At 64.7% G+C, this 57256-nt stretch carries 52 protein-coding genes and 1 tRNA gene (2 of these 53 cut by a window edge); 41 read left to right on the top strand and 12 right to left on the bottom strand.

Translation table 11 applies throughout. From position 1 onward, the window contains the following. The 15 genes from ndk to IE116_RS04425 form a co-directional block, all read left to right on the top strand. On the top strand, window positions 1-110 hold the 3' portion of the coding sequence (gene ndk, locus IE116_RS04495) for a nucleoside-diphosphate kinase (RefSeq protein ID WP_189614440.1). Its footprint begins 316 nt before the window's first position; only the last 110 of its 426 coding nucleotides appear in the window; its start codon lies off the left edge, out of view; it ends in the stop codon at window positions 108-110. A gap of 34 nt (window positions 111-144) precedes the next feature. Further along, complete coding sequence (gene rlmN, locus IE116_RS04490) at window positions 145-1386, top strand: 23S rRNA (adenine(2503)-C(2))-methyltransferase RlmN (RefSeq protein WP_189610134.1); 1242 nt, start codon at window positions 145-147, stop codon at window positions 1384-1386. Next, window positions 1383-2324 (top strand): helix-turn-helix domain-containing protein, encoded by a 942-nt coding sequence (locus IE116_RS04485; protein WP_189610132.1) that lies wholly within the window; start codon window positions 1383-1385, stop codon window positions 2322-2324. The genes rlmN and IE116_RS04485 overlap by 4 nt, the downstream gene beginning before the upstream one ends. Window positions 2325-2339: 15 nt before the next feature. Continuing rightward, window positions 2340-3671, top strand: a complete 1332-nt coding sequence (gene ispG, locus IE116_RS04480; protein ID WP_189610130.1) for a flavodoxin-dependent (E)-4-hydroxy-3-methylbut-2-enyl-diphosphate synthase — start codon at window positions 2340-2342, stop codon at window positions 3669-3671. A gap of 36 nt (window positions 3672-3707) precedes the next feature. Beyond that, window positions 3708-5006, top strand: a complete 1299-nt coding sequence (gene hisS / locus IE116_RS04475) for a histidine--tRNA ligase (protein ID WP_189610128.1) — start codon at window positions 3708-3710, stop codon at window positions 5004-5006. Window positions 5007-5163: 157 nt separating this feature from the next. After that, a complete protein-coding gene (locus tag IE116_RS04470; protein ID WP_189610126.1) occupies window positions 5164-5796 on the top strand; it encodes a YfgM family protein in 633 nt (210 codons plus the stop codon). Window positions 5797-5807: 11 nt separating this feature from the next. Further along, the gene (bamB, locus tag IE116_RS04465) at window positions 5808-6989 is read left to right on the top strand and encodes an outer membrane protein assembly factor BamB (RefSeq protein WP_373302943.1); all 1182 of its coding nucleotides are present in this window, start codon (window positions 5808-5810) and stop codon (window positions 6987-6989) included. A 24-nt stretch (window positions 6990-7013) separates the two neighbouring features. Then, window positions 7014-8462: a ribosome biogenesis GTPase Der gene (gene der / locus IE116_RS04460; RefSeq protein ID WP_189614438.1), complete on the top strand. Its 1449-nt coding sequence runs from the start codon at window positions 7014-7016 to the stop codon at window positions 8460-8462. A 159-nt stretch (window positions 8463-8621) separates the two neighbouring features. After that, the gene (hfq, locus tag IE116_RS04455; RefSeq protein WP_179587593.1) at window positions 8622-8858 is read left to right on the top strand and encodes an RNA chaperone Hfq; all 237 of its coding nucleotides are present in this window, start codon (window positions 8622-8624) and stop codon (window positions 8856-8858) included. Then, the gene (hflX, locus tag IE116_RS04450; RefSeq protein ID WP_189614437.1) at window positions 8851-10044 is read left to right on the top strand and encodes a GTPase HflX; all 1194 of its coding nucleotides are present in this window, start codon (window positions 8851-8853) and stop codon (window positions 10042-10044) included. The genes hfq and hflX overlap by 8 nt, the downstream gene beginning before the upstream one ends. A gap of 39 nt (window positions 10045-10083) precedes the next feature. Then, on the top strand, window positions 10084-11424 hold the full coding sequence (hflK, locus tag IE116_RS04445) for an FtsH protease activity modulator HflK (RefSeq protein ID WP_373302942.1): 1341 nt from the start codon (window positions 10084-10086) through the stop codon (window positions 11422-11424). Window positions 11425-11440: 16 nt separating this feature from the next. Further along, the gene (gene hflC, locus IE116_RS04440) at window positions 11441-12343 is read left to right on the top strand and encodes a protease modulator HflC (protein WP_189610121.1); all 903 of its coding nucleotides are present in this window, start codon (window positions 11441-11443) and stop codon (window positions 12341-12343) included. Between the two features lie 287 nt (window positions 12344-12630). Next, window positions 12631-13800 (top strand): ATP phosphoribosyltransferase regulatory subunit, encoded by a 1170-nt coding sequence (locus tag IE116_RS04435; protein ID WP_189610120.1) that lies wholly within the window; start codon window positions 12631-12633, stop codon window positions 13798-13800. A gap of 67 nt (window positions 13801-13867) precedes the next feature. After that, the gene (locus IE116_RS04430; RefSeq protein WP_189610118.1) at window positions 13868-15163 is read left to right on the top strand and encodes an adenylosuccinate synthase; all 1296 of its coding nucleotides are present in this window, start codon (window positions 13868-13870) and stop codon (window positions 15161-15163) included. An 82-nt stretch (window positions 15164-15245) separates the two neighbouring features. Continuing rightward, window positions 15246-15782, top strand: a complete 537-nt coding sequence (locus tag IE116_RS04425) for a phosphoribosyltransferase (protein ID WP_189610115.1) — start codon at window positions 15246-15248, stop codon at window positions 15780-15782. Between the two features lie 557 nt (window positions 15783-16339). On the opposite strand, the gene IE116_RS04420 is transcribed toward IE116_RS04425, so the two are convergent. Beyond that, window positions 16340-16424 (bottom strand) — tRNA-Leu (locus IE116_RS04420). 80 nt (window positions 16425-16504) lie between these two features. Here IE116_RS04420 and rnr point away from each other — a divergent pair. The 3 genes from rnr to IE116_RS04405 all read left to right on the top strand — a co-directional run bounded on the left by rnr (window position 16505) and on the right by IE116_RS04405 (window position 20880). After that, the gene (gene rnr / locus IE116_RS04415; protein WP_189610113.1) at window positions 16505-18949 is read left to right on the top strand and encodes a ribonuclease R; all 2445 of its coding nucleotides are present in this window, start codon (window positions 16505-16507) and stop codon (window positions 18947-18949) included. A 90-nt stretch (window positions 18950-19039) separates the two neighbouring features. Further along, entirely contained in the window at window positions 19040-19792 is a 753-nt protein-coding gene (gene rlmB / locus IE116_RS04410; protein ID WP_189610111.1) for a 23S rRNA (guanosine(2251)-2'-O)-methyltransferase RlmB, read from the top strand. A gap of 32 nt (window positions 19793-19824) precedes the next feature. Next, window positions 19825-20880, top strand: coding sequence for a threonine aldolase family protein (locus IE116_RS04405; RefSeq protein WP_189610109.1), 1056 nt, complete (start codon window positions 19825-19827; stop codon window positions 20878-20880). Window positions 20881-20941: 61 nt separating this feature from the next. Here IE116_RS04405 and fdhD read toward each other — a convergent pair whose 3' ends face one another. The 5 genes from fdhD to lexA all read right to left on the bottom strand — a co-directional run bounded on the left by fdhD (window position 20942) and on the right by lexA (window position 26303). Beyond that, window positions 20942-21847 (bottom strand): formate dehydrogenase accessory sulfurtransferase FdhD, encoded by a 906-nt coding sequence (gene fdhD, locus IE116_RS04400; protein ID WP_189610107.1) that lies wholly within the window; start codon window positions 21845-21847, stop codon window positions 20942-20944. 2 nt (window positions 21848-21849) lie between these two features. Next, window positions 21850-22092 carry a hypothetical protein gene (locus IE116_RS04395; RefSeq protein ID WP_179587602.1) on the bottom strand — a complete coding sequence of 81 codons (243 nt, stop codon included), beginning with the start codon at window positions 22090-22092 and terminating at the stop codon, window positions 21850-21852. After that, entirely contained in the window at window positions 22073-24415 is a 2343-nt protein-coding gene (locus IE116_RS04390; RefSeq protein ID WP_189610104.1) for an FdhF/YdeP family oxidoreductase, read from the bottom strand. The genes IE116_RS04395 and IE116_RS04390 overlap by 20 nt, the downstream gene beginning before the upstream one ends. A 303-nt stretch (window positions 24416-24718) precedes the next feature. Next, the gene (locus IE116_RS04385; protein ID WP_189610102.1) at window positions 24719-25645 is read right to left on the bottom strand and encodes a hypothetical protein; all 927 of its coding nucleotides are present in this window, start codon (window positions 25643-25645) and stop codon (window positions 24719-24721) included. Window positions 25646-25658: 13 nt separating this feature from the next. Next, window positions 25659-26303, bottom strand: coding sequence for a transcriptional repressor LexA (lexA, locus tag IE116_RS04380; protein ID WP_179587605.1), 645 nt, complete (start codon window positions 26301-26303; stop codon window positions 25659-25661). 302 nt (window positions 26304-26605) lie between these two features. Here lexA and IE116_RS04375 point away from each other — a divergent pair, with 302 nt between their 5' ends. The 5 genes from IE116_RS04375 to rplI all read left to right on the top strand — a co-directional run bounded on the left by IE116_RS04375 (window position 26606) and on the right by rplI (window position 29731). Next, entirely contained in the window at window positions 26606-27595 is a 990-nt protein-coding gene (locus IE116_RS04375) for an asparaginase (RefSeq protein ID WP_189610100.1), read from the top strand. Between the two features lie 562 nt (window positions 27596-28157). Continuing rightward, the gene (gene rpsF / locus IE116_RS04370; RefSeq protein ID WP_189610098.1) at window positions 28158-28529 is read left to right on the top strand and encodes a 30S ribosomal protein S6; all 372 of its coding nucleotides are present in this window, start codon (window positions 28158-28160) and stop codon (window positions 28527-28529) included. Between the two features lie 91 nt (window positions 28530-28620). Next, the gene (priB, locus tag IE116_RS04365; RefSeq protein ID WP_189610096.1) at window positions 28621-28968 is read left to right on the top strand and encodes a primosomal replication protein N; all 348 of its coding nucleotides are present in this window, start codon (window positions 28621-28623) and stop codon (window positions 28966-28968) included. 18 nt (window positions 28969-28986) lie between these two features. Beyond that, on the top strand, window positions 28987-29262 hold the full coding sequence (gene rpsR / locus IE116_RS04360; RefSeq protein WP_179587608.1) for a 30S ribosomal protein S18: 276 nt from the start codon (window positions 28987-28989) through the stop codon (window positions 29260-29262). 16 nt (window positions 29263-29278) lie between these two features. Next, entirely contained in the window at window positions 29279-29731 is a 453-nt protein-coding gene (gene rplI, locus IE116_RS04355; RefSeq protein ID WP_189610094.1) for a 50S ribosomal protein L9, read from the top strand. A 212-nt stretch (window positions 29732-29943) separates the two neighbouring features. Here rplI and IE116_RS04350 read toward each other — a convergent pair whose 3' ends face one another. Continuing rightward, a complete protein-coding gene (locus IE116_RS04350; RefSeq protein ID WP_189614435.1) occupies window positions 29944-31206 on the bottom strand; it encodes a M20/M25/M40 family metallo-hydrolase in 1263 nt (420 codons plus the stop codon). Between the two features lie 249 nt (window positions 31207-31455). Between IE116_RS04350 and IE116_RS04345 the strand changes: the two genes are divergently transcribed. The 3 genes from IE116_RS04345 to IE116_RS04335 all read left to right on the top strand — a co-directional run bounded on the left by IE116_RS04345 (window position 31456) and on the right by IE116_RS04335 (window position 34599). After that, window positions 31456-32823, top strand: coding sequence for a replicative DNA helicase (locus IE116_RS04345; protein ID WP_189610091.1), 1368 nt, complete (start codon window positions 31456-31458; stop codon window positions 32821-32823). Between the two features lie 128 nt (window positions 32824-32951). Continuing rightward, window positions 32952-33578, top strand: coding sequence for a DUF47 domain-containing protein (locus IE116_RS04340; RefSeq protein ID WP_189610089.1), 627 nt, complete (start codon window positions 32952-32954; stop codon window positions 33576-33578). Between the two features lie 13 nt (window positions 33579-33591). After that, entirely contained in the window at window positions 33592-34599 is a 1008-nt protein-coding gene (locus IE116_RS04335) for an inorganic phosphate transporter (protein ID WP_189610087.1), read from the top strand. Between the two features lie 74 nt (window positions 34600-34673). Here the strand turns inward: IE116_RS04335 and IE116_RS04330 are convergent, their stop codons facing one another. Next, complete coding sequence (locus IE116_RS04330; RefSeq protein ID WP_189610085.1) at window positions 34674-35783, bottom strand: hypothetical protein; 1110 nt, start codon at window positions 35781-35783, stop codon at window positions 34674-34676. 183 nt (window positions 35784-35966) lie between these two features. On the opposite strand from IE116_RS04330, the gene IE116_RS04325 reads away from it, so the two are divergent. Genes IE116_RS04325 through IE116_RS04310 form a run of 4 tightly spaced genes read left to right on the top strand, consistent with a single transcriptional unit; the run spans window position 35967 to window position 38194 of the window. Further along, a complete protein-coding gene (locus IE116_RS04325) occupies window positions 35967-36401 on the top strand; it encodes a DoxX family protein (RefSeq protein ID WP_189610083.1) in 435 nt (144 codons plus the stop codon). A 33-nt stretch (window positions 36402-36434) separates the two neighbouring features. After that, the gene (locus tag IE116_RS04320) at window positions 36435-36749 is read left to right on the top strand and encodes a Dabb family protein (RefSeq protein ID WP_189610081.1); all 315 of its coding nucleotides are present in this window, start codon (window positions 36435-36437) and stop codon (window positions 36747-36749) included. A gap of 3 nt (window positions 36750-36752) precedes the next feature. Continuing rightward, window positions 36753-37178, top strand: coding sequence for a PaaI family thioesterase (locus IE116_RS04315; RefSeq protein ID WP_189610080.1), 426 nt, complete (start codon window positions 36753-36755; stop codon window positions 37176-37178). Then, on the top strand, window positions 37175-38194 hold the full coding sequence (locus tag IE116_RS04310; RefSeq protein WP_189610078.1) for an alpha/beta hydrolase: 1020 nt from the start codon (window positions 37175-37177) through the stop codon (window positions 38192-38194). The genes IE116_RS04315 and IE116_RS04310 overlap by 4 nt, the downstream gene beginning before the upstream one ends. Here IE116_RS04310 and IE116_RS04305 read toward each other — a convergent pair. The 3 genes from IE116_RS04305 to ygfZ all read right to left on the bottom strand — a co-directional run bounded on the left by IE116_RS04305 (window position 38155) and on the right by ygfZ (window position 40518). Continuing rightward, complete coding sequence (locus IE116_RS04305; protein ID WP_189610075.1) at window positions 38155-38970, bottom strand: NRDE family protein; 816 nt, start codon at window positions 38968-38970, stop codon at window positions 38155-38157. The two genes, IE116_RS04310 and IE116_RS04305, sit on opposite strands and share 40 nt — an antisense overlap. A gap of 8 nt (window positions 38971-38978) precedes the next feature. Beyond that, window positions 38979-39299, bottom strand: coding sequence for a DUF4936 family protein (locus tag IE116_RS04300; protein WP_189610073.1), 321 nt, complete (start codon window positions 39297-39299; stop codon window positions 38979-38981). 151 nt (window positions 39300-39450) lie between these two features. Continuing rightward, on the bottom strand, window positions 39451-40518 hold the full coding sequence (gene ygfZ, locus IE116_RS04295) for a CAF17-like 4Fe-4S cluster assembly/insertion protein YgfZ (RefSeq protein ID WP_189610071.1): 1068 nt from the start codon (window positions 40516-40518) through the stop codon (window positions 39451-39453). A 44-nt stretch (window positions 40519-40562) separates the two neighbouring features. Here ygfZ and mltG point away from each other — a divergent pair, with 44 nt between their 5' ends. The 8 genes from mltG to IE116_RS04255 all read left to right on the top strand — a co-directional run bounded on the left by mltG (window position 40563) and on the right by IE116_RS04255 (window position 48992). Continuing rightward, complete coding sequence (gene mltG / locus IE116_RS04290) at window positions 40563-41591, top strand: endolytic transglycosylase MltG (RefSeq protein WP_189610069.1); 1029 nt, start codon at window positions 40563-40565, stop codon at window positions 41589-41591. A gap of 5 nt (window positions 41592-41596) precedes the next feature. After that, window positions 41597-42244, top strand: a complete 648-nt coding sequence (gene tmk / locus IE116_RS04285) for a dTMP kinase (RefSeq protein WP_189610068.1) — start codon at window positions 41597-41599, stop codon at window positions 42242-42244. Further along, window positions 42241-43314: a DNA polymerase III subunit delta' gene (gene holB / locus IE116_RS04280; RefSeq protein ID WP_189610066.1), complete on the top strand. Its 1074-nt coding sequence runs from the start codon at window positions 42241-42243 to the stop codon at window positions 43312-43314. Before tmk ends, holB begins: the two co-directional genes overlap by 4 nt. A gap of 39 nt (window positions 43315-43353) precedes the next feature. Continuing rightward, window positions 43354-44124: a TatD family hydrolase gene (locus IE116_RS04275; protein ID WP_189610064.1), complete on the top strand. Its 771-nt coding sequence runs from the start codon at window positions 43354-43356 to the stop codon at window positions 44122-44124. A 123-nt stretch (window positions 44125-44247) separates the two neighbouring features. After that, window positions 44248-44997 (top strand): ankyrin repeat domain-containing protein, encoded by a 750-nt coding sequence (locus IE116_RS04270; protein ID WP_189610062.1) that lies wholly within the window; start codon window positions 44248-44250, stop codon window positions 44995-44997. Between the two features lie 411 nt (window positions 44998-45408). Continuing rightward, window positions 45409-46359 (top strand): fumarylacetoacetate hydrolase family protein, encoded by a 951-nt coding sequence (locus IE116_RS04265; RefSeq protein ID WP_189610060.1) that lies wholly within the window; start codon window positions 45409-45411, stop codon window positions 46357-46359. A gap of 9 nt (window positions 46360-46368) precedes the next feature. Further along, window positions 46369-47214 carry a polysaccharide deacetylase family protein gene (locus IE116_RS04260; protein ID WP_189610058.1) on the top strand — a complete coding sequence of 282 codons (846 nt, stop codon included), beginning with the start codon at window positions 46369-46371 and terminating at the stop codon, window positions 47212-47214. 311 nt (window positions 47215-47525) lie between these two features. Continuing rightward, entirely contained in the window at window positions 47526-48992 is a 1467-nt protein-coding gene (locus IE116_RS04255; RefSeq protein ID WP_189610056.1) for a sensor domain-containing diguanylate cyclase, read from the top strand. A gap of 76 nt (window positions 48993-49068) precedes the next feature. On the opposite strand, the gene dbpA is transcribed toward IE116_RS04255, so the two are convergent. Beyond that, window positions 49069-50448, bottom strand: coding sequence for an ATP-dependent RNA helicase DbpA (dbpA, locus tag IE116_RS04250; RefSeq protein WP_189610054.1), 1380 nt, complete (start codon window positions 50446-50448; stop codon window positions 49069-49071). Window positions 50449-50609: 161 nt separating this feature from the next. Here dbpA and IE116_RS04245 point away from each other — a divergent pair, with 161 nt between their 5' ends. The 3 genes in view from IE116_RS04245 to recB are tightly spaced (at most 15 nt apart) and all read left to right on the top strand, a layout consistent with a single transcriptional unit that may run on beyond the window. Next, window positions 50610-51335: an RNA pseudouridine synthase gene (locus tag IE116_RS04245; RefSeq protein WP_189610053.1), complete on the top strand. Its 726-nt coding sequence runs from the start codon at window positions 50610-50612 to the stop codon at window positions 51333-51335. 15 nt (window positions 51336-51350) lie between these two features. Next, window positions 51351-55052 (top strand): exodeoxyribonuclease V subunit gamma, encoded by a 3702-nt coding sequence (gene recC, locus IE116_RS04240; RefSeq protein WP_189610051.1) that lies wholly within the window; start codon window positions 51351-51353, stop codon window positions 55050-55052. Next, a protein-coding gene (recB, locus tag IE116_RS04235; protein ID WP_229827998.1) for an exodeoxyribonuclease V subunit beta crosses the window boundary here: on the top strand, window positions 55049-57256 show its 5' portion. The gene runs 2166 nt beyond the window's last position; only the first 2208 of its 4374 coding nucleotides appear in the window; the start codon lies at window positions 55049-55051; its stop codon lies off the right edge, out of view. The genes recC and recB overlap by 4 nt, the downstream gene beginning before the upstream one ends.

The following is a 57256-nucleotide window of genomic DNA, read 5'->3' as shown; positions in this document are numbered from 1 at the left end:
ATTTCGCCGACAGCATCGACGCCAATGCCGTTCATGGCTCCGACGCTCCGGAAACCGCGAAGGTCGAAATCTCGTTCTTCTTCCCGGAACTCGAGATCCACAGCCGTTGATTCGCCAAGCTCCCTGCCCAACCTGGAGGTTGAGATGACCGATATCTCGACAGTTACCCCCGCAGGCACGACGTCGCCCGACACAGCCAAGCGGATCAATCTGCTCGGCCTGGACGGGGACTCGCTCGCGTCCATGGTGGGGCAGTGGGGCGACAAGCCGTTTCGCGCCAAGCAGTTGCAGCGCTGGATCCACCAGCGCGGCGTGGCCGAATTCGACGAGATGACCGACCTCGCAAAATCGTTCCGCGCCACGCTGGCGGATCGATGCGAGGTTCGGGCGCCTTCCGTCGTGACCGCCCAGAAGTCGTCCGACGGCACCCGCAAGTGGCTGCTCGACGTCGGCAACGGCAATGCCGTTGAAACCGTATTCATTCCCGAAGATGACCGCGGCACGCTCTGCATTTCGACGCAAGCGGGCTGCGCGGTGGCCTGCCGGTTCTGCTCGACTGGCCACCAGGGCTTCAACCGCAACCTGACGGTCGATGAAATCATCGGCCAGTTGTGGCTGGCCCGCCGCACCATCGAAGCCGACGGCCAGGGCGCCCGCGTGGTTCACGCAGGCGCGCACGGCGCCGCCGGGCTCGCGGGCAGCGGCATCGTTCCCACGGCCAATACCGACCACCGCGTCATCAGCAATGTCGTGATGATGGGCATGGGCGAACCGCTGCTCAATTACGAGCCGACCGTCCAGGCGCTCAAGCTCATGCTGGATGACAACGCCTACGGCCTGTCGCGCCGACGCGTGACGCTGTCCACATCGGGCGTCGTGCCCATGATGGACCGTCTGTCGCAGGACTGCCCGGTGGCCCTTGCCGTGTCGCTGCACGCGCCGAACGACGCACTGCGTGACGATCTCGTGCCCTTGAACCGCAAGTATCCGCTGCGCGAGCTCATTGCCGCCTGTCAGCGCTACCTGGCGTTCGCGCCGCGCGATTTCATCACGTTCGAATACATCATGCTCGATGGCATCAACGATGCCGACGAACATGCGGACCAGCTCATCGACATCGCGCAGCAGGTGTCGTGCAAGTTCAATCTGATTCCGTTCAACCCCTTCGCCCTGTCCGGCCTGAAGCGCTCGCCCCCTGCTCGGGTGCGCCTCTTCGCACAGCGGTTGATGGATGCAGGCATCGTGACCACCGTGCGCAAGACGCGCGGCGACGACATCGATGCCGCGTGCGGGCAACTGGCGGGCGAGGTCAAGGACCGTACCCGCTTCAAGGAAAGAATGGCCACCGACAGCCGGTTCGGCCGTATCGTCGAGGTGCATGAATGAGTGAAGGGCAGGGCGCAATGACCGGTGCAAACGACGCGGCAATGACTGGCGCGGGCAATACGGCAACCTCGGCCGGCGCAATGTTGCGCGAAGCGCGCGAGCGCCGTGGCTGGTCGCAAGACGAAGTGTCGATCCGACTCAAGTTTGGCGTGCGCCAGATTGCGGCACTGGAAGACGAACGCTGGAGCGATCTGCCCCACGGCATGTCGCTGCGCGGCTTCGTGCGCAACTATGCGCGCGTCCTGGACATTCCCCCTGAACCCCTCCTGCAGGCCATGGGCCCGCGCCTGGAAACCGGCGATCCGGTGTCGCTGGCGCAGGCGTCGTCGCTGTCCAGCCCGCTGGCGCAGTCCGGTGGGCGCGATTGGCCCAAGACCGGACGCAAGCGCCCGGCGCCGTGGATCATCGGCGGTTTCATGCTGCTGGTGGCGATCGCACTGGTCGCCTATGCCTTGACGCAACAAGGCGCCTTGTCGGTCCTGACCGGCACGCCCAAGCCGTCCACCACCGCGCTGGCCCCTGTGGCCCCGGTGACGGAATCGACGGAACCCGTCGCACCGCCCAACACCACGCCAACCGGCTCGAACGAACCGCTGGGCGTGATTCCGGGCACGCCGGCGCCGCCTGCTGCGGCCGCGGTCCCGCCACCGGTTGCCACGCCCGAGCCTGCTGCCGCCGCTGCCCCGGCGGCCACCAATGCCGATGGCCTGGTCATCCGCACCCGCGAAGCAAGCTGGATCGACGTGCGCCGCGCCAACGGCACCGTCGCCATTTCGCAGATCGTGCCGCCCAACACCGACGTGTCGGTCGAAGCGTCCGCCGCGCCGCTGCGTATCGTGATCGGCAACGTCAAGGGCGTGGACGCCCAGTGGCGCCGCGCCCCGCTCGACATGAGCTCGGCCCGTCGCGACAACGTCGCCCGCATGACGCTGAACTGAGAGTCCACAGGTACCATGCAGACCCCCCTCGATTCCCTGTCTTCCGGCAACGCCGCCGCGCCATTCCCTGCGGGCCCGGCGCCGCGCCGCGCAACCCGCCAGGTCCACATCCGCTGGGACGGCAACGTCGTCGCGGTCGGGGGTGGGGCGCCGGTGGTCGTGCAGTCCATGACCAATACCGACACGGCCGACGCGATCGCCACGGCGATCCAGGTCAAGGAACTGGCCCTTGCCGGGTCCGAGGTCGTGCGGATCACGGTGAACACGGCCGAAGCCGCCAGGGAAGTCCCGGCGATCCGTGAACAGCTCGACCGTATGGGCGTGTATTTGCCGCTGGTGGGCGATTTCCACTACAACGGGCACAAGCTGCTGACGCAGTACCCCGATTGCGCGCAGGCCCTGTCCAAGTATCGGATCAACCCCGGCAACATGGGCACCGGCAAACGCCGCGATGACAATTTCGCCCAGATGATCGACGTGGCGAACCGGCACGAGAAGCCGGTGCGTATCGGCGTGAACTGGGGAAGCCTGGACCAGGACCTGCTGGCCCGCATGATGGACGACAATGGTCGCCGCGCCGTACCGTGGGAAGCGAGCGCCGTCATGCGTGACTGCCTGGTGGTATCGGCGATCGACAACGCCGAGCGCGCCGAAAGCCTGGGCATGCCTTCGGACCGCATCATCCTGTCCTGCAAGGTCAGCAACGCGCAGGACCTGATCGCCGTCTATCGCGACCTGAGCGCGCGCTGCGACTACCCGCTGCACCTGGGCCTGACCGAAGCCGGCATGGGCAGCAAGGGCATCGTCGCCTCCACGGCGGCCATGGGCATTCTGCTGCAACAGGGGATAGGCGACACGATCCGGGTATCGCTGACCCCGGAACCCAACGGCGACCGCAGCACCGAAGTCGTCGTGGCGCAAGAAATCCTCCAAAGCCTGGGCCTGCGGGCGTTTGCCCCGGTGGTGGTGGCGTGTCCCGGCTGCGGACGTACCAGCAGCACCGTGTTCCAGGAACTGGCGGCGAGCATCCAGGGCTATCTGCGCGCCCAGATGCCCGTGTGGCGCTCGCAATACCCGGGCGTCGAGTCGCTGCACGTGGCCGTCATGGGCTGTGTGGTAAACGGGCCCGGAGAAAGCAAGTTTGCCGATATCGGCATCAGCCTTCCCGGCTCCGGTGAACAACCCATCGCGCCGGTCTACATCGACGGCGAACGCACCCTGACGCTCAAGGGCGACCATATCGCCGAAGAATTCCAGGCCCTGGTCGAAGACTACGTCAGCCGCCGCTATGGCGCCTCGCCCCCGGCCGCCGCCACCACGGCGACGACGGCAGCGTCGGACGCCTGAACGCGGTACGTACCGCGATACCAACAACAAGACACCATGGCAGATACTTTCCAGAAACTTTCCGCGATTCGCGGCATGAACGACATCCTGCCGAGCGATTCGGCCCAGTGGGACAAGCTCGAAGCGCTGGTGCGCGACTGGCTGCGCAGCTACGGTTATCGCAGCCTGCGCACCCCCGTGCTCGAGCACACGCGCCTGTTCACGCGCGGCATCGGTGAAGTCACCGACATCGTCGAAAAAGAGATGTACAGCTTTACCGACAGCCTCAATGGCGAGTCGCTGACCATGCGGCCCGAATTCACGGCCGGCATGGTCCGCGCGACGGTCGAGCACAACCTGATCTATGAACGCCCGCAGCGCGTATACGCGATCGGCCCGGTGTTCCGTCACGAGCGTCCGCAGCGCGGCCGCTATCGCCAGTTCCACCAGATCGATGTCGAAGCGCTCGGCTTTGCCGGCCCGGACATCGACGTCGAACTGATCCTGATGCTGGCGCGCCTGTGGCGCACGCTCGGCTTGACCGACATCCGCCTTGAAATCAATTCGCTAGGCTCGGCTGACGAACGCCTGGCCCATCGGCAAGCGCTGATCACGTACCTGGAAGGCTTCCAGGACCAGCTGGACGAAGACGGCAAGCGCCGCCTGTACACCAATCCGCTGCGCGTGCTGGATACCAAGAACCCGGCTCTGCAGGCCATGGCCGACGGCGCGCCGCGCCTGCTGGATTTCCTGGGTGCGGAATCGCTGGCCCACTTCGACGGCGTCAAGCAGCGCCTGGACGACGCCGGTGTGGGTTACCGCATCAATCCGCGGCTGGTGCGTGGCCTGGATTACTACAACCTGACCGTGTTCGAGTGGGTGACCGATCGCCTGGGCGCGCAGGGAACGGTGTGCGGCGGCGGGCGGTATGACGGGCTGATCCAGTTGCTGGGCGGCAAGCCTGCGCCGGCAGTCGGTTTCGCCATCGGCATGGAACGCCTGCTGGACCTGTGGACGCAGGGCGCAACCATCGAGCCGACGCCTGAGTGCGACGTGTACGTGATCCACCAGGGCGAGGCCGGCGCACGCCGGGCTGCCGCCGTGGCCGAAACGCTGCGCGACGCCGGGCTGGACGTGATCCTGCACGCAGGCAGCCCCAGCTTCAAGTCGCAAATGAAGCGCGCGGACGCCAGCGGCGCCGAATTTGCCGTCATTCTGGGCGAAGACGAGGTCGCGGCCGATGAAGTGAGCCTGAAGGCGCTTCGCCGCGAGGCCGCCGTCAACCAGCGCCGCGTGCCGCTGGCCGCGCTGGTCGACGTGATCATTGCCGAACTGTCGCACATCGATCCCGACTGACCGGTTGCCGCCGCTGTCCGCCCTGTGCGGCCGGCAGGGCGGCGCACCGCATTTCGCGGGAGTCGGCGGAATCCGGTAACCTCCCGCACTGACATCGCGCAGGCCGCCCTTTATGGCAGGTCTGCGTTCTCTGCCATTGACATTAACCGGGGCATGCATGGCCTACGATTTAGAAGAACAGGAACAGATTGAATCGCTGAAGGCGTGGTGGGCCAGGTACGGCACCATCATTCTCGGCGTCGTGGCGGTGTGCCTGCTGGCCGCGGCTGCATGGAACGGCTGGAACTGGTATCAGCGCCGCGACGCCGCCCAGGCGATGGCGCAGTTCGAAGTGCTGGAAAAGGCTGCCGACGCCGGCGACATCGCCCGCGTCAAGGACAGCGCAGGAACCATCCTGGAAAATTACGGCCGTAGTGCCTATGCCCCGCGCGCCGCACTGATTGCGTCGAGCGCCTACGCCAAGGCTGGCGATACCCGCGCCGCCAAGGCACAGTTGCAGTGGGTCGTCGACCGCAGCAAGGACGACGCGCTGGTGCCCGTCGCGCGCCTGCGCCTGGCGGGCCTGCTGCTCGACGAAAAAGCCTATGACGATGCCCTCAAGCAACTGAGCGCATCGCGTCCGGACGCGTTTGCGTCGCTGTTCGCGGATCGCCGCGGCGACGTGCTGATCGCGCAGGGCAAGCGTGACGAGGCGCGCGCAGCCTACAAGGAAGCGCTCGACAAGCTGGATCCGGCCACGGATCTGCGCTCGTCCATCCAATTGAAGCTCGACGCCTTGGGCGGGGCATGACAGGAACCCGTATGGCCATCACATTTCAGCAACGTCACGTTTCACCTCGCGTCCCCGCACTGATGCGCGCCGTCGCCGTCGCGCTGGTCATCGGTGCCCTGGGCGGATGCTCGCTGTTTTCCGGCAACAAGCCGCGCTACGTCCCCGCGCCGCTGACCACCTTCACGCCCAACCTGACGGTCAATCCCGTCTGGAGCGTGTCGGCGGGCAACAAGTCGGGCGTCGGCTTCGTTCCTGTGGCCGTCGGTAACTCCGTGTATGCCGCGACGGAAAACGGCACCGTCGGCAAATACGACCTGACGACCGGCGCGACGCAATGGCGCGGTTCGGCCAAGAAGACGCTGTCGGCCGGCGTCGGCACCGATGGCAAGATTACCGCCGTGGCCACGCCGCGCGGGGAAGTCATCGCGTTCGACGACAACGGTCAGATCAAGTGGACGGCGCAAGCCACCAGTGAAGTCACCGTGCCGCCGCTCGTGGCCGACGGCCTGGTCGTCGTGCGCAGCGGCGATTACCGCGTCCAGGCGTTCGACGCCGAAACCGGCCGCCGCCGCTGGAGCGTACAGCGCCCCGGCCCGGCGCTGGCCCTGCGCGCACCCGGCGAAATGCTGATGTCCAATGGCTTCGTGTTCTCGGGCCTGCCCGGCGGCAAGGTCATTGCGATCTCGACGGCCAACGGCGCCATGCGCTGGGAAGGCACGGTCTCGAACCCGACCGGCACCAGCGAACTTGAGCGCGTATCCGACGTGGTCGGCGCACCGGTCATTTCGGGTCGCCTGCTGTGCGCGGTCACGTATCAAGGCCGCATCAGCTGCTTTGACGTCAGCAGCGGCAACGCAACCTGGTCGCGTGAATTTTCCAGCGTGAATGGCATGTCGGCGGACGTGCGCTTTGCGTACTCGGCCAACGACAAGAGCGTGGTCTACGGCTTTGCGCTCGACGGTGGCGCCAACGTCTGGAAGCAGGACGCTCTGCAGCATCGCGGCCTGACCGCCCCGGTTTCGCTCGGCCGCGCCATCGCGCTCGGCGACTATCAAGGGTATGTACATTTTCTCGGGCGGGAAGACGGTCGTCTTCTCGCGCGCACTGCCACTGATGGCAGTGCAATCGTATCGCGGCCCCTGGCAACCACACGGGGCTTGATCGTTCAAACCTCCAAGGGCAACCTGGCGCTGCTTGGTGTTGGCGAATAAAGGTTCTTGAGTTCAATGAAACCAGTGGCATTCAAACCGGTTGTCGTCATCGTGGGACGGCCCAACGTGGGGAAATCCACGTTGTTCAACCGCCTCACGCGCTCGCGCGACGCCCTCGTGGCCGACCTTCCGGGTCTGACACGGGACCGCCACTATGGCGAGGGCAGGGTGGGTGACCATCCCTTCATCGTCGTGGACACGGGCGGCTTCGAGCCGGTGGCCAAGGAAGGCATCATGGCCCAGATGGCCAAGCAGACCGTGCAGGCCATGGTCGAGGCCGATGTCGTCATTTTCCTGACCGACGGCCGCGTCGGCCTGACCGGGCACGACCGCGAAATCGGCGAGCGCCTGCGCAAGTCGAGCCGCAAGGTCGTCCTGGCGATCAACAAGGCCGAAGGCATTTCGCATGCCACGGCCGCCGCCGACTTCTATGCACTGGGCCTGGGCGAACCGCATCCCATTTCGGCTGCGCACGGTGACGGCGTGACCGAACTGATCGAGATCGCCCTGGAAGGCATGGTCGAGCCCCTGCCTGAACCGGAAGAATGGGACGGCTACAGTCCCATCGTGGCGGACGCCGACGACGAATTCGTTCCGATCGATCCGCTGTCGCACCGCGTCAAGCTGGCGATCGTCGGCCGTCCCAACGTCGGCAAATCCACGCTGGTGAACACCTTGCTGGGCGAAGAGCGCGTGATCGCCTTCGACCAGCCGGGCACGACGCGCGATGCGATCGAAATCGACTTTGAACGCGGCGGCCGATCGTACACGCTGATCGACACGGCCGGGTTGCGCAAGCGCGGCAAGGTGTTCGAGGCGATTGAAAAGTTCTCGGTCATCAAGACCCTGCAGGCCATCGAGGCCAGCAACGTCGTGCTGCTGATGCTGGACGCCAGCGCCGAGATCTCGGACCAGGACGCCCACATTGCCGGCTTCGTGCTCGAAACCGGCCGCGCGCTGGTGGTGGGCGTCAACAAGTGGGACAGCATCGACAGCGAAAAGCGGGACGACATCAAGCGCGAGCTTGAGCGCAAGCTGCGCTTCCTGTCGTTTGCCAAGGTGCATCACATCTCGGCGCTGAAGAATTCGGGCATCAACCCGCTGCTGAAGTCGGTGCTCGACGCGCATGCGGCTGCGTTTGCCAAGCTGTCCACGCCCAAGCTCACACGCGAGCTGCAGGAAGCGCTGGAACAGCAGCAACCGCCACGCCGCGGCATCTTCCGGCCCAAGATGCGGTATGCCCACCAGGGCGGCCAGAACCCGCCGCTCATCGTCATCCACGGCAATGGCCTGGACGACATTCCGGATTCGTATCGCCGCTACCTGGAATCGCGATTCCGGGAAACTTTTAAACTCCAGGGCACTCCACTAAGAATCGAGTTCCGAACCAGCGACAATCCGTACAAGGACAAAGCGCCGGTCAAGGCAGTCGATCCGAACAAGCGGCCGCGGCCACGTGGACGGAGCCGTTGAAAAGGGCGCATACGTCCTTATATACAGTGAGTAGTTCGATGATTTAAGCCGGGTTTTTTCGGCGTTTCATGCAGTCATGTAGGCTAGTTTGCTCGGGGAAAACCCGGTAAAGTAGCCAGGTTGGCATCCGCCAAGAAAAACACAACCAGGAGCCCACTTATGAGCAATAAAGGGCAATTGCTACAAGACCCATTTCTTAACGTGCTTCGTAAAGAACACGTACCAGTGTCTATTTATCTGGTGAACGGTATCAAATTACAAGGCCAGATCGAGTCGTTCGATCAATACGTGGTGCTGCTGCGGAACACTGTCACGCAGATGGTCTACAAGCACGCCATATCAACCGTGGTGCCATCGCGCCCGGTCAACTTCCAGGTTGAACCCACTGCTGACTGATCGTAATCCGGCAGCTTCCGACAGGCCGCCGCCAAAGGCGCTGATTGTCAGCGTCAATTTCGGCGAGCCTGACTTCGAAGCACAGACCGAAGAATTCATTATGCTTGCGCAAGGCGCAGGCGCAGAGATCGTTGATACGATCATCTGCAAGCGTGCCCGCCCCGATGCCAAACTCTACGTTGGCACGGGCAAGGCGCAGGAGATCGCGTTGGCTGTTCAAGCCAACGACATTGAACTCGTCCTGTTCAATCACAACCTTACCCCCGCCCAGCAGCGCAACATCGAACGCGAGATCAAGGTCCGTGTGGTCGACCGTGTCGCGCTGATCCTGGATATTTTCGCACTGCGGGCGCAAAGCCATGAAGGCAAGCTGCAGGTCGAGCTCGCGCAGCTGCAGCACCTGGTCACGCGCCTGACCCGGATGTGGACTCACCTGGAACGTCAGCGTGGCGGTATCGGCATGCGTGGTCCGGGTGAAGCCCAGCTCGAAATGGACAAGCGGATCATTGCGGACAAGGTCCGCATGCTCAAGGAAAGGCTGGGCAAGCTGCAAAAGCAGCGCCAGACCCAGCGGCGGTCGCGCGCCCGGGGTGGTGCGTTTTCGGTTTCGTTGGTCGGCTATACCAACGCCGGCAAGTCGACCGTCTTCAATGCGTTGACCGCCGCCGAGGTGTATGCGGCCGACCAGCTGTTCGCCACGCTCGACACGACCACCCGCAAGGTGTGGATCGAAGGCGCGGGCTCGGTTGTGGTGTCGGATACGGTTGGATTCATCCGCGAATTGCCGCACATGCTGATTGCTGCGTTTCGCGCGACGCTGGAAGAAACGATCCATGCGGATCTGCTCCTGCACGTCGTGGATGCAGCAAGCCCGCAGCGGGACGAACAGATTGCCGAAGTAAACAAGGTGCTCGAGGAAATCGGCGCGGCCGACATCCCCCGCATCCTGGTCTTCAACAAGATTGACCTGACTCATCTTGAGCCCGGGGTCGAGCGTGACGAGCGTGGTACGATTTCGCGAGTGTTCGTCAGCGCGACAGAACGCCTGGGGTTCGATGCTTTGCGGGGAGCGATCGTCGAAGCCAGCCAGGCAGAACCCGTGGTTGTCAGCAGCATCGACAATGACGACCCGCGTTTTCGTACGCAGTCTCCGTCCGTCAGCCCTGCGGCTGACGCCCGCTCCTGAGCGGGCGGGTCCCCCCGTCCGCCTCGCTTTCTAGCAAAGATGCGTCTGCCTTCGATATCAAGAATATTCAATCTGAACGACTCGAACTGGGGCCGCGGTAATAACGGTTCCGGCAATGAGCCTCCACGTCGCCCAAACAACAACAACGACGGCGGCAAGAACAACAATAACGGCGGACCTCCCGACCTGGACGAACTCTGGCGCGACTTCAATCGTCGCCTGGGGGGCCTGTTCGGTCGCAAGCCAGGTGGTCCGCGCGGTGGCGGCAACGGCGGCGACAACGGCGGGCGTTTCTCGCCGTCGCCGCGCGGCGCCGGCATCGGTGTCGGCGTCATTGGCGGCATCGTCGTCCTGCTGTGGCTGGGCTCCGGCTTCTTCATCGTGCAGGAAGGCCAGGTTGCCGTGGTGACGCAGTTCGGCAAGTACAAGGAAACGACGCGCGCCGGCTTCCAGTGGCGCCTGCCGTATCCGATCCAGTCGCACGAGATCGTCAATCAATCGCAGTTGCGCACGATCGAAGTCGGTTTCCGCAACAACTCCCGCAGCAAGGTGCTGCAGGAATCGCTGATGCTGACCGACGACGAAAACATTGTCGACATGCAATTCGTGGTGCAGTACCGCCTGAAAGAGGGTGGGGCACGCGATTACCTGTTCAATTCGCGCAACCCTGATGACTCGGTCAAGCAGGCGGCCGAATCGGCCATGCGTGAAATCGTCGGCAAGAAAAAGATGGATTTCGTGCTGTACGAAGGCCGGACCGAAGTCGCCGGCGAAGTCACCAAGCTGATGCAGACGATCATGGACATTTATGGAACGGGCGTGCTGATCAGCACCGTCGCAATCCAGAATGCCCAGCCGCCCGAGCAGGTGCAGGCTGCGTTCGATGACGCTGTCAAGGCCGGTCAGGACCGCGAACGTCAGGTCAACGAAGGCCAGGCCTATGCCAACGAGGTGATTCCACGTGCCGCGGGTGCTGCGTCGCGTCTGTTGCAAGAGGCAGAAGGCTATCGCACGCGTATCGTGGAAAACGCCGAGGGTGACGCCTCGCGCTTTACCCAGGTGCTGACCGAGTACCAGAAGGCCCCGGGCGTGACCCGCGACCGTCTGTACCTGGACACGATGCAGGAAGTGTTTACCAACGCGTCCAAGGTGCTGGTCGACACGCGTTCGGGCAACAACTTGCTGTACCTGCCGCTCGACAAGATCATGCAGCAGGTGTCCAAAGAGTCCTCGGCGGCGGCGTCGGCGCGGGCGGGCGGAAGTTCGAGTTCGATGAACAACGGTACGGCATTGCCTTTGCCCGCACCAATGTCCAGCAGCGTGCCCGAACCCACTCCACGGGAAGCCCTGCGCTCCCGTGACCGTAACGTCCCCCGTTGAGACAAGGAACCCCGTCATGGATCGTCTGATTCCCACCGTGGTCGGCCTGCTCATCGCGCTGGCCGCACTTTCTTCGTGCGTTTTCGTGGTCAACGAACGCAATTACGCTGTCGTCTTTGCCTTGGGTGAAATCAAGGAAGTGATCAGTGAACCCGGGCTGTATTTCAAGCTGCCGCCCCCGTTCCAGAACATCCAGCAATTCGACAAGCGGGTATTAACCATCGACGCCACCGACGTCGAGCGTGTGCAGACTTCTGAAAAGAAGAACCTGCTGATCGACTCGTTCGTCAAGTGGCGCATTTCCGACCCGCGGGTGTATTACGTCACCTTCGGCGGCAACGAACGCGCCGCTCAGGAACGCATGTCGGCGCTGCTGCGTGATGCGTTGAACGCGTCGATCAACCGCCGCACGGTCAACGATGTCACCTCGAAAGAGCGCGACAAGATCATGCAGGAAATCCGCACCAACACCGCGGCGTCGGCCAAGCTGCTGGGCGTTGAAGTGCTGGACGTTCGCCTGAAGCGTGTCGACTTTGCGCCCGAGATTTCCGAGTCGGTGTATCGCCGCATGGAAGCCGAGCGCAAGCGTGTCGCCAACGAGCAGCGCTCGATTGGTGCAGCCGATGGCGAAAAGATTCGCGCCGATGCGGATCGTCAGCGCGAGGTCATCATTGCCGAAGCGTATCGCCAGGCACAGAAGACCATGGGTGAGGGCGATGCGAAGGCATCCGCTGTCTATGCCCAGGCCTTTGGCCAGGACCGCGAGTTCTACAAGTTCTACAAGAGCCTGGAAGGATATCGCGCGTCGTTCGCCAACAAGGGCGACGTGATGGTGGTGGACCCCAGCTCGGAGTTCTTCCGCTTCATGAAGTCGGCAGGCGGCAACGCCAGCACGCCGGCCCCGGCACCCGCACGGTAAGGACGCGCCCGGCGCGCACCAACGTGGCGTCGTGGCAGCGGTTTCTTCGCTGCTGACGCCATCGCCGGGCCGGTCCCTTGATTTTGTCCTCGAACGAGTGGACAATAGCGTGTAAGCCAAGAGTCGAGTCGTTTCCTGCGTCGTGCACCGCTCAAGTGCATCATGGTTTCAGGATCCCGCCCGACACAAGCTTGGAAGAAGCGGTTGATGGGCTTGCACTGTGTGCACCCCCGTAGCCGCTTTTTTTTCGTCCATTGATTTTTCATCGTCTTTACCGAGAATCCCGCATGGGCAAATGGCTGTTGCCCGAGAGCCTGGCAGATATTTTGCCGGCCGAGGCCCGGCGCATCGAAGAGTTGCGCCGACTCCTGCTAGACCTGTATCGCACCTACGGCTACGAGCTGGTCCTGCCGCCGCTGGTCGAATATCTCGACTCGCTGCTGTCGGGCAGTGGTGGCGATCTGGATCTGCACACGTTCAAGCTCGTCGACCAGCTTTCGGGCCGGTCGCTGGGCATTCGCGCCGACATGACGCCGCAGGTCACGCGCATTGACGCGCACCTGCTCAATCGCGCCGGCACGACGCGTCTGTGCTACTACGGCAGCGTGCTGCATACCTTGCCGCGGGGCCTGTGGGCCACGCGCGAGCCGCTGCAGATCGGCGCTGAAATCTACGGTCATGCCGGTCCGGAAGCCGATATCGAAGCGCTGCAGCTGGCGGTCGAAAGCGTCCGCCGCGCTGGCGTGCCGAGCTTTCGCGTCGACCTGAGTCATCTGGGTGTCGTCCAGGCGCTGCTCGACGCCGATCCGGCTGCCGCCGGCCTGTCGGACGTGATCTTCGGGCTGCTTCGCGACAAGGATGTGCCCGGCCTGGCCGCACTGGCCGGCCAGCTGCGTCCGGACACGGCCAAGGCGCTGACGACCTTGCCGACGCTGTATGGCGACCTGGATGTGCTGCAGCGTGCGCGCAAGGTGCTGCCGGCGTTGCCGCAGATTGCGCAGGCGCTCGACGCGCTGGCCACGCTGGGTCAGGCGCTGGGCGACCAGCAGGTGGGCGTGGACCTGGCCGACGTGCATGGATTCCAGTACCACACCGGCATCGTGTTCGCGGTGTATTGCCCGGGGTGGCCGAACGCCATCGTCCGGGGCGGCCGCTATGACGACGTGGGCGAGGTCTACGGCCGCGCCCGCCCGGCAACCGGTTTCAGCCTGGACCTGCGCGAACTGGCGGGGCTGTTGCCCGCGCCGATCGCCAGTCCGGCCATCAGCGCCCCATGGGGCCTGGAGCCGGCCCTGGTGCAGGCGGTCCGCACCTTGCGCGACGCCGGTCACATCGTCGTCCAGGTTCTTCCCGGCCACGAGCATGAGCAGCAGGAATTCCTGTGCGACCGTGCGTTGGTCTCGCGTGACGGCAATTGGCAGGTCGTGCCGCTGTCGTCCCCCCAGGCTGCGTCGTAGGCGCATCATCCTTATTTGAAATCTGAGCGCCCGTCGCGGGGCTTACTACAAGAGAAGCAGAATCAGCATGGCTAAGAATGTCGTCATTATCGGAACCCAGTGGGGCGACGAGGGCAAGGGCAAGATCGTCGACTGGCTGGCCGAGTCCGTCCAGGGCGTCGTGCGTTTCCAGGGCGGCCACAATGCGGGCCACACGCTGTGGATCGATGGCAAGAAAACCATCCTGCGCCTGATTCCGTCGGGCATCATGCATCCTGGCGTGACCTGCTACATCGGCAACGGTGTGGTCCTGTCGCCCGAAGCGCTGCTGCGCGAAATCGACGAACTCGAAGCCGCCGGCCTGGAAGTGCGCAAGCGTCTGCGTGTGTCCGAAGCCTGCCCGCTGATCCTGCCATATCACGTCGCGATCGACCAGGCGCGTGAAGCGCGCAAGGGCGATGCCAAGATCGGCACGACCGGCCGGGGTATCGGTCCCGCGTATGAAGACAAGGTGGCGCGCCGCGCCATCCGCGTGCAGGACCTGTACGATCCGGCCGCCTTCGACGCCAAGCTGGAAGAAGTGCTGGAATATCACAACTTCGTGCTGGTGAACTACCTGGGTGGCAAGGCTGTGGACGCAGCGCAGGTGCGCGACCAGGCCATGGCGCTGGCCCCGGTGCTCAAGCCGATGGTGGCTGACGTGGCCAACGAACTCTTCGAAGCTTCGGCGGCCGGCAAGCGCCTGCTGTTCGAAGGTGCGCAAGGCGCGCTGCTCGACGTCGATCACGGCACCTACCCATTCGTCACCAGCAGCAACTGCGTGGCCGGTGCGGCCTCGGCAGGTGCGGGTGTCGGTCCGCAAACGCTCGAATACGTGCTGGGCATTACCAAGGCCTACGCCACGCGCGTTGGTTCGGGTCCGTTCCCGACCGAGCTCGACGATGACGTCGGAGCGCACCTGGCCAAGGTCGGCAAGGAATTCGGTTCGGTCACGGGCCGTCCTCGCCGCTGTGGCTGGTTCGACGGCGCTGCCTTGAAGCGCTCGATCCGCCTGAACGGCATTTCGGGCCTGTGCATCACCAAGCTCGACGTGCTGGACGGTCTGGAAACAATCAAGCTGGGCGTGGGCTACAACGTCAATGGCGAGTTCCGCGACGTGCTGCCTTACGGCGCCGCCGCGGTGGCGAACAGCGAACCCGTGCTGGAAGAAATGCCTGGCTGGACCGAGTCCACCGTGGGCGTGACCGATTACGACAAGCTGCCCGTCAACGCGCAGAACTACCTGAAGCGTGTCAGCGAAGTCTGCGGCGTGGCCATCGACCTGGTGTCAACTGGTCCCGACCGCCTGGAAACCATCGTGCTGCGTCACCCGTTCAAGGCCTGAGCATTACCGGCCTCTCGTTTGATGCACCATGCCCCGGACCGGTTCCGGGGCCACTTTTTTATCGATAAGAATCAATAACGACATGTCAGAAGATAATGACAAGCACCTGTGGGTCAGCTGGGACAAGTATCACCACCTGATCGAGCAATTGGCCCTGACGGTGCATCAGTCGGGTTGGAAATTCGACCAGATCGTCTGTCTGGCGCGCGGCGGTGTGCGCGTCGGCGACGTACTGTCGCGGATTTTCGACGTTCCCCTCGGCATTCTCGCGACGAGCAGTTATCGCGAGGCCGCGGGTACGGAGCAGGGCGCATTGGACATCGCCCAGTTCATCACGATCACGCGTGGCTCGCTGGGCGGCAACGTCCTGCTGGTCGATGACATGGTCGACACGGGCAACACGTTCGACAAGGTCCATCAGCATCTGCTGTCGCAGTTCTCGGCCATTACCGAAATGCGCACCGCCGTGCTGTGGTTCAAAGGGCACTCCAAAGTCATGCCTGACTACTACGTCGACAAGCTGCCTACCAATCCCTGGATCCACCAGCCGTTCGAGGACTACGACACGCTCCGTCCTTTCCAGCTGGAAGCCTGGATCCGCAAGGGCGAGGCCGGTTGAACGGTCCTCTCGCATCCGCTGGCACCGCAGAGCCGGCGCGCTTCCCGCGGGCATCGCAAACTTCTATCTATCGAGTTGCCGCCCGCAGCGCAGGCACGGCTTGCCTGCGCAAGACGATACGAACGGTGTATTCTATTCAGGCCGGAAAAAATTACCGGTGGAACACTGTTCCTGGTACGCCTTGCAAAAGCTTGGCGTCTTCTTTTCACTTTTTGTTTGAGCAGCCTCTGCCCCTGGCCCCTTCGTCCATGAGCAACCCATTGCAAACACGTGGCTTCGATACGACGTCGAAACGCCGCGGGCTCCTGGACACCCTGGCTGTTGCACAAGGTAGGCGTGCAGACGCAAAAAAGCCCGTCATTGCGATGAACACATGTTCCTGGAACACGCGTTCAACCCAATGTACGGGCTACCTTGCTGCACTGTCGGCGCCGAAATCCAAATCAAACCAAGTGGATTTTGGGGGTCTGACGTCAGTTGGGAGTCAGTCTTTGCGCACTCAAACACTGCGCACCGACATTCCACTGCGTACCGACATGCGAATGACTGCAATTCGTTGGTGCCCAGAAGAGGACTCGAACCTCCACACCTTTCGGCACACGGACCTGAACCGTGCGCGTCTACCAATTCCGCCATCTGGGCACTGTTGTGATGAAACGTCCAACGCATTCGTTGGCGTCGCTCAACAACCTAGCCGCGCATTCTATAGAGATTTTTGACCTTTGACAAACCGATCGCATAACAATTCGCCCAACGCACCTCAGGACTACGATCCGGAAGTGCCGACCCGCGAAAAGATCCTGGCCACGCTGCGTGAAGCAGATGGCCCCCTGTCGCCGGATGACCTGGCGGCAACCCTGGGTGTCGACCCGCAAAGTATCGGCTTTCAGCGCCGCCTGGGCGCCATGGAGCGCGACGGGCAGCTGATGCCCAACCGCAAGGGCGTACTCCTGCTGGCCGACAAGCTCGACTTCATCGCGGGCCGCGTGCAGGGCCATCGGGACGGCTTCGGCTTCCTGATCCGCGACGACGGCAAGTCCGATATCTTCCTGACACCGAAGGAAATGCTGAAGGTCCTGCATGGGGACCGCGTCCTGGTGAAGCTGTCGGGCAACGACTATCGCGGCAAGCCCGACGGCATCATCGTCGAGGTGATCGAGCGTCGCACCAATCGACTGGTGGGCCGGTTCCTGAACGAGCGCGGCCTGTACATCGTCGTGCCGGAAGACCAGCGCATCAAGCACGACGTGTTGATTCACGAAAGCGACATTGGCGATGCGCAGCACGGCCAGGTCGTGATGGTCGAAATCGTCGAGCAGCCCACCCGCCACAGCCAGCCCATGGGGCGCGTGGTGGAGATCCTGGGCGAGATCGACGATCCCGGCATGGAAATCGAAATCGCGGTGCGCAAGTTCAATGTGCCGCATGAGTTTTCGGAAGCCGCGCTGGCGCAGGCCGCCAAGCTGCCGAACGAAGTGCGCCGTGGCGATCTGGCTGGGCGTATCGACCTGCGCGATGTGCCGCTGATCACGATCGACGGCGAAGACGCCCGCGACTTCGACGATGCCGTTTACTGCGAGCCCGTGGAGCTGGGCACCGGTACGCGCAAGCGTCCGGGCTGGCGCCTGATCGTGGCTATTGCCGACGTCGCGAACTATGTGGTGCCCGGCAACGCGCTGGACGTGGATGCGCTGGAGCGGTCGACCAGTGTGTACTTCCCGCGCCGCGTCATTCCGATGCTGCCCGAAAAGCTGTCCAACGGACTGTGTTCCCTGAACGAGCATGTCGACCGGCTGGTGCTGGTCTGCGACATGGTCATCCCGGCCACGGGTTCCAAGGCCGGCACCGTGCAGGCGTATCAGTTCTATAACGCGGTCATGCATTCGCATTCGCGCACCACCTACAACGAGGTATGGAGCGCGCTGCAAATGCCGCACGGCCCGGCTGCGCGCAAGCACGAACATGTGCTGCCGCAGATCGGCAACCTGTACCAGTTGTTCCTGGTGTTCCAGGAAGCGCGCAAGACGCGTGGCGCGATCGACTTCGATACTGTCGAAACCAAGATCGTGTGCAACGAAGTGGGCCGCATCGAAAGCATCGTTCCGTATGTGCGCAACGACGCCCACAAGGTGATCGAAGAGTGCATGCTGGCGGCCAATACCTGCGCGGCCGACTTCATGGAACGCAGCAAGCATCCGGGCCTGTTCCGTATTCATGAAGGCCCCACGCCTGAAAAGCTGCAGGCACTGCGTCAGTTCCTGAAAACCCTGGGTCTGTCGCTGGGTGGCGGTGACAAGCCGACGGCGGCGGATTATTCCGTCCTGCTGGCGAGCACCAAGGGCCGTCCCGACGCGCCGCTGCTGCAGACCATGTGCCTGCGGTCCATGCAGCAGGCCATGTACAGCCCCGACAACGCGGGGCACTTCGGCCTGTCGTATCCGGCCTATGCGCACTTCACGTCGCCGATCCGCCGCTATCCCGACTTGCTGACGCACCGCGTGATCAAGGCGCTGTTGCAAGCCAAGCGGTATGTGCCGCAGGCGCTGGACGGTGGCGCGCCGGTCGTGGCCGAAAGCATCAAGGAACACGAACATGCTTTGTGGGAAAAGCTGGGTCTGTTCTGCTCGAGCAACGAGCGCCGTGCCGACGACGCATCGCGCGACGTCGAAGCCTGGCTGAAGTGCTGGTTCGTCCGCGAAAAGGTGGGCGATGTGTTCAGCGGCACCGTGACGGGCGTGGCGACGTTTGGCGTCTTCGTGACGCTGGACGACCTGCATGTGGAAGGTCTGGTGCACGTGTCCGAACTGGGCGCAGAGTACTTCCAGTTCAACGACTCGCTGCACGAACTGCGTGGTGAACGGACCGGCATGCGCTATCGCCTGACCGACAAGGTGCAGGTACAGGTTGCACGGGTCGATCTGGAAGCGCGCCGCATCGAGTTCAAGCTCGTCAAGGGCGTGAGCTACGAGGGCATTCGCAAGGCGCTGGCCCGCGACGACAAGCCTGCCGATGAAGACAGCCGTCCGCGCAAGGCCGCGGCCCCCAAGCCTGCGGGCCTGAAGGGACAGACCTTGAAGGCGGCCCGCCGGCCGTCGGATGACGGAACGTCGGCCAAACCCGGCAAGCGGGCATCCGGCAACAAGCGGACCGCGCGCAAGCGTCACTGATCGCCTGGCCCCGCCCTGGGCGGGGTTTTGGTTTAATAGCACTGGACGGCGCTGCCTGAGCAGCGCCGCATGTTTTTCAGGAATCAAGATATGGCAGCCAGCCAGATACTGATCGGGTTCCACGCGGTGTCGGCGCGTTTGCGCTATGCCCCGGAATCGATCAAGGAACTTTACGTTGAAGCCATGCGCCGGGATCGCCGCATGCTTGCCCTTATTGAACAGGCGCAGGCCGTCGGCAAGTCCGCGCGCGCCGTCGGGATGGAGCGGCTCGAAGGCCTTGCCAAGGGGCAGCGCCACCAGGGCGTCGTTGCCCTGGCCGAATCGCTCGAACTGGCGATGGACATCGATGAAGTGCTCGATGACGCGACCGAACCGGCCTTCGTGCTGGTGCTGGACGGGGTGACCGATCCGCACAATCTGGGCGCCTGCCTGCGCACCGCCGATGGCGCGGGAGTGCAGGCAGTGATCGCGCCGCGCGACCGCGCCGTGGGCATCAATGCGACCGTGCAACGCGTGGCCTGCGGCGCCGCCGATACCGTGCCTTACCTGACCGTCACGAACCTGGCCCGCACCCTGCGCGCCCTGAAGGAGCGCGGCGTGTGGGTGGTCGGTACCGACGACGAAGCGGAAAAGTCGATCCATGACATCGACGCGTCGCAGCCCATTGCCTGGGTCCTGGGCGCCGAAGGCGAGGGCATGCGCCGCCTGACCCGCGAAACCTGCGACGAACTCGTGAACATCCCCATGGCGGGATCGATCGAAAGCCTGAACGTCAGCGTGGCGTCGGCGGTCTGCATGTACGAAACCGTGCGTCAGCGCGCGGCCAAGAAAGCAGGGAAGTAGGGCGGTCGGGTTTCATTTCGGAGAAGCGGCATATGCATTTCGGCAGCGACAACATGGCAGGGGCTTCGGCCCCCGTGCTGAAGGCCGTGATGGCCGCGAACGAAGGCGCCGTGTCGTCGTACGGGAACGATCCGTGGTGTGACGCGGCGCGTGCCCAGCTGGCCGGGATCTTCGAGCACGACGTCAAGGTGTTCTTTGCGAGCACCGGCACGGTCGCCAACTCGCTGGCCCTGGCCGCGCTGGTGCCCCCCTGGGGCGCGGTGCTGTGCCATCGGCAGGCCCACGTCCTGATGGACGAATCCAGTGCACCGGAATTCTTTACCGGGGGGGCACGCCTGGTCACCTTGCCGGGCGACGCACCCAAGGTCACGGCGGCCTCCTTGCGCCGCGGCCTGCGCGTGGCGCCGCATGCGCCCCACAACGTCGTGCCGCGCGCGCTGACGCTGACGCAGGCCAATGAAAACGGCCTGGTCTACACCCCGGACGAACTCGCGGAAATCGGCGCGACGGCGCGTCAGCTCGGGCTCAAGATTCACATGGACGGTGCCCGGTTCGCCAATGCGCTTGCGGCGCTCAACTGCGCACCGGCCGACATCACGTGGCGGGCAGGGGTGGACGTGTTGTGCCTGGGCGCTTCCAAGAACGGCGCGCTGATGGCTGAAGCCATCGTGTTTTTTGACGAAGCCGTCGCCGTCGACTTCGACTACCGCCTGAAGCGCGCCGGCCAGATGGCCGCCAAAGGGCGCTTTTTTGGCGCGCAGTTCGCGGGTTGGCTGACCGACGATCACTGGCTGCATCTGGCGGGGCATGCCAATGCCATGGCCCGGCAACTGTCGGACGGGCTCGCTGCCGTCCCGGGTGTGGAGCTTGTCTGGCCTACCGAAGCCAACGAGGTCTTTACCCTGATTCCGGCCTTGATGGCGGAACGGCTGCGGGCCGAAGGTGCAGTGTTCTACGACTGGTCGCCCGATGCCCTGCCAGAAGGGCGCGATATCGGCGATGACGAGGCCTATGTCAGATGGGTGTGTTCGTTCAACACACGGCAGGAAGAAGTGGACGAACTGCTGGCGCGCGCACGGTCAGTCTAGGTCCGTGTCGTTCCCGGCCCGGGCGCCCGCGCGGCACACACCGGGCGTGACGCCCGGGCGGCTACGCCACGAAGCGCGTCATACCTTTGGGCGGGCGGCAGAACGAGTACAGCGCCATGTCGGCCTGCGTGGCCAGTTCGATCGCCAGCGCGCTGGGCGCGGAAATCGTCGTCAGCGCCGGGTACCCCATCCGCGCGCACTTGCGCACCAATTCATAGCTTGCCCGGCTGGACATTGCGACGAAGCCATCGGGCACGGTGCCTCCGTCGGCTTCCTGCGCGAGCCAGCCTATCAGCTTGTCTAGCGCGTTATGCCGACCCACGTCTTCCATGACCTTGTACAGCGTGCCGTCGGGCAGGGCCCAGGCGGCCGCATGCACCCCACCGGTCAGGGCGTTCAGCGGCTGATGGTCGGGCAGGGCGGACATGGCGGACATGACGGTGTCCAGCGACAGGCCGCGCGTCCAGGCAGGCCGCGCGACGGGGCCGCTGTGCAGGTCCAGCGCCGCCAGGCTGTCGATGCCGCACAGGCCGCAACCGGTGCGCCCGGCCAGCGAACGGCGGCGGTCTTTCAACCTGGCAAATTCGGCTGACCCGATGCTCAGGTGGACTTCGATGCCCAGCGGACTGCCCTGCAGTTCGATGTCGCGGCAGGCCGCGATGCCATCCAGGATGCCTTCCGACAAGGCAAAGCCCAAGGCAAAGGCTTCCAGGTCGGCCGGGGTCGCCATCATCACCGCATGCGATATGCCGTTGAACACCAGGGCGATGGGGGTCTCTTCCGCCACCACGACATCGATGGCCGTTTCAGCCTCAGCCGTGGCGCGTTGCGCGGCGACCGTCCGGGAAGTCGGGACCGCGGTCAGATCGCCATAGGCTTCCTGACCCGCGCCGCCCTCGGTCGGGCCGATACCCCCCGGCGCGAACGCACAGGCCTGGAGGTCGGGTGACGTGGGAATATCGGTCATCGTCAAGGCTGCTGCAAGGCCTGGCGGCCCGCTGGCGTAATCGTGATGTTCCAGACGCCGTCCGTCTGTTCGACGCGCACCCAGCCCGGGCCGCGGCGGTTGCCAAAGCCATCGCCCATCAACGCCAATGCGCGCAGGACGACGCTGGCCCGTTCGCCCAGGCGTTTGGACAACCTGGGGAGCGAGACACCCGTGGGGTATTCCTGCAGGATGGCGAGTAGGGCTTCAGGCGAGGGTGTCTGCATCGGTGGTCGACGTCGAGTCGCTCCGGGCGTGGGCATGATGCGGCGTCAGCATGACCGGGATGGATTTCGAAGTTGGAGTGCGCGCCTGGTCGGCAAAGCTCGACAGGGGCACCAGGCCGTTCGTCTCGGGATAGTAGCTTGCGATGCAGCCACGCGGAATTGCGTATTCCACGAGCAGGAAACGATCGACGCGGCGCATGTTGCCATCGCCGTCGATGCTCGTCAGGTCCACCCAGTCGCCTGCCTTCATGCCCAGCGCCCGAATGTCGTCGGCATGAATGAACACGACGCGGCGATGGCCATACACGCCGCGATACCGGTCGTCCATGCCATAGATGGTCGTGTTGTACTGGTCGTGCGAGCGGACCGTGGCCAGATTGAACACCAGCCCGTCGGTCTGCCGGCGGGCCTGGTGGATCGGCAGGTCGCGCGGTATCGGTTGGGCAAAGAAGTTTGCCTTGCCGCTCGGGGTGTTCCACACGCGTTCGGACGCCGTATTGCGCAGGCGAAAGCCGCCCGGATGACGCAACCTGTCGTTGAAGCCGGCAAAGTCATCGAACACTTGTTCGATCAGCACGCGGATGCGGTCGTAGTCTTCGATCAGGCCCAGCCAGTCGATCCGGCTGTCGGGCAGGGTGGCCCTGGCCATGCGCGCAACGATGGCCGGTTCGGACAGCAGGTGGTCCGATGCAGGCGGGTTGATGCCCGACGACAGGTGCACCATGCTCATGGAATCTTCGACCGTCACGCCCTGGGCGCCGCCAGCCTGGATGTCGATTTCGGTGCGGCCCAGGCAGGGCAGGATCAACGCGTCCTTGCCATGCACCAGATGGCTGCGGTTGAGTTTGGTCGACACGTGCACGGTCAGGGCGCATTGACGCAATGCGGCTTCAGTCACTGCCGTATCCGGGGTGGCGCTGGCAAAGTTGCCGCCCATGCCGATAAAGACGCTGGCTTTGCCGTCGCGCATGGCTTCGATTGCTGCGATCGTGTCGAAACCGGCCGTGCGCGGCGTTTGAATGCCAAAGACCTTGTCAAGGCGATCCAGGAAGGCCGGCGACGGCTGTTCGTAGATGCCCATGGTGCGGTCGCCCTGAACGTTGCTGTGGCCACGCACCGGGCAGGCGCCGGCGCCCGGCCGGCCAATATGGCCGCGCAGCAGCAGCAGGTTGGTGATCATCTGGATCGTGGCGACCGAATGCTTGTGCTGCGTGATCCCCATGCCCCAACACGCGATCACGGCCTTGGCCGCGATATAGGTTTCACCCGTCGCCCGAAGCTGCGCTTCGGCCAGGCCCGATTCGGCCTCGATCGTTTCCCAGCTTTCAGAGCGAACGTCGGCTACGAAGGTATCGAAGCCGTTGGTGTGTTCGGCGATGAATGCCGTATCAAGCACGCGCGGCCGACCCCCGGCGACGGCGGCATCATCCGCCTCGATCACATGCTTGATGATTCCCTTGATGGCGGCCAGGTCGCCGCCGATCCGCAGCTGGTGATAGTCGGTACTGATGAAGTTGGCGCCCAGACCCAGCATTGCCATCGGGCTTTGCGGGTTCGCGAATCTTTCCAGCCCGCGTTCGCGCAGTGGATTGAACGACACGATACGGGCGCCGCGTTTGGCGGCTTCGCGCAGTTCACCCAGCATGCGCGGGTGATTGGTGCCCGGGTTCTGCCCGAAGATGAAGATCGCGTCGGCGCGCTCGAAGTCGTCCAGCGTGACCGTGCCTTTGCCAACGCCGATGCTGGCACGCATGCCGGTACCGCTTGGCTCGTGGCACATGTTTGAGCAGTCGGGAAAATTGTTGGTGCCGTATTCACGCACGAACAATTGATACAGGAACGCGGCTTCGTTGCTGGTGCGGCCCGACGTATAAAAAATGGCCTGGTCGGGATCGGGAAGGGCGCGCAGGTGGCGGCCGATCGTCGCGAAGGCATCGTCCCAGCTGACCGGCACATAGGTGTCCGATGCCGCATCGTAGGACAGGGGCTCGGTCAGGCGGCCCTGATCTTCCAGAAAGAAGTCGCTTTCCTTTAGCAAGGACGACACCGGGTGCTTCTTGAAGAAGTCGGCCGTCACCCGGCGCGACGTGGCCTCCGCAGCCACGGCCTTTACGCCGTTTTCACAGAACTCGAAGGTCGACGCATGATCCCTGTCGGGCCAGGCGCATCCTGGACAGTCAAAGCCGTCGGGCTGATTGGCCGACAACATGGTCTTGGCGCCCTTGGCGGCAATGCCGTGGCCCAGCAGTTGGGTCGCGACGCTTTTGAGCGCGCCCCAGCCGCCGGCCGGGTGGCGATAGAACTCGATCTTCTGGGTTTTCATGACGGTGCCTGTAGTTGCGCTGCGTGGCCCGGACGTCACGTGCCCGGGGAACAAACCCGGCGGCACGGTGTGGCCAGCAACCTCACATCTTAACGAATTGGCCGGGAAAACTGGCGAATTCCCCTGCGGCCGTGTCGCGCCGAGCAGGAGGTGCGCAGCAGTAGAGGCGGTGCTGTGGGGGGCGGTGAGGTCCGGGGTGCTGCGGGTTGTGCGGGACACTTCCAAAAAAAAAGCGACCCGCCGGGCCGCTCCATATCTTTTGCTTGAGCACGGCCACCAGGCCGTTTCAACGCCAGCGCGTCATCAGTTCATCAGGCGGCCGACGCTCGGCTTGCCTGGCACGACCGGCGTGTCAGGTGTGCGGCGACGCTGCTTGAACGGCCATGGGCTGCGGGTGGGGGCCGATGCTGCGCCTGCCGCCTGCGGCACGGGTTCGGCGGCGGCGAGGGATGCCGCCGACGCAGCTGCGGCGGCCGCTGCAGCGGATGCCGCTGACGCTGCGATGTTGGCCGCAATGTGGATCAGCGAAGTACGCAGCGAAGCGCGAGCTTCGGGAGCCGGGCGAGCCGCCTTCTGGCTGACCAGCAGCGCCTTGGCGACACCGCTTGCAGGCGGCGCTTGCCGGGTGCGCAGGCGGACCAGCGGTGCGGGCAGGCTCAAGCTGATGACCGGGTGCGCATTGGGCTTGGCAGGGTCGATCCGCTGCAACTGGACCGTATCAGCAAAGGGAGACTTGACCTGCAACTGCAGCGGCGCCGTCGACACAGCCGATGCGGGCAACTGGTCGTGGCTTGCCCCGGCGCTGAACAGGAATACGGGGCACCGCGACAGACGCCCAGCCAGCTGCAAGGTACGGATGACATTGGCGTCGGCCGCAGCCAGGGGAGGCATCCAGACCACGACCGCGCCAAAGATCGCATCTTGCAGGTCGGCTTCGATCGATGCCATGCCTTCGAGCGGCGACGCGCTGCGAACGATGCGGACATGGTTCAGATCGATGCCGTACTGGATCAGCGTGGGTGCATACGACAGGTAGGCAGGCACCAGCAAGGCCACGGTACGGCCGGTTTGCGTCAGCTGACGCAGGCACGGTGCCAGCAGGCGCAGTTCCCCCGCGCCATTGCGCGGGATCAGGATCTGCGTCACGCCGGCTGCGGGCCAGCCGCCATCGGGCAAGGCGGCGTCGAGCGTTGCAAAGCCGCTGTGTATGCCAGGGCGAGTCACGGTCATGGTCAATCTCCGGTTAGTGGAGGATGCCGGCGCGGATCAGACCGACGGCGATGCCTTCCACAGCAAAATCATCGCGGTCCCGGCTGACTTCGATAGGCTGGAAGTCGGGGTTTTCAGGCAGCAGTTGCAGGCCCGCGGAGGTGTGTTTGAGGCGTTTGACGGTGACCTCGTCGCCCAGTCGGGCCACGATGATCTGGCCGTCGCGGGCCTCGGTCGTTTTCTTGACGGCGAGCAGGTCGCCTTCCAGGATGCCGGCGTCACGCATGCTCAGCCCGCGTACTTTCAGGAGGTAATCCGGACGCATCGAAAAGAGGGCTTCGTCGACGCCTATGCTCTTGTCGATATGTTCGGCGGCAAGAATCGGGCTACCTGCCGCGACACGTCCGACCAGGGGCAACATCAGCTGGGCCAGCGCAGCAGGCAGCGCCAGCGGTTCAGCAACCGGTTCGTTGACCAGCCGGATACCCCGCGACGTACCTGCCGCGAGTTCGATCACGCCCTTGCGTGCGAGCGCCTTCAGGTGTTCTTCAGCCGCGTTGGGCGAACGAAAGCCCAGTTGCTTGGCGATTTCGGCACGGGTCGGGGGAAAGCCGGTAAGGCGGATGGCCTGACGGATCAGGTCGAGAATTTCTTGCTGACGGGCAGTAAGCTTGGGCATGGTTGCTCCGCAAAGGCCGCTGTAGCGGTAAAGACTAGCGGTAAGGACTAGTAGTACTGACTAGCGGTGAAGATGAACTGCCAGGGCAGAACGCCTGGATGAACGACAGGTCTGTACGTTTATCCAGTAGCTGTATTTTTATACAGTGTTTCGGTTTGCGCAAGTAAAAGATGGAAGCGTCGTCCACCCCGGGCCGGTGGCGCAACAGTCGACCGGAGCGCGGGACAGGTTCGTGCCGCCCGGCCTGGGCCTCGCCGAGGTGGGCCGGGTATCATCGCCCTAGTTTCGTCAGGTCTTTTCCCATGCCGCTTCATCGCATCCACCTTCTTGCCACCGGCGGCACGATCGCCGGTACGGCGGCGTCGCCGGCGCAAACCACCGGTTACGCTGCGGCAACGTTGCCGGTCGACCTGCTATGCAGCGCCGTGCCCGGCCTGGGCGATGTGGCACATCTGTCGACCGAGCAGGTGGCGGCCATCGATAGCAAGGATGCCGACCCTGCGTTCTGGCAGCGGCTGGCCGGCGCCGCCCAGGCCGCCCTGGATGATCACCATGTCGATGGCATCGTCATTAGCCACGGCACGGATACGTTGGAAGAAACCGCGTTTTATCTGCACCTGGTCCTGAAGTCCGCCAAACCGGTCGTCATGGTCGGCGCGATGCGGCCGGCCACGTCCCTGTCCGCCGACGGCCCGCTGAATCTGCTCAACGCGGTCCGTGTCGCTGCCGCCCACGATGCGGCGGGGCGAGGCGTCCTGGTCGTGATGAATCAGACGATCTTTGGTGCGCGCGATGTCGCCAAGACCAACTGCGTTCGAGCCGACGCGTTCGCGGCGCCCGACACCGGCCCTATGGGCCTGGTGCTGGATGCCCGGGTCGTGTGGCTGGCCCGGCCGCAGCGGGCCCACGGCCCGGCAACGCCGTTCGACGCGCAAACGCCGCTCGCGCCAGTGGACGTTCTCGTGGCCTATGCCGGCATGCCGGCACGTATGGTCGAGGCGGTGGTGCAGGGCGGGGCACGGGGTGTCGTCTTGGCCGGTGCGGGCAACGGGTCGGTCAGCGTCGCCATGCACGCGGCATTGCGTGAGGCCCGACAGGCCGGCGTGGCCGTGGTCCGCGCCAGCCGCACGGGCAGCGGGTATGTAATGCCGGGCGGGGGCTGCGACGATGTGGCCGATGGTTTTTGCACGGCGGATACCCTGTCGCCCTACAAGGCGCGAATACTGGCGATGCTGGCCCTGGGCGCGGGCTGCAGGCTGGAAGACCTCCAGGGCGTCTTCGAGACGTTCTGATCCGGCACGTTGTCTGATCCGAGACGTCCCGTGGGGCGGACCGAGCCAGGTGATGTCCACCCGGTGATGCCCAGCCGGTGATGCCCACGCGGTCGTGTTCACCCAGTCATGTTCACCCGCTGATACTCGCCAACCACTCGACGCTTGCTTTCTTGCCCTGCGTCAGCAATAATCATTGGCTAACCTTTGTCCGAATCCATGCCGCGCGTTTCAGCACGGTACCGCGTTCGACAAGCGACGGGCCGCAGGCCTCTGGTTCCAGCACCCACGGTGCAGGGCAAGGTTTCCAAGGCCAGATTTCGAAGGCCAGGTTTCCAAGGCTGGGCACCCCGTCAGGTTTGAGCACCCCGTTTTCAGGCGTGGATTTTTTGAATCCGCGCCCGCCGTCGGCGCCATGATGCGCCGCTCCGATCCCGCAAAGTGTCTGCGTTATCGATCTTGAGCCTGGCTCCGCGCCACGGTTTGACGATCGGTCAACCATGGATCGGATTTAACCCTTGTCCGCCTACAGACGCTGGCGGACTAACTCTCTTCGAAAGAAGGGTATCCACAAGGAGCTTCGATGCGTCACTACGAAGTGGTATTTATTGTTCACCCGGACCAGAGCGAACAGGTTCCGGCCATGGTCGAGCGTTACAAGACGCTGATTACCGGCCAAGAAGGCGTCATTCACCGCCTGGAAGATTGGGGCCGCCGCCAACTGGCATACCCGATCCAGAAGCTCGTGAAGGCGCACTACGTGTGCATGAACATCGAGTGCAATCAAGCCACGCTCGACGAAATTGAACACGCTTTCCGCTACAACGACGCCGTGCTGCGTCACCTGGTCGTGAAGCTGAAGAAAGCTGAAACCGCTCCGTCGCCGATGATGAAGATCGTCGAGCGCGAAGAGGCTCGCAAGGTTTCTTCCGAACCCGCCCAAGCCGAGGCTTGAGCGCAGGTTCCACACCGGAACACAGGTCGATGTCCTATCCCTGCGCCTGGCGCCAGCCTGACGTGATGGTCAGGCGCCAGGCGGCAGCGCGTTGAACCGGGTTCAATTGACGGCGGAAGTCGTCGAATGCAAGCCACTCAGGTACACCCCCGCCGGGATTCCGGTGCTGGAACTGATGCTTGCGCATGAATCGGAAGTCATGGAGGGCGGCAGAGCACGCCGCGTCGACATGACGGTCAACGCACTGGCCATTGGAGATCTGGCTCGCTCGCTCGAACGCACGGCGCTCGGCAAGCGGATGCAGATCCAGGGATTTCTGGCAGCGACCCGGAAAGGGTCAAGCAGATTGAGGTTGCACATTCAGCAGGCGGTCACGGTGGCGCACAGCGCGACTGACCCGGCTGCGGCAGCCCCGGTCTCAGGTAATGAAACAGATTGAATACCCGAGGGGTACATCATGGCCGCATTTGGCAAACGGAAAGAAAAGAAGAAGTTTGGTCAACAAAACCCGCTGTTCAAGCGTCGCAAGTTCTGCCGCTTCTCGGCAGCGGGTGTTGACCAGATCGATTACAAAGATGTCGACGTGCTGCGCGACTTCATCCAGGAAAACGGCAAGATCATTCCTGCTCGTTTGACGGGTACGAAGGCGCACTACCAGCGTCAGCTGGACACGGCCATCAAGCGTGCGCGTTTCCTCGCGCTGCTGGCCTACACCGACAACCACAACAGCTGATTGGCGGGAGCACATTATGCAAATCATCTTGCTTGAAAAAGTCATCAACCTCGGCGGTCTGGGCGATGTGGTCAAGGTCAAGAACGGCTATGCCCGTAACTTCCTGATCCCGCAAAAGAAAGCCAAGCGTGCCACGCAAGTCGCTCTGGCTGAATTCGAAGCCAAGCGCGCTGAATTGGAAAAGGCGCAAGCCGAGAAGCTCGCCGCCGCGCAATCGGTAGGCAGCAACCTGGAAGGCCAGACCGTCCGTATCTCGCAGAAAGCCGGCGTCGACGGCCGTCTGTTCGGTTCGGTCACCAATGCTGACGTGGCGCAAGCCCTGCAGCAGAATGGTTTCCCCAGCGTGGAAAAGGGCATGGTTCGCATGCCCAACGGCCCGCTGAAGACCATTGGCGAGTTTCCGCTGGAAGTGGCTCTGCACACCGACGTGACGGCCAACGTCACCGTCATCGTGTCGGGCGAAGGCTGATCGGCCTGCTCGCAGGAACGAGGCGGCTGCGGCAGCCGCTGCGCAGGCAGCCTCGCTTCATGTGATGAAAAATACCGGCTTCAGGCCGGTATTTTTTCGTCTGCAGATCGTCGTCGGATCGTCTGCCATGTCGTCTGCAGTGCCCTGGGCAGGTCCGTCGACGCCGTCCAGGCCGGCAAGCAGGTGGCCGCCTTGCGTCGGACGGCCCCGCGTTACCCCATCAGATCGGCAAGCGTCAGCGCGACCACGCACGTCGCCTTGCGCAGATCTTCCAGGCGCAGGTTCTCGTCGGTGTTATGCCCGCGCGCTTCCATCAGCGTTCGTGGCCCGGCGCCATACAGCACGGTCGGGACGCCTTTCGCGGCATAGTGCCGCGCGTCGGTGTACAGCGGCGCGCCGTGCACCGGCACGTCCACGTTCATGATCTGCGTCGCCCGAGCCTTCAGGGCTGCGATCAGCGGCGCTGCGGCGGGCAATTCGAGCAGCGGCTCAGCCAGCAACACGCGCGTGATCGTGACTTCGATGCCGGGCGCGGCTTCGACGGCATCTTGGATGATGCGTCGCAGCTCCCCCTCGGCGTCGAACCCCGCCTCTTCGGGAATCATCCGCCGGTCGATCCGCATCGTGACGCGGTCCGGCACCACATTGGTATTGATGCCGCCGTGAATGAGGCCGACGTTCAGCGTCGCGCAGTCAATGCCAGGCACACGTGACCGTTGCCCCGCCAACTGCCGCCGGTAGGCATACAGCGCCTGCAGCACGTGCGTGGCGCCTTCCAGCGCGTCGATCCCGGTATGCGGCATGGCGGCGTGCGCCTGCTTGCCGATGACCTCGACTTCCAGGTGCAGGCATCCGTTGTGGGCCGACGTGATCCCATAGGCGAATCCGGCCGCGATCGCGTAGTCCGGCTGGGTCAGGCCCTGGTCCAGCAGCCACTTGGGACCGACTTCACCCCCCGTTTCCTCGTCGTAGGTAAAGTGGAGTTCCACCGCGCCGTTGAGCGGCATCCCGCGCGATTCGGCGTCGATCAGGGCCAGCAGTGCCCAGGTGTAGGTGGCGAAGTCCGATTTGGATACCGCCACCCCGCGGCCGACCATGGCGGCTCCTTCAGGCGGGGTGACGATGTCGCCACCGTAGGGATCATGGGTCCATCCCTGGCCGGGCGGGACCACATCGCCGTGCGCGTTTAAGGCAATCTTCGGCCCGTCCTGACCGAAGGTGTGGCGCACGATCAGGTTCACCGCCGACTGCATGCCGACCGCCGTCAGCGCGTCCGCAGGCACCGGGTGGGTCTCGACCGTCAGCCCCAGCGCTTCCAGCCGGGCCCGCGCGGCCTCGCCATGCGGCTGGCAGTCGCCCGGAGGGTTGTCAGAGGGAACCTGGACGAGCGCCTTCAGGAAGGCGATCTGCTCGGGATGGTGGCGATCGATAAAGTCGATCAGGCTTGCGCACGTGGGATCTAGGGTAAGCGTCATGGTGAGGGTCTCATCAGGTGCCAACGCAGCAATCAAAGCAGGATCGAAGCAGGAACGCAGGCCCCGCTGCCGGGTGAGTTTCCCCGCATAGGCCGCGAGGATTCGCAGCAACGATACGCCTGCGGGAACGCGCGCGCCTATCCGGCCTTGCCCTGCGGCGGGTTTCTCCGGTGCGCAAGGGGGCAGGTACACTGTCGACCTCAAGGCCGAATCGCAGGCCGGGTTCGATGTCAAGGTTGTGCCTCCTGAATGAATGCTCCAGATCCCCAGATTGAAAACCTCCGTATTCCCCCGCATTCCGTCGAGGCGGAACAGTCCGTCCTGGGCGGCCTGCTGCTGGACAACGCCGCGTGGGACCGAATTGCCGATGTCGTGAAAGAAGACGACTTCTACCGTTTCGATCACCGCATCATTTACCAGCACATTGCGCGGCTGATCGCGCTGGCTCGTCCGGCCGACGTGATCACCGTGTATGAATCCCTGCAGACGTCGGGCAAGGCAGAAGACGCCGGCGGCCTGGCCTATCTGAACTCGCTCGCGCAGAACACGCCGTCCGCCGCCAACATCCGGCGCTACGGCGAGATCGTTCGTGACCGCTCCGTGCTGCGCAAGCTGGTGACGGTGGCCGATGACATTTCGTCGGGCGCCTTCAATCCCCAAGGCAAGGACACCCGGCAACTGCTGGACGAGGCCGAGTCCAAGATCTTCCAGATCGCGGAAGAGGGCGCCCGTGGCGCCGGCGGCTGGCAGGAACTGCAGCCCTTGCTGACCAAGGTGGTCGAACGGATCGACGAGCTGTACCACCGCGACAGCACGTCGGACGTCACCGGCATATCGACCGGGTTTTCGGACCTGGACAAGATGACGTCGGGCCTGCAAGCCGGCGACCTGATCATCGTTGCGGGCCGTCCGTCGATGGGCAAGACGGCGTTTTCGATCAATATCGGCGAAAACGTCGCGGTGGATCAGGGACTGCCGGTCGCCGTGTTTTCCATGGAAATGGGCGCGTCCCAACTGGCAATGCGGGTGCTCGGATCGATTGGCTACCTGGACCAGCACCGCCTGCGGACCGGCAAGCTGCTGGACGAGGACTGGCCAAACCTGACCCACGCCATCACCAAGATGCAGGACACGCAGCTGTACATCGACGAGACGCCTGCGCTGACGTCGATGGAAGTGCGAGCCCGGGCACGCCGCCTGGCGCGGCAATGCGGCACGCTTGGACTCATCATCATCGACTACCTGCAGTTGATGTCGGGCAATACCAGCGGCGAAAACCGCGCAACCGAAATTTCCGAAATCAGCCGGTCGCTGAAGGGCCTGGCCAAGGAACTGGGATGCCCGCTGATCGCGCTGTCCCAGCTCAACCGAAGCCTGGAACAACGCCCGAACAAGCGGCCCGTGATGAGCGATCTGCGTGAATCGGGCGCTATCGAGCAGGACGCGGACGTGATCCTGTTCATTTACCGCGACGAGGTCTACAACCCGGATACGCCGGACAAGGGCACGGCCGAGATCATCATCGGCAAGCAGCGGAACGGGCCGATCGGCACGGTGCGGCTGACCTGGCAGGGGCAGTACACCAAGTTCCAGAACTTCTCGGCCGCGCAATACTGACCGCGGTCCCAGGCAACACACAGGAAGAAACACGCACATTGCTGCCGGCTCCGGCATGAAGCTCTGCTAAACTGCGCCCGGTTTTAAACGCGTCACATAACTGTCATATGACGCAATGAGAGGACGCGATGTTTGCACGCTTCATGCCTAAAGAGGCACGTTTTTTCGATATGTTCGTGGCCCACGCCGATCTGTGCAAACAGGGCAGCCGCGAACTCGTTGCGCTGTTGGCCAATCTGAAAGACGCCGACGTCCGCATCAAGAATATCGAGACGCTGGAAAAGAAAGCCGACAAGATCACGCACGACACGGTCGATCTGTTGCACAAGAGCTTCATCACGCCGCTCGATCGTGACCAGATCCACACCCTCATTACCACCATGGACGACATTCTCGACCTGATGGAAGACGTGGGGCAGTGCATCACCTTGTATGACGTGCGCAGCGTCACCCCCGACGCCTGCGCCCTGGCCGAGATCGGCGTGCAGTGCTGTGACCGTATTTTCATGGTCGTGAGCCTGATGCACGATCTGACCGACACCGAAAGCATCATGAAGATCTGCGGCGAGATCGATCGCCTGGAATCCGATGCCGATCGCGTCATGCGCCGCGGCATGGGACGCCTGTTCCGTGACGAAGCCGACACCCGCCAGCTGATCAAGATGAAGGCGGTGTACGAGATGCTGGAAGAGATCACCGACCGCTGCGAAGACGTTGCGAACCTGATTGAGGGCATCGTCCTCGAGAACGCCTGAGGCGATCGAGACCATGGATACGCTCCACATCAGTCTCACCACGCTCGTCTTGCTGGTCGGATTGGCGCTGATTTTCGACTTCATGAACGGGTTTCATGATGCCGCCAACTCGATCGCCACGGTCGTCTCGACCGGCGTGCTGAAGCCGCATCACGCCGTGGCCTTTGCCGCGTTCTTCAACTTCGTGGCGCTGTTCATCTTCCACCTGAAGGTCGCGGCCACGGTCGGAAAGGGCATCATCGACCCGGGCCTGGTGGATCACTACGTGATTTTTGCCGCATTGATCGGCGCCATCGCGTGGAACGTGATCACCTGGTACTTCGGCATTCCGTCGTCGTCGTCGCATGCGCTGATCGGCGGCATCGTGGGCGCGGGCCTGGCCAGCGCTGGCCCCGCTGCGCTGGCGGGCTCGGAAATCCTGTACGTGGTCGCCTTCATCGTGATCTCGCCGCTCATGGGCTTCTTCCTGGGCGGTCTGCTGATGCTGATCGTGTCCTGGATGATGGTGGGGGTCAAGCCGCTGAAGGTGGACAAGTGGTTCCGCCGCCTGCAGCTGGTGTCGGCCGGCCTGTACAGCCTGGGCCACGGCGGCAACGACGCGCAAAAGACCATCGGCATCATCTGGCTGCTGCTGATTGCCGCCAACGTGCCGGGCGCTCGCGAGGAAGTGCCGGCGTGGGTCGTGATCAGCTGTTATGTCGCCATTGCACTGGGCACGATGTTCGGCGGCTGGCGCATCGTCAAGACCATGGGCCAGAAGATCACCAAGCTCAAGCCGGTGGGCGGTTTCTGCGCCGAGTCGGGTGGGGCGCTCACGCTGTTTCTGGCGGCCATTCTGGGTATTCCGGTGTCGACGACGCACACGATCACCGGCGCCATTGTCGGCGTCGGCACGACCCGCAAGTTCAGCGCCGTGCGCTGGGGCCTGGCGGGCAACATTGTGTGGGCGTGGATACTGACCATTCCGGCATCGGCCCTGGTGGCCGCCGGGGCGTGGTGGGTCGGCAAGGCCTTGTTCTAAGGGCGGTGCGCTGACGCAACATTCAGGATAGACCCCAGGCGGTGTTCGAAAGAACGCCGCCTTTGCTTTGTGCCCTAGACGCTGGCCGTGCCGGTGCGCCGCTTGGGCGGTGCCACGTACTGGCGGAGCAGGCCGGCAGCCACCCCCGCATACACCAGCACCGCCGCCGTGACCCAGCCGGCGCGCAGCTGGACCCCGTAGAACGCGCCGGTGATCAGCGCACCCGCCAGCCACACGGCGCCCAGCAACACGAAGGACCCCATCCAGCGCCAGGCGACGCGGTCGGCCGGACGGTTGCGGCTGGCGCGAAACTGCAGTGCTGCAGCGATGAGCAGGACCACCATGATGGGCAGCGCAGGAACCCGCGGCACGACGCTGTCTCCGGCTGCCATGCCTGCCAGGCCCAGGGCCCACCACACGACGAAGGGCGCGATGATGGCGGCCAGCGTGCGGTGGCGGATCAAGGCGCCCGGGAACAGCAGCAGGACCGCCATCAAGGTACAGCCAAACACGGTGGTGGCAGTGTGGCTCAGGACCATGAGGTGGCGAAAGCTTTCCCCGTCAATGGCCAGGTCGCGCGTGCGATACAGCGTGGCCGCCGACACGGACAGCAGAACCATGACCCCGCTCATCCCGAACCACCGGCCTGCCGCCGCGGCGGGCCTTACCAGCCAGACACCGATCGCAAGCAGGAACGCCGCGCTGGACAGCCCCTGCCGCCACCACCAGGCAGCGGGCAGGGCGCTGACAGGGCGCTGAGACGGGGTGACCACGGTCTGCGCCAAGGCGCCGAAACGGGTTTTCCAGCTGAGCAGCACGGGCTGCTGCAGCAGACTGGCCAGGTGGGTCTGCCGGGCGAAAAAACGTTGCTGGGCGTCGACGGTGTCGAGATGGCTGGCGGTGGAGGCCAGGTCATCGGCACGCACGCGGATGGCGCTGCTGCCAGTAAAAGTGGCCAGATCCAGCAATTGGGCATCCTGTCCGAGCGCGTGCGCCGGGCCATAGGGCACGGCATCCGCCAGCACGCCATGTTCGGAATCGCCCGCGCGCAGTTCAAGGCCGAGCCACGGTTGCTGCAACGCTGCCCACAAGACGATCGCGTTCACGGCAAGGCATGCGAACAGCGCCAACAGGGCGATGCGGCCGGCATGCGGGTGCCTGAACACGAGGCGGGGAAGGGGCATGAGCAAGAGGCTTTCCAGACAGGGTAGTGGGCGGATGATGCAGTAATCCTGGAAGGTGTTCAATCGCGTGGGCGCAGCGGTCCGTAAGGATGAAGGCGGATGGCGGCAAAAGTGAGTAATCGCGTAATATCGCTGGCGTTGTGTAACGTGCAGTCGTCATCCACCCTTCCGAGCGCCGCCACCATGACACCCACGCCTATTGCCCGCCTGCTTGATTCTCCCGCAGTCAATGTGTTTGCCCGTGTGCTGCTGACCTTCATGTTCTGGGGCAGCGGCCTGGCCAAGCTGATCGATTTCCAGGGAGGCGTCGGTGAAATGGCGCACTTCGGCCTGGAACCCGCCTGGCTCTTCAACGTCGCGACCCTGGTGGTGCAACTGGTCGGCTCGCTGATGATCATCTTCAATCGGTATGCCTGGCTGGGCGCGGGCGCACTGGCCGTGTTCACGATTGCAACGATCCCGGTCGCCCATGCGTTCTGGACGATGCCGCAGCCCGCCGCGACGATGGAGATGTATGTCGTGATCGAGCACATTACCGTGCTGGGCGGCCTGCTGCTGGCGGCCATCCTGGCGCACCGCTCGACGCGCGGCGGGGCACTGCCGGCGCGCGCGGCATAGGGTCGACTTCTTTCTTCATTTTTCAGGACCAGCATGATTCGCCATATTGTGATGTGGAAGCTCAAGGACCACGCCGAAGGCGCCAGCCGCGCCGACAATCTTGCGAAGGTGAAAGCCTCGCTCGAAAGCGTGAAGGATTGCGTACCGGGCATCGTCGAGTTCGAAGTGGGCGTTGCGACGCCCGGCATGGAAGCGACGTTCGACGTGGTGCTCAATTCGCTGTTCGAAAGCCAGGAAGCGCTCGATGCCTATCAGGCGCACCCGACCCACGTCGCGATCAAGCCTTTCATGTCGGCCATCCGCGCCGGACGGGAATGCATGGATTACGTCGTGCCCGCGGCCCGCTGATCGATGACGAGTCCCGCAGAAGGGCCGCTGACGCCGCCTTCTATCCCGTTCCTTGACTGGCTGGGTGGCGAATTCGTCATCGCCGAAGCCGGCCGGTGTGAAATCCGCCTGGCCATGCAGCCGCACCACCAGAACAGCTGGCATGTGGGGCACGGCGGCGTGATCATGACGCTGCTGGATGTGGCGATGGCCAACGCCGCCCGGTCGGCGCACCCCGAGCGCCCTGGCGCGGCCACCGTCGAAATGAAAACCACCTTTGTGCGGCCCGGCAAGGGCGCGGTGCTGGTGGCGCTGGGCCACTGCTATCACCGGTCCACCACCATGGCGTTCTGCGACGGCGAACTGCTGGACAAAGACGGCGCGCTGGTCGCCAAAGGCACCGGCACGTTCAAGTTCATTCGCAAGTCGCTTGCGACGCCGCAACGATGAGCGTGGGTAACGGGTGGCTGCCCGGTGCGAAGTGTGACGCCGTGGCCTTCCCGCCGCTGGAGCACCCGCGCCCGCTGGACCCGCAAGTGGCCGATCTGGTGTCGCGCATCCACCGCGCCAACCGGCCGCCCTACTGGCAGTACACGCCGGAAGGCGCGCGTGAATTCCACGAGAAGGCCAGCAAGATCCTGGAAATCGCGGCGCAGCCCGTGGCCGACGTGCGTGACCTGGACATTCCGGTCGCAGGCGAACGGATTCGCGGCCGGCTGTACGCCGGGCATCTGGCCGCCTCTACCGCGCCCCTGGTGATCTTTACCCACGGCGGGGGCTTTACGATCGGCAGCGTCGACAGCTACGACGCGGTCTGCCGCATGCTCGCCAACGGCGCGGCGTGCAAGGTCCTGTCACTGGACTATCGGCTGGCGCCCGAGCACCGCTTTCCGACTGCCGCGCAGGACGTCTTCGATGCCTGGGAATGGGCCTTCGGCGAACATCGCGAACTGGGCATCGATCCCTATGCCGTCGTCGGCATGGGCGACAGCGCCGGCGGCACGTTGACCGCGCAGGCCACCCTGCGGGCGCGGGATGGCGGACTGCCCCTGCGCGGCCAGATCCTGCTGTATCCGGGCACGTGTGCCTGGCAGGACACCCCATCGCATGCCGCCTACGCCGAGGGCTACCTGCTGGACGCGAAGACCATCCAGTGGTTTTTCGGCAATTATCTGCGCGATGACGCGGACCGGCTCGACTGGCGATTTGCGGTGCTGGACGCGCCCGACTGGCGCGGCGTGGCGCCGACGTTCCTGCAACTGGCCGAGTGCGATCCGCTGGTGGACGAAGGCATCGCCCTGGCCAACCGGCTGGCGGCCGCCAATTGCCATGTGACCTGCACGGTCTACCCGGGCGCTGTCCACGCGTTCTACAACATGGGCGGCGCGCTGCGGGTCGCCCGGCAGGCGCACCGCGACACCATTGCCTACTTGCGCTCGGTCTTCGACATCACGAACGTGGCCTGACGCACCGCAGCGGGCGCCATGGCGCCTGCCTGTTTCGCGTTGTCGAAGCTGCGCTCGACCACCAGGGCTTCGTCGTTCCTGACCTGGATGACGGTCTGGGCACGGGTGCCGTAGGTCGGGCTTACGATGAACGTCGACGACAGCGTGCGTTCCCATTCGATGGGCACCCCGGTGCTGGGCAGGTCCAGGTCTTCGGCTTCGGCCTGATCGCTGAGCAGGGCCAGGTAGGCCGGCACCTTGGCTTCGGTCGCCTTCAAGGTCGCCAGGCTGCCCGTGGTCCGGACGACCTTGGGCCACGGGGTGTCCAGCACGGCATTCGACAGCCCGTACACACCGGCTTCCAGCGATACCGGGGCGACCGTCGGGTAGCCGCCGGGCCGGTGCCCGAAGTACCACAGGGCCGGGTGATCCCCCGTCAGGATCCCGGTGACCAGGTTGAAGCCGTTGAATTGCCCCGCGCTGCGCGACACGGTGTCGAGGTAGGCGCCCGGCGACGCGGTGCCGGTCAGAAAATCGGCCACCAGATGCCCGCGCGAAAGCAGGTTGGCACGGTAGGTATTGGCTTCCCGATAGTTGGTCAGCGCCGCAAAGCGCCCCGACTTCGTGATGCCCATCCAGGTGCCGCCGGCCATCAGGTCACGGCCAGCCCACAGGTCGGGGGCATCGTCCCACCAGTCGGCCGGCGCCGTGGGGCGCGTGTAGAACTCGTCCCGGTTGGCGACGACCACGAGGCGTTGGGGGCCGGTGGGGTCCCAGGCAAAGGCAATCAGACACATGCTGCAAATTACTCGATGCTGCCGAAGTCGAGGGACACGGGAATATCTTCAAAGATTTCCGCATGACGCGGGCTGGCCAGCCGCGCGCTCAGGCCCGAGCTGATGGCGGCCGCGTTGATGGCGTGTTCCAGCGCGCCGATGTCCCACACATTCTCGTAAGTCTCCATCCAGGTGCTGACGCCGTCGCGCAGTCCGGGGCGGCGTTGCAGGGCGGTGCGGTCACACCAGGGCTTGCCGGCGTCGAGCACCTGAAAGGCCAGCAGGCGGGCCGCGGCCTGATCGCCATCGGCAAGCTTGTAATACACGTAGAGATGAGAAGACACGGACATGGGACGACCCTTAAGTCAAAAAAAGCAGGCACCCTGCAAGGCAGGGCGGCAGTGGGCCGAAGCGGCTGACTCAGGGACCGGACGCCGCCTGGCAGCGTCCGGTCATCCCTGGGCAGGGCGTCTGTCACCCCTGGGGACATGGCGCCAGGAGTCAGGCGCCCTTGTCGGCCAGCGGGTAGGGGAGCGGGAGCACGGTCAACGCGGGGCCGTCGGCGGCGCCCAGGTGGACCGAGCCACTTTCCATCGAGACAAAGGTGCTTTCGAACAGCACGGCCACGCGCGATGCGGCTGGATCACCCGCCGCGCCCGACACGGCGGCGTTGACCACGCGGCCGCAAGGCTGGGCAGGGTCGGCGCTGTGGAAGATGTCAGTACCCGGCAGGGCGACAGGCTGGATGCCTTTCGCGTGCACATCGCCGGCCTGGGCCGTGCCGCGGAACATGCGGCGTTTGAGCTTGCCCAGGTAATGGCTGCGCGCGACCACTTCCTGGCCGGGATAGCAGCCTTTGGTAAAGCTGACGCCGCCCACCAGTTCCAGATTGACGGTTTGCGGCACGAACACGTCTTGCGTGGCGGCCGTGATCCACGGCAGTCCGGCCGCGATGTCGTCCGCCTGCCAGGCGGACGGTTCCGCCCGGAAGGCGGCTGCGCCCAGTGTGGCGACCGCAGCGCCCAAGGCGTCCTCAGTGCCCACCCACCACCAGCGGGCCTGGACGCCGTCGGCGGATTCGACGGCGGCAGGTGCGGCGATCCAGGTGCCACTGGGCAAGTCGACCCGGTCCCACGCGCCGCGGGGCAGGTCGCCGAACGCAGCGTTCAGCGCGGCGACGCCACCCTGACGGGCCGTTACGCCAACCACCACGAGCGGGGCCGCGGCCAACTTGACCTTGGCGCGCAGCACGAACATGGACAGGCGCTTCTGGAAGGCCGCAGCCAGGTCGGACGAGACCATCAGGTAGCAGCCGACGTCGGCGGCGAGGGTATCCGTCCAGACCACGCCACTGGCCAGCAGCCGCCCCTTGGCCGTGCAGTAGCCTGCGAGGCGCGCCTGATGGGCACCCAGCGATTTCACATCCTGCGTCAGTTGCCCTTGCAGGAAGGTGATCGTGTCGGCGCCGGCGGCGTGCACCACCGACAGCGTGTCGAGCGGCGTGAGGGCCACGGCCCCGTCGGCGAGCCCGGCTGCGGGAACAGGGGATAATGCATGGAGCGCGAGCATAGTGGGTAAGCCCCGGAAGATGATCGAAGTATTATAGGCAGCCCATGCAAAAACCACATTTCTCCAAGAAACGACTGATCACGATCGTGATCCTCGTGCCACTGCTGCTGGCCGGCATCGTTGCCGCCGGCGCGCTGTACTGGCTGCGCGCGCCGCTGTCCCTGTCCGCCGACAAGGTCGACTTCGTGATCGACGAAGGATCCAGCCTGCGCAGCATTGCCCGGCAACTGCAGGAAGCCGGGATCCCGGTTTACCCCGACGCGCTGGTGGCGTTCGCGCGGATCACCGGCGCCGACCGCAAGGTCAAGGCGGGCGGCTATGAGATCGTGCGGGGGGATTCCTTGTGGACGGTGCTGAACCGGCTGACGCGCGGCGACGTAACGCAGCGCGACGTCACGTTCATCGAAGGCTGGAACTACCGGCAGATACGCGCGGCGCTACGCAGGCATCCCGATATCCGGCAAACCCTGGACGGGGTGGACGACACGACCCTGCTGACCCTGCTGGGCACCAGCGCCACGCACCCCGAAGGCCTGTTCTTTCCCGACACGTATCTGTTTTCGGTCGGATCGAGCGACATCGATATCCTGCGGCGGGCCTACCGCGCCCAGGCGCACGAACTGGAAGAGGTCTGGAACAAGCGGTCGGCCGATCTGCCCCTGAAGACGCCGTACGAGGCCCTGATCCTGGCATCCATCATTGAAAAGGAAACCGGTCACGAGGCCGAGCGTGACCGGATTTCAGGCGTGTTCGTCAACCGGCTGCGCATCGGCATGCCGCTGCAGACGGATCCCACCGTGATCTACGGGCTGGGCGAGAGCTTCGACGGCAACCTGCGCCGCCGCGACCTGCAGGCGGACACGGCCTGGAATACGTACACGCGCCGCGGGCTGCCGCCCACGCCAATCTCGAACCCGGGCCGGGCGTCCCTGATGGCCGCGGTCCTGCCCGAGCCGCATCGGTACCTGTATTTCGTATCGCGCGGCAACGGCACGAGCGCCTTTTCCTCGTCGCTGGACGAACACAATCGCGCCGTTGGCACCTACCAGCTGGGCCGCGGCCAGAAAAAATGATGAGCATGACCCATTCCGTACCGCCGCGCGGCCGCTTTATCACCCTGGAAGGGGTGGACGGCGCCGGCAAGAGCACCCATGTGGACTGGCTGGTGGCGCAATTGCGCGACCGGGGTCTGTCCGTGGTCCAGACCCGCGAGCCGGGTGGCACGCCGCTGGGTGAAAAGCTGCGCGACCTGCTGCTGAACGACCCGATGCGGCTGGATACCGAAACCCTGTTGATGTTTGCCGGGCGGTGCGAGCATCTGCACACCGTCATCCAGCCGGCGCTGGAAGCCGGACAGTGGGTGGTATGCGACCGCTACACGGATGCCAGCTACGCCTACCAGGGCGGGGGCCGGCAGCTGGGCGCGGCGCGGATCGCCGCGCTGGAGGCGTGGGTGCAGGGCGACCTGCAGCCGGACCGGACGTGGCTGTTCGATGTGCCGCTGGCTGTGGCCCGCGAGCGCCTGAACCGGTCGCGGGACCTGGATCGTTTCGAGCGGGAAGGGGACGCGTTCTTTGAACGGACGCGGGCGGCCTACCATGCGCGGGCCGACATGTCGGGCGGGCGGATACGCATTGTCGACTCGAGCCGGAGCATCGAGGCCATACGGGTTGACCTGGCCGAGGACCTGGCCAGCTTGCTGGCGAGCACAGGAACGCGGGCATGAGCGTGCCGCAGTTCTATCCCTGGCAGGTCGAGACGGCGCGGGAATGGCTGGGCGCGCAGCAACGCGAACGGTTTGCCCATGCGTGGTTGATCCATGGCCTGGCCGGCATCGGCAAGGTCGAATTTGCCCGGGCGGCCGCGGCAGCGCTGCTGTGCGAGTCGCCGCAGGGTGGCCTTGCCTGTGGCGTGTGCTCGGCATGTACCTGGTACGGGTCGGGCAATCATCCGGACTTCCGGCGCATCCGCCCCGAAGCGGTGGCCCTGGCCGAAGGTGTGCTGGAAGACGCCCTGGACGGCGACATGGAAGAGCCGGCCGAAGCAGGCAAGGCAGCCAGCAAACGCGCGCCGTCCAAGGAAATCCGGATCGAACAGATCCGGTCCGTGGAATCGTGGGTCAACACCGGCACGCACCGGGGCGGGCTGCGGGTCGTCGTGCTCTATCCGGCCGAAACGCTCAATACCATTTCGGCCAATGGCCTGCTCAAGGTGCTGGAAGAACCGCCGCCCCATACGGTATTTCTGTTGGTGTCCGACGCGCCGGATCGTTTGCTGCCGACCCTGGTGTCACGGTGCCGGCGGCTCCCGCTGGCGACTCCGCCGGCCAATGTCGCCTTGCCGTGGCTGGAAGCGCGCGGCGTCAAGGACGCGGCGGCCCAGCTGGCGGCGGTCGGCGGGGCACCAGTGGCGGCTGCCCGTCGCATCGAGGCGGACCTGCCGGTACGGGCCGACTGGCTCGACACCCTGGCGCAGGCCTTGGCGCGGGGCCAGGCACCCGACACCGGCGCGCTGGTCGATACACTGGACAAGGTGCCAGCGCCGGAGTGGATCGACGCCCTGCAGCGCTGGTGCACCGATCTGGCCCTGTTGCAGGCCGGTGCCCCCGTGCGCTACTTCCCGTCGCTGGCCGAGCCCCTGGCCCGCGTGGCGGCCCGCGCCAGCCGGCATGCCGTCGCCGACATGGCGCGCTGGCTGACCCGGCAGCGCATGATCGCAACCCATCCGTTGAATGCCAAGCTGTTTGCGCACGACGCCATGCTGCGCGTGACGGCGGCGTGCCTGAAGGCAGCCTGAGTGCCTTCCCTTTCCTTCTACCTGAGCTGATCCCTTGCCATGTTTGTCGATTCCCACTGTCACCTGAACTTTCCTGAACTGCGCAAGCAGTTGCCCGAGATCCTTGAGGCCATGGACCGCAATCAGGTGGGGCATGCGCTGGTGGTCAGCGTCAATCTGCCTGACTGGCCCGAGCTGATGGAAGTCGTGCACAGCCAGCCCCGCTTGTGGGCGTCGGTCGGGGTGCATCCCGACTACGAAGACACGCCGGACCCGTCGGTGGAAGAACTGGTGCGGTTGTCGGCAACGGAAAAGGTGGTGGCCATCGGCGAAACCGGGCTCGACTACTACCGTCTGACCGGGGACCTGGAGTGGCAGCGCGAACGCTTCCGGCGCCATATCCGGGCAGCACGCGAAGTCGCCAAGCCGCTGATCATCCACACACGGTCATCGTCCGAAGACACGCTGCGCCTGATGCGGGAAGAGGGCGCGGCTGAAGCGGGCGGCGTCATGCACTGCTTTACCGAATCGCAGGCGGTGGCGGACGCGGCAATCGACCTGAATTTCTATATTTCGTTTTCGGGCATCGTCACGTTCAAGAATGCCAAGGAACTGCATGAAGTTGCGCGGACGATTCCGCTGGACCGGCTGCTGATCGAGACCGATTCGCCGTACCTGGCGCCGGTGCCGCATCGGGGCAAGCTCAACGATCCGTCCAAAGTCATCCACGTCGCAGAGCGAATTGCGGATCTGCGCGGATTGACGGTGGCGGAGGTGGCCAAGGCGTCAACCGATAATTTCTTTCGTCTCTTCAAAGGGATAGCGCATTGATTTAACGTGATTTCCAGGATGCTCGGCATTGGTGCGTACCTCATAAATCACTTTAATCAGAGGATATTGATTTTTAATATTTCCTCATACTAATCAAAGCGTTACCCGCAAAACCTAAGGTGAATGATGTCTAGTCGTTTCACATGTTCGACCCGCCGCCTGCTGTCATCCAGCGCGGCCGCACTTGCACTGGCTACCGGCATGTCGCTGACGGGGACCGTACAGGCGCAAGCCCCTTCCGCAGGCCAGCAGACGGGCAAACCTGCGCCCACGGCGCCGGTTGATTTCTGGATCGACATCGCCAACGACCGGGCTTTCAACGTCAAGACATATCTGGCGAAGGGCGTGAGCCCGAATGCGGTCAACGGCAATTCGAACTCTCCCTTGCTGGAGGCGATCAAGGTCGAAGCGTGGGACACCTACGCGGTGCTGATGGCCGACAAGCGCATTGACCTGAACCAGCGCAATCTGCTTGGCGAGTCGCCGCTGATGTACCTGGCGATCAAGAAGGACCTTGCGCGGGCCAAGGCGATGATTGCGCGCGGGGCGGAGGTCAATCAGCCAGGCTGGACGGCCTTGCACTATGCCGCGACGGCGGGCGCCGATGACGTCGTCCGCCTGCTGATCGAAAACTATGCGTACATCGACGCCGAGTCGCCCGACAAGTCGACTGCGCTGATGATGGCGGTCCGCTACGGCCATGAGTCGACCGTCAAGCTGCTGCTGGACGAGAGTGCCGACGGCTACGCCCGGAACGAGGCTGGCAAGAACGCCGTGGACATCGGCAACGAGACCGGCAACCAGAGGATCGCGCAGTTCGTGATCGAGCGACTCAACGAAGAAAAGCGGCGCAAGGCCGCCTCGGGTCGCTAGCTCGATCCACCGCCCGGCGATGGGTTATGCGAAGGGCGCATCATCAGCCGCACCCGACGGGATGCAACCGATAGGCTCAGTCACGACTGAGTAACTAGGCAAGATTCGAGCGTTGTACGGTGGCTTCCCGGTCTACCCACTATCCCCGAATATCGCTCCGAAACCCTATGTTCTAAGCTCTGGTACCGCCTGGTTCTGGTGCACGGCGGTGCCTGCCGCTGCCCGCTTCCGCGGGCATTCCTGCGGCTACCCACACGCTCACGGTTCGGTCCGATGGTCTGCCGCATGCAGACGCGTAGCGCGGCCGACCTGAATGGCTTGCGCACGCTGGTCAGCGTTCATCCTGCGTCATCACTGCCGCGCTGCCCGACCCATTATCCAATCATTACAATGACTTGAAGGGGAAATGTCATGCGAATCATCACGTTTTCGCTGACGCCGAACGGTGGGCCGCGCCCGGGCCTGTGGCTGGACGACGGTGGGGTGCTCGACCTGCAGCGCGCGTTCCATTTGGCCGTTGCATCAGGCACCCTGCAGGCGCCGCCAGACATGGCCGACGCCTTTACGTCGGTGCACGGCATCATCGCCCACGGGCACACTGCCCAGCGCGTGCTGTTCTGGATGGCGACCGCGGCCCGGAGCATCGCCATGGCCGCCGCGCGCGTGGCGCGGGAAGACATCCGCCTGTTGGCGCCCATTCCACGCCCGGCCAAGAACGTCTTCTGCGTGGGGCGCAACTATGTCGACCACGTCAAGGAAGGCTATGTGGCGCAAGGCCTGACCGTGAAGCTTCCGGAGCACATCCAGTTGTTCAGCAAGCCGCCCACGACCGTCATCGGGCCGGGCGCCGCCATCCCGTACGACGCCAAGATCACCCAGAAGCTGGACTATGAAGTCGAACTGGCGGTAGTCATTGGCAAGAGCGGCATCAATATTTCAGAAGCCGATGCCTACGACCACATCTTTGGCTACACCATCATCAATGACATCAGCGCTCGCGACCTGCAGCGGCGCCATGACCAGTGGTTCAAGGGCAAGGGGCTGGACGGCTCCTGTCCGATGGGCCCGTGGATCGTGACCGCCGATCAGATCCCCGATCCGCAAGACCTGGCGCTTTCCCTGTCGGTGAACGGCACGATCCGCCAGCAGGCGCGGACGTCGCAAATGATTTTTCCCATTCGCCGCATCATTGCCGACCTGTCGCGCGGCATGACGCTGGAGGCCGGCGACGTGATCGCGACCGGCACGCCATCGGGCGTCGGTTATGCCATGGACCCGCCGGGATTGCTTGCGCCGGGCGACGTCGTGGAATGCGAGATCGAACACATCGGTACGTTGGTCAACCCTGTCATTGCTGTCTGAGGAGTCTCCATGCCGTATCCGCAACGTGAAGTGCCCGCCACCTGGCCTGCTCAACGCCCGCTGGCCGTTCCCATCAGCATCATGCTCGAAGGATGGGCCGACGACACGGCGCCGGGCATCGGTCCCATGGGCAATCCCTTGAAGCCCGGCGTGCTGGACCGCCAGGCCATCTCCTGGGCCGAGTACGGCGCCAAGGTCGGCGCCTGGCGCATCCTGGACCTGCTGGACCGGCATCAGGCCCGGGCGGTGTTTTACGTCAGCGGCATCGTGGCCGAGCGCTACCCCGATCTGCTGGCCGCGATCGTGCAGCAAGGGCATGTGGTTGCCGGCCATAGCTGGAGTCAGCACATGATTCCGGCGTACCTGTCCGAAGCCGAGGAACGGCAGGACATCGCCCGCTGCACCGAAGTCCTGACCCAGGCCAGCGGCAGTCGGCCCACGGGCTGGATCAGCCCCCGGTGCACCCCCAGCCGGGTGACGGCGCAACTGCTGGCCGAGGCCGGCTATGCCTGGCACGCAGACACCTTTGATACGGACGTTCCCTATCGGCTGGACACGCCGGCCGGCCCGATCACCGCCATGCCGTTCACCATGGAAGTCAACGACATGCCGCTGTCGGTACGCTATGGCAACGAGCCACAGGCGTACACGCGCAGCCTGGCGCGCGTGCTGGACAATTGGGGCCTGCTGGGTACGCCGGCCTGCCTGGATATGACGCTGCATGCCCATGTGTACGGCCGCCCGGCCGGCGCCATCGAGTTCATCCACGCCATCGACCTGGTGCGGCGCCACGAGCAGGTGGCGTGGCTGACGCACCATGCGGAACTGTCGGACATGGTGGCAACACAGGTTTAAGGTCTGGCCAGAACGCGAAGGAAGCGTCATGTTGCAGTGTCGATTTCTGGTGTCTGGCGCGGCGGTGTCACCTCGGCGCCGCGTCGTACGACGCCGGACTGGCCGCAACCGGGCGAAAGTACGTAGAATCGATGAGCAACGGTGCACGCCGTTGGTGCAGCACGTCCAGCTTTGCCTGCCCCCGCGGTCCGACCCGCGGGCCCACCACCACGGAGACGACGATCGCCATAGCCTCGCCCACGCCCGTTCCGCCCAGCGGCAGTTCTCCCGCCAGTCGCACACCCGCGTCGTCGATTCGTAACCTGAAACTGGTGCAGAGCCGTCACCGGCTGGCCATTCTGGTGACGCTGGCGTTGACCTTGGTCGTGCAATGGTCGGCCACCCTCTATTGGGTCGTGGCCGAAGGCAACGCCACCCGGCTGCGCGCCGAAGATGTCCTGCGCCAGATGACGATCGCCATGCGCGAGCAGTCCGAACGGCTGATGCATGACGTCGATTCGTCGGTCAAGACGGCAAAGTTCTGGATGGACACCCATCCCGAAAACGACCCGCGCACCGATCCGGAGTTCGGGCGTCTGATCTCGCTGTTGCGGGAATCATCGGGCGGCCTGATCGACATTCACGTGGTGTCGACCGACGGGCTGTCCTACAGCGTGCCGGCCCAACGGGGCGTTGCGCCCCAGAACGTGGCCGACCGCGACTTTTTCAAGGCGTACCGGCAGTCGCCGTCGTCAAAGATGATGATCGGCGCGCCGGGCCGCACGCCGGGCACGAACCAGCTGGCCGTCCCGGTGGTGTCTGCCCTGGACCGGCCGCTGCACGGCATCTCCATGGTCTATGCCGCGATCGAGATCAAGCACCTGAGCGGCATGTATGAAGACATCCGTTTCAAGCCCAATGGCACCGTCGCGCTGCTGCGGGACGACGGCGTGGTGCTGGTCCGCGCCCCGTTCGTTGAACAGTATGTGGGCAAGTCGATCGCCGACGGGTACGACTACCTGCGGCACATCAAGAGCGGCCAGTCCGGCATGTACATGTCGGGCAATTCGGCGCTGGACGGCCTGGAGCGGCTGGTCAGCTTTATCCGGCTTGGAAATTACCCATTGACCGTCATCGTGTCCGCGGGGGGCGAAGACACCTTCCGCGCATGGAAAGAGACGCGCCGCCTGACCATCATTACGGGCCTGCTGATTTCATCCCTGCTGCTGGCGGGCGCATTGGGAGGTTTTTATGTGCTGGGTGTCGTGCAGCAATCCGAGATCACGCTGCGCCGGCTGGCGCTGTCCGACGCCTTGACCGGATGGCTGAACCGCCACGCCTTTGACGATGCCGCCCAGCGCGAATTCACGGTGGCGGGGCGCCAATCCCGGCAACTGACCGTCATGTCGCTGGATATCGATCACTTCAAACAAGTGAACGACACCTTTGGCCATGGGGCAGGGGACGTCGTGCTGCGCAGACTGAGCCGGTTGTGGGGCAAGAACCTGCGTTTGTCCGACATCAGGGGGCGGCTGGGGGGCGAAGAATTCGCGGTGATCATGCCCGACACCGGCCCCGATCAGGCCGAAGCCATCGCCCGGCGTCTGCTGGAAGAAACGCGGGCGCTGGTAATCGAGGTGGATGCGGCGATGATCCAGGTCACGCTGAGCATTGGTCTGGCAACGCTGTCGCCATTCGATTTCACCTTCGATGACCTGTTGCGGCGGTCGGACGACGCGCTGTACAGCGCCAAGCGCAGCGGCAGGGACCAGGTAGTGGTTGCCGCGTCGTTGACCTAGGCAGGCGGCGGCTGGCTGCACATCGCCCGGATGACCGCTTAGCGTATAGACCGCTGCTGATAAATCGCCGCTTACATCACATCAGGCGCATGCGAAAGCGCTTGCCTTTGATGTTGCCCTGGCTGAGCGTGGCGCAGGCATCCTTGGCAATGCGCCGATCCAGCGCGACAAAGCTCGCGAATTCGGCAATGTGGATCTTGCCGACCTGATCCTTCGCCAGCCCGCCGTCTCCGGTCAGCGCGCCGAGGATGTCTCCCGGACGCAGCTTGTCTTTCTTGCCGCCCTGGATGCACAGCGTGACCATGGGCGCGCGCAGCGGACCGCCGGGGGTCGGCGTCAGCTTTTTCAGGTCCGACCAGCGGATCGGCTTGCCCTGGTAGTTCTCGATCAGGTTGGCCCATCGCATTTCGTACGGCGCCACCAGGTTCAAGGCGAGGCCTTTTTCCTGCCCGCGCCCCGTGCGACCGATGCGGTGCACATGCACTTCAGTGTCCTGGGTCACGTCCACGTTGATCACGGCGGCCAGCGATGCGATGTCCAGCCCCCGCGCGGCGACGTCGGTTGCCACCAGTACCGAGCAGCTGCCGTTGGAAAACTGGATCAGCACGTCGTCACGCTCGCGCTGTTCCAGGTCGCCATGCAGCGCCATCGCGCTGAAACCGCGGGCAACCAGCTCTTCGGTCAGCTCGCGCACCTGCACCTTGGTGTTGCAAAAGGCAATGGTGGACGCCGGGCGGAAGTGCTCCAGCAACTGGGCGACCGCAGCGTTGCGCTCATCCGGCGTGATCTCGAAGAAGTGCTGTTCGATCTGGCTGGAATCGACCAGCGATTCGACCTTGACCTCGGCCGGATTGCGCATGAAGCGCGCGCTGGCCTTGCGGATGTCTTCGGCATACGTGGCGGAAAACAGCAGGGTCTGGCGTTTGGGCGGGCACGCGGACACGATACGGATCACGTCTTCCATGAAACCCATGTCGACCATGCGGTCGGCTTCATCCAGCACGAGCGTCTGCAGCTTGGACAGGTCGATGCTGCCGCGATCGATGTGGTCGATCAGGCGGCCCGGCGTGCCGACCACGATGTGCGCGCCGTGCTCCAGCGATTCGACCTGGGGACGGATGGGCGATCCGCCCGTCAGCGTCAAGGTCTTGATGTTGCCGGCGAACCGGGCCAGGCGGCGCAGTTCGCCCGCGACCTGGTCCGCCAGTTCGCGCGTGGGGCAGAGCACCAGGGCCTGCGTGCCAAAGTCGGCGGCAGCCAGCTTGTGCAGGATGCCGAGGCCGAACGTGGCGGTCTTGCCGCTACCGGTCTTGGCCTGGGCGATCAGGTCCCGGCCTTCCAGGATCAAGGGCAGGCTTTCGGCCTGGATCGGCGTCATGTCGGCGTATCCCAGGCTGTCGAGATTGGCCAGGATAGCGGGGGCCAGCGGCAAACTGGAAAACGAAGTGGTGGTCACGATAGGCGCCAATACGAGCAGAAAGGGGCAAAGTCTAGCAGGCGGCCCGCGAAAACGGGTGGGGGACAGGGCGGGATGGGACAGAGGCGCGCTGCCCGGTAGAATGATTGTCTGTCTTCCCACCTCTTTTTCCGCTTCCCCGGATTGCCGACCTGACCCTGATGACCGACACCGTTCGCCTTGCCAAACATATTGCCGACACCACCGGCTGCTCGCGCCGCGAGGCCGAACAACTGATCGAGGGCGGCTGGGTCCGGGTGGACGGCAAGGTGGTGGAAGAAGCCGGGTTCCGGATGACCCCCGGGCAGCAGACCGAGATTGACCCGAACGCCAAGCCTGTTCCGGTGGACCCGGTCACCATTTTGTGGAACAAGCCAGCGGGCTTTGACGTCAGTGGCAACAGCGATCCCGCCCTGCATAAGTTGACGCCCGACACGCGCCAGCCGTCGGACCGGTCCAATGTGCGGTTCCTGAGAAAGCACCTGTCCAATCTGGAACTGGTTACCCCGATCGACGCGGCGGCCAGCGGCCTGGTGGTGTTGACGCAAGAATTCCGTATCGCACGCAAGCTGCGCGACGATGCGCCCCGCATCGAACATGAATACCTGGTCGAAGTGGCGGGCGACATTGCGCCCGATGGCATGACGCGGCTCAATGCGGGGGGCTTCTATAAAGGCAAGGCGGTGCCTGCCGCCAAGATCAGCTGGCAGAACGAAACCCGTCTGCGGGTGGCCATCAAGACGCCGCCCGAGGGGCTGATCGAGCACCTGTGCACGCAGGTCGGCCTGAAGGTCAGGGCGATCAAACGCCTGCGGATCGGGCGCCTGCCGGTTGCCGGGCTGGAACCGGGCCAGTGGCGCTACCTGCTGGGCTACGAGCGCTTCTGAAAGGGGATGTCGGGCATGAACACGTCAGGCGTTGGCGCCCCTCTGGCCCCCGGCTTCATGGTCGTGCACAGCAACCGGCTGGAAGACCTGCGCAGCCTGGCCGTGTCGTGGATGCAGCGCTATCCCCTTGCGCCGCTGGAAAACGAAGTGATCCTGGTGCAGAGCAACGGGATCGCGCAGTGGCTGAAACTGGCGCTGGCCGAAGACCCGGCGGCGCACGACACGACGTCCATCCCTGGGGCGGCGTCGTCGTCTTACAGCAGCGGCGGCCAGGGTTGCGGGATTGCCGCTGCCATCGACGTGCAGTTGCCGGCCAGCTTTCTATGGACGGCCTATCGCGCCGTGCTGGGGCGCGCGTCGATCCCCGAAAGCTCGCCGCTGGACAAGGCCAGCCTGACCTGGCGCCTGATGCGCCTGCTGCCTGCCTTGATTCACAAAGAGGCCTTTGCGCCGCTGCGGCGTTTTCTGCAGGACGACGCGCAGATGCGCAAGCTGCATCAGCTGTCCGAACGCCTGGCGGATCTGTTCGACCAGTACCAGGTGTACCGCGCCGACTGGCTCGATGACTGGGCCCACGGGCGCGATCAGCTGATCACGTCGCGCAACGGCGTGCGGGTGCTGCAGGGGCAGGAATGCTGGCAGCCGGCGCTGTGGCGCGCGCTGCTGGAAGATGTCGGCGCCGAAAGCATGGCGCAAAGCCGGGCCGGCGTGCACCAGCGCTTCATGGCCACCCTGCGCACCCTGACGCAGCGGCCCGCCGGACTGCCGCGCCGCATCATGGTGTTCGGCATTTCGTCGATGCCGGCCCAGGCGCTGGAAGCCCTGGCTGCGCTGGGCAAGCTGTGCCAGGTGCTGCTGTGCGTGCATAACCCGTCGCAGCATCACTGGACGGACATCGTGGCAGACCAGGACCTGCTGCGTCACCAGTACCAGCGCCAGCGCCGCAAGCCGGGCATGCCGGCGGTGATCGATGCGACGGTGCTGCACCGGCACGGTCACCCCTTGCTGGCCGCGTGGGGCAAGCAGGGCCGCGACTACATCCACCTGCTCGACAGCTTTGATGCGCCCGACCAGTACCGCGAAGCCTTTGCGGACGTCAGCGACCGGCGCATCGACCTGTTCACGGAACAGCCCGCCGACACGCTGCTGACCCAGTTGCATGACGACGTGCTGCAGCTGCGCGCGATGGAAGAGACCCGTGACACCTGGCCGCCCGTGGACCTGCAGGCCGACGCGTCGATCCGCTTTCATGTGGCGCATGGCCCGCAGCGGGAAGTCGAGATCCTGCACGACCAATTGCTGGCGCGGTTCAGCGCCGATCCGACGCTGCGGCCGCGTGACGTGATCGTGATGGTGCCCGCCATCGACACCTACGCGCCGCACATCCAGGCCGTATTCGGGCAGATCGACCATACCGACGACCGGCACATTCCGTTCACGCTGGCCGACCAGGGACAGCGCGGCCGCGAACCGCTGCTGATCGCCGTGGAGCACCTGCTGCGGCTACCCGAAAGCCGCTTTGCGGTCAGCGACGTGCTGGACCTGCTGGATGTGCCCGCGCTGCGCCACCGCTTTGGCATTGGCGAGTCGGACCTGCCCACCTTGCACCGATGGATACAAGGCGCCGGGATCCGCTGGGGACTGGACGCCGCGCAGCGGGCGTCGCTGGACCTGCCCGGTGGCATGGAGCAGAACACCTGGCGTTTTGGCTTGCGGCGCATGTTGCTGGGTTATGCGGTGGGGCAGGGCGACAGCTTCGACGGGATCGAACCGTATGACGAAATCGGCGGGCTGGACGCGGCGCTGATCGGCCCGCTGGTGGGCCTGCTCGATGCACTGGATGTCACCCGCGATCAGCTCGCGATGGATGCGGAACCCATGACATGGGTGGCGCGGCTGCGCACCCTGCTGGCGCGCTTCTTTCTGGCCGATGATGACCGGGACGTGGTGCAGCTGGGCCGCCTGGAACAGCTGCTGGAAGACTGGGAGACCACCTGCGACAGCGTCGGGCTGACCGAAAGGCTGCCGCTGACGGTGGTGCGCGAAGCCTGGTTGCAGGCGCTGGACCAGGGCCGGTTGAATCAGCGCTTTCTGGCGGGGGCAGTCAACTTCTGCACCCTGATGCCGATGCGGGCGATTCCGTTCCGGGTGGTGTGCCTGCTGGGCATGAACGACGGCGACTACCCGCGTGCGCAGCCGCCGCTGGATTTCGACCTGATGGGCGGCGACTACCGGCCGGGCGACCGGTCGCGGCGCGAAGACGACCGCTATCTGTTGCTGGAAGCGGTGCTGTCGGCGCGCGAGCAGCTCTACATCAGCTGGGTCGGCCGCAGCATTCGCGACAACAGCGAGCGGCCGCCATCGGTGCTGGTGGGCCAGTTGCGAGATCACCTGGCCGCAGGATGGCAGACGGTGGATGACATCGACCTGCTGGACGGGCTGACGGTGGTGCATCCGCTGCAGCCGTTCAGCGCGCGGTATTTCCTGCCTTCAGGCCATGGGGCGAGCTTTAGCGCGGGAGCGGCAGGCGAGGCGCTTTCCGGTTCGTCATTGACGGGCACCGGCGGGCTGTTCAGTTACGCCCGCGAATGGGCGGTGCTGCATGGCGGGGCGGATGGCGGCGGGGCGGTTGCTTCTTCCGGTTCAGGTCGCGCCAGCCCGTCTGCGGACGCGGCCCCTGTCTGGACGCCGCCCGACGCCATCGACGTGGCCGAGCTGCAGCAGTTCCTGCGCGATCCGCTGCGGACCTTTTTCAACCAGCGCCTGAAGGTGTTCTTTGACGACGACACGCCCGAGGCCGTTGACGACGAACCTTTTGCACTGGACGCGCTGCAGCGGTACACGCTGAGCGACAGCCTGCTGCAGGCCGGCATGCCGGCCGTCACGGCGCAGGAAGCCGACGACGCCCTGGCCCGACGCGCCACCCAATTGCGCCGCAGCGGCTTGCTGCCCATGGCGGGCTTTGGCGAAAAGCAGCAGGCCGGCTTGCTGGTGCCGCTTCCCGATCTGCTGGCACGGTATCGCGACGCACGCGGGGCGTGGCCAGTCGAGGTCGCGTCCCCCTGGCCGGTGGATTTTCGTCATGGCGCATTGCGGGTGGAAGGGTGGCTGGGCGGACTGCGTCAGGTCGAAGGCGACACAGCCCGGCATGCCGTGCTGTCCGCGGTGCCCAACGGGCTGCTGGCTTCGGCCAGGGCCTTGAAATGGCATCGGCTGACGCGCTTGTGGGTCACGCATCTGGCGGGCAATGCCAGCGGGCTGGACCTGACCAGCATCGTGGTCGCGTCAGACGTGACATTGACTTTCGAGCCCGTTCCGCCCCTGTACGCGGCCGAAGCGCTGAATGCGCTGGTGGAAGGCTGGCTGGCGGGCATGGCCGAGCCGCTGCCCGTGGCGCTGCGCAGTGCGTTCGTGTGGCTGGCACACGCCGAGGCGGGGCAGGGGACAGCAGCACGGATCGCCGCAGGGGACGATGACGCTCCCGCCACGGCCGCGCACGCCAAGGCCTATGACGAAGCCCGCAAGGTGTACGAAGGGGGCTTTACGACGACGGGTGAAATGGCGCAGAACCCGTATCTGGCCCGTCACTATCCCAGCGCCGATGCGCTGTTTGCCGATGGCCGGTTTGCCCACTGGGCGGAACGGCTGTATCGGCCCCTGTTCGAAGCTGGCACGGCCGCGCTGGAAACCGCCGTCAAGGCAAAGGCGCCGGAATGACGACACGCAAACGAACCGATGCTGGCGATCGCGCCAGGCATGACGCCACGCCGGATGAACGGGACGACCCTGGGTTCGCGTTCGATGATTCGCCCTTGGAATGGGATGACGACGCGCCCATGTTTCCGGATTCGCCATCCCGCGCGGAATCGGACGACGGGCCCATGTTTCCCGACGACGCACCGATGTTTCCGGATGACGCACCGATGTTTCCCGATGACGGGCGCGAGGGCGAGCCGGAGGGGGGCGAGGGCGCGTTCTATCTTGATGAGAGTGACGGCGATGATGCGGACGCCTCCCTGTTCGCAGGCGAGGACTCGCACGGCGTCGATGGCGAAGAGACCTTCGCCGACGACGGGTTCCCCGATGACGACTTCATCGAGGACGACCTGTCCGATGCGCCCCTGGCGCTGCGCTTTCCCTTGCGGGGCAGCCGGCTGATCGAAGCCAGCGCCGGGACGGGCAAGACCTTCACGATTTCCGCCTTGTATGTGCGCCTGGTGCTGGGCCACGGCGGCCCCGGCCTGGCATTTTTACGCGACATGGCGCCGCCGGACATCCTGGTGATGACTTTTACCGATGCTGCCACGCAGGAACTGCGCGACCGCATTCGCGCACGGCTCGCGCAGACGGCACGGTTCTTCCGGGAGGAAATCGCTGCCCCCGACCCGCTCATGGCGCGGCTGCGCGCCGGCTATCCGCGCGCGGCCTGGCCAGGCAATGCCAGCAAGCTGGACATTGCCGCACAGTGGATGGACGAGGCCGCCGTATCGACCATTCATGGATGGTGTCAGCGCATGTTGCGCGAACATGCCTTCGACAGCGGCAGCCTGTTCACGCAGACACTGGCCACCGACCATACCGATTTGCTGGCCGACGTCGTGCGCGATTACTGGCGGCAGCATTGTTATGGACTGACCGGCACGGCCCTGGACTGGGTCGAGTCGAACTGGAAGACGCCCGACGCGCTGCGCGCGAAAATCACCGGCCTGCTCGGCGCGACCGAGCCTTCGACCCAGCTGATGCCGCTCGGCGAGCTGATCGCCCGGACGCTGGCGGAAAGGCGGCGGCATCTGGCCGAACTGAAAGCCCCGTGGGCGGCATGGATGGCAGAACTGATGCCGCTGATCGAATCGGCGTGCGCCGCCAAGCAGGTCGACGGCCGCAAATTGCAGGTCGCACGGACGCGGGGCTGGTGCGATGCGGTGACGGCCTGGGCCACGACGCCCGAACTGGAATCGCTGGACATCAAGACTGGCTTTGACCGCCTGACGACGGCAGGCATCGCCGAAGTCTGGAAAAGCGGGACACCGCTGACCCATCCGGCGCTGGACGCGATGGCCGGGCTGCAGCGCGCCCTGGCGTCCTTGCCGCAGCCGGACACGGCGCTGCTGCGCCATGCCGCGCAATGGGTGCGCCATCGCTTCGACCAGGAAAAACGCCGTCGTGCCGAAATGGGCTTTGACGACATGCTGCAGCGGCTGGACGACGCCCTGCATGGCGAAAACGGGGATCGCCTGGCCGACCTGATCCGTACGCAGTTTCCGGTGGCGATGGTGGACGAGTTCCAGGACACCGACCCGGTGCAATACCGCATTTTCGACAAGGTCTATCAGGTTGGACAGAACCGCGAGGACTGCGCGCTGCTGATGATCGGCGATCCGAAGCAGGCCATCTACGCGTTCCGCGGCGCCGATATCTTCACCTACCTGCGTGCGCGGTCGGCCACCGAGGGCCGGCATGCGTCGCTGGATACCAACTTCCGGTCCACCGACGCCATGGTGGCGGCCGTCAACCGGGTGTTCGGCCTGGCCGAAGACCGGCCGGGAGGGCGGGGCGCATTCCTGTTCCGGCGCGGCAGCGGCAATCCCGTGCCGTTCCTGCCGGTAGCGGCGGCGGGGCGCAAGGAACGGTTCGTGGACGGTGGCGCGGCGGCGTCCGACGGCGAGACGCCGACCCCCGGCGCGGCGCTGACCGTCTGGCATCTGGCCAGCGACGCGCCAGTGGGCAGCGGCGCGTACCGCCAGCACCTGGCGGGCGGTTGCGCGAGCGAGGTCGTGCGCTTGCTGAACCTGTCCATGCAGGGCAAAGCCGGCTTTGCGCGCGACGCTGCGCCGTTGACTCCGCTGACGCCGCTGCGTCCGGCCGACATCGCCATCCTGGTCCGCGACTTTGCCGAGGCGCGCGCCCTACGCAGCGCGTTG

The sequence above is a fragment of the Pigmentiphaga litoralis genome, from assembly GCF_014651835.1.
GTDB lineage: Bacteria > Pseudomonadota > Gammaproteobacteria > Burkholderiales > Burkholderiaceae_B > Pigmentiphaga > Pigmentiphaga litoralis.
Note: the sequence above shows the minus strand (reverse complement) of the source record. Positions and strands in the feature narration are given on the sequence as shown.

What these genes read in the sequence shown, in the direction of transcription:
- rlmN (WP_189610134.1), top strand. Translation starts at nt 145, where the DNA reads ATGACCGATATCTCGACAGTTACCCCCGCAGGCACGACGTCGCCCGAC.
- IE116_RS04485 (WP_189610132.1), top strand. Translation starts at nt 1,383, where the DNA reads ATGAGTGAAGGGCAGGGCGCAATGACCGGTGCAAACGACGCGGCAATG.
- ispG (WP_189610130.1), top strand. Translation starts at nt 2,340, where the DNA reads ATGCAGACCCCCCTCGATTCCCTGTCTTCCGGCAACGCCGCCGCGCCA.
- hisS (WP_189610128.1), top strand. Translation starts at nt 3,708, where the DNA reads ATGGCAGATACTTTCCAGAAACTTTCCGCGATTCGCGGCATGAACGAC.
- IE116_RS04470 (WP_189610126.1), top strand. Translation starts at nt 5,164, where the DNA reads ATGGCCTACGATTTAGAAGAACAGGAACAGATTGAATCGCTGAAGGCG.
- bamB (WP_373302943.1), top strand. Translation starts at nt 5,808, where the DNA reads ATGGCCATCACATTTCAGCAACGTCACGTTTCACCTCGCGTCCCCGCA.
- hfq (WP_179587593.1), top strand. Translation starts at nt 8,622, where the DNA reads ATGAGCAATAAAGGGCAATTGCTACAAGACCCATTTCTTAACGTGCTT.
- hflK (WP_373302942.1), top strand. Translation starts at nt 10,084, where the DNA reads ATGCGTCTGCCTTCGATATCAAGAATATTCAATCTGAACGACTCGAAC.
- hflC (WP_189610121.1), top strand. Translation starts at nt 11,441, where the DNA reads ATGGATCGTCTGATTCCCACCGTGGTCGGCCTGCTCATCGCGCTGGCC.
- IE116_RS04435 (WP_189610120.1), top strand. Translation starts at nt 12,631, where the DNA reads ATGGGCAAATGGCTGTTGCCCGAGAGCCTGGCAGATATTTTGCCGGCC.
- IE116_RS04430 (WP_189610118.1), top strand. Translation starts at nt 13,868, where the DNA reads ATGGCTAAGAATGTCGTCATTATCGGAACCCAGTGGGGCGACGAGGGC.
- IE116_RS04425 (WP_189610115.1), top strand. Translation starts at nt 15,246, where the DNA reads ATGTCAGAAGATAATGACAAGCACCTGTGGGTCAGCTGGGACAAGTAT.
- rlmB (WP_189610111.1), top strand. Translation starts at nt 19,040, where the DNA reads ATGGCAGCCAGCCAGATACTGATCGGGTTCCACGCGGTGTCGGCGCGT.
- IE116_RS04405 (WP_189610109.1), top strand. Translation starts at nt 19,825, where the DNA reads ATGCATTTCGGCAGCGACAACATGGCAGGGGCTTCGGCCCCCGTGCTG.
- fdhD (WP_189610107.1), bottom strand. Translation starts at nt 21,847, where the DNA reads ATGACCGATATTCCCACGTCACCCGACCTCCAGGCCTGTGCGTTCGCG.
- IE116_RS04395 (WP_179587602.1), bottom strand. Translation starts at nt 22,092, where the DNA reads ATGCAGACACCCTCGCCTGAAGCCCTACTCGCCATCCTGCAGGAATAC.
- IE116_RS04390 (WP_189610104.1), bottom strand. Translation starts at nt 24,415, where the DNA reads ATGAAAACCCAGAAGATCGAGTTCTATCGCCACCCGGCCGGCGGCTGG.
- IE116_RS04385 (WP_189610102.1), bottom strand. Translation starts at nt 25,645, where the DNA reads ATGACCGTGACTCGCCCTGGCATACACAGCGGCTTTGCAACGCTCGAC.
- lexA (WP_179587605.1), bottom strand. Translation starts at nt 26,303, where the DNA reads ATGCCCAAGCTTACTGCCCGTCAGCAAGAAATTCTCGACCTGATCCGT.
- IE116_RS04375 (WP_189610100.1), top strand. Translation starts at nt 26,606, where the DNA reads ATGCCGCTTCATCGCATCCACCTTCTTGCCACCGGCGGCACGATCGCC.
- rpsF (WP_189610098.1), top strand. Translation starts at nt 28,158, where the DNA reads ATGCGTCACTACGAAGTGGTATTTATTGTTCACCCGGACCAGAGCGAA.
- rpsR (WP_179587608.1), top strand. Translation starts at nt 28,987, where the DNA reads ATGGCCGCATTTGGCAAACGGAAAGAAAAGAAGAAGTTTGGTCAACAA.
- rplI (WP_189610094.1), top strand. Translation starts at nt 29,279, where the DNA reads ATGCAAATCATCTTGCTTGAAAAAGTCATCAACCTCGGCGGTCTGGGC.
- IE116_RS04350 (WP_189614435.1), bottom strand. Translation starts at nt 31,206, where the DNA reads ATGACGCTTACCCTAGATCCCACGTGCGCAAGCCTGATCGACTTTATC.
- IE116_RS04345 (WP_189610091.1), top strand. Translation starts at nt 31,456, where the DNA reads ATGAATGCTCCAGATCCCCAGATTGAAAACCTCCGTATTCCCCCGCAT.
- IE116_RS04340 (WP_189610089.1), top strand. Translation starts at nt 32,952, where the DNA reads ATGTTTGCACGCTTCATGCCTAAAGAGGCACGTTTTTTCGATATGTTC.
- IE116_RS04335 (WP_189610087.1), top strand. Translation starts at nt 33,592, where the DNA reads ATGGATACGCTCCACATCAGTCTCACCACGCTCGTCTTGCTGGTCGGA.
- IE116_RS04330 (WP_189610085.1), bottom strand. Translation starts at nt 35,783, where the DNA reads ATGCCCCTTCCCCGCCTCGTGTTCAGGCACCCGCATGCCGGCCGCATC.
- IE116_RS04325 (WP_189610083.1), top strand. Translation starts at nt 35,967, where the DNA reads ATGACACCCACGCCTATTGCCCGCCTGCTTGATTCTCCCGCAGTCAAT.
- IE116_RS04320 (WP_189610081.1), top strand. Translation starts at nt 36,435, where the DNA reads ATGATTCGCCATATTGTGATGTGGAAGCTCAAGGACCACGCCGAAGGC.
- IE116_RS04315 (WP_189610080.1), top strand. Translation starts at nt 36,753, where the DNA reads ATGACGAGTCCCGCAGAAGGGCCGCTGACGCCGCCTTCTATCCCGTTC.
- IE116_RS04310 (WP_189610078.1), top strand. Translation starts at nt 37,175, where the DNA reads ATGAGCGTGGGTAACGGGTGGCTGCCCGGTGCGAAGTGTGACGCCGTG.
- IE116_RS04305 (WP_189610075.1), bottom strand. Translation starts at nt 38,970, where the DNA reads ATGTGTCTGATTGCCTTTGCCTGGGACCCCACCGGCCCCCAACGCCTC.
- IE116_RS04300 (WP_189610073.1), bottom strand. Translation starts at nt 39,299, where the DNA reads ATGTCCGTGTCTTCTCATCTCTACGTGTATTACAAGCTTGCCGATGGC.
- ygfZ (WP_189610071.1), bottom strand. Translation starts at nt 40,518, where the DNA reads ATGCTCGCGCTCCATGCATTATCCCCTGTTCCCGCAGCCGGGCTCGCC.
- mltG (WP_189610069.1), top strand. Translation starts at nt 40,563, where the DNA reads ATGCAAAAACCACATTTCTCCAAGAAACGACTGATCACGATCGTGATC.
- tmk (WP_189610068.1), top strand. Translation starts at nt 41,597, where the DNA reads ATGACCCATTCCGTACCGCCGCGCGGCCGCTTTATCACCCTGGAAGGG.
- holB (WP_189610066.1), top strand. Translation starts at nt 42,241, where the DNA reads ATGAGCGTGCCGCAGTTCTATCCCTGGCAGGTCGAGACGGCGCGGGAA.
- IE116_RS04275 (WP_189610064.1), top strand. Translation starts at nt 43,354, where the DNA reads ATGTTTGTCGATTCCCACTGTCACCTGAACTTTCCTGAACTGCGCAAG.
- IE116_RS04270 (WP_189610062.1), top strand. Translation starts at nt 44,248, where the DNA reads ATGATGTCTAGTCGTTTCACATGTTCGACCCGCCGCCTGCTGTCATCC.
- IE116_RS04265 (WP_189610060.1), top strand. Translation starts at nt 45,409, where the DNA reads ATGCGAATCATCACGTTTTCGCTGACGCCGAACGGTGGGCCGCGCCCG.
- IE116_RS04260 (WP_189610058.1), top strand. Translation starts at nt 46,369, where the DNA reads ATGCCGTATCCGCAACGTGAAGTGCCCGCCACCTGGCCTGCTCAACGC.
- IE116_RS04245 (WP_189610053.1), top strand. Translation starts at nt 50,610, where the DNA reads ATGACCGACACCGTTCGCCTTGCCAAACATATTGCCGACACCACCGGC.
- recC (WP_189610051.1), top strand. Translation starts at nt 51,351, where the DNA reads ATGAACACGTCAGGCGTTGGCGCCCCTCTGGCCCCCGGCTTCATGGTC.